The organism is Winogradskyella epiphytica (assembly GCF_003217215.1).
Lineage (GTDB): Bacteria > Bacteroidota > Bacteroidia > Flavobacteriales > Flavobacteriaceae > Winogradskyella > Winogradskyella epiphytica.
Genome location: NZ_QJTD01000001.1, coordinates 403,700 through 461,370, shown reverse-complemented (window position 1 = coordinate 461,370; position 57,671 = coordinate 403,700). Strand labels below are relative to the sequence as shown.

General features: G+C 35.9%; 56 protein-coding genes and 1 tRNA gene (2 of these 57 running past the window's edge). 25 read left to right on the top strand and 32 right to left on the bottom strand.

The window, feature by feature from the left end; genetic code table 11:
* Both DFQ11_RS02015 and DFQ11_RS02010 read left to right on the top strand, forming a co-directional pair.
* Positions 1-465 carry the final stretch of a tetratricopeptide repeat protein gene (locus DFQ11_RS02015; protein ID WP_146221486.1) on the top strand. Its footprint begins 1,575 nt before the window's first position, so 465 of the gene's 2,040 nt are visible here — the last part of the coding sequence; its start codon lies beyond the left edge, outside the window; its stop codon occupies positions 463-465.
* Positions 462-1,130 carry a response regulator gene (locus tag DFQ11_RS02010; protein ID WP_110473938.1) on the top strand — a complete coding sequence of 223 codons (669 nt, stop codon included), beginning with the start codon at positions 462-464 and terminating at the stop codon, positions 1,128-1,130. The genes DFQ11_RS02015 and DFQ11_RS02010 overlap by 4 nt, the downstream gene beginning before the upstream one ends.
* 248 nt (positions 1,131-1,378) lie before the next feature.
* Here the strand turns inward: DFQ11_RS02010 and DFQ11_RS02005 are convergent, their stop codons facing one another.
* On the bottom strand, positions 1,379-1,876 hold the full coding sequence (locus DFQ11_RS02005) for a DUF456 domain-containing protein (protein WP_110473937.1): 498 nt from the start codon (positions 1,874-1,876) through the stop codon (positions 1,379-1,381).
* A 124-nt stretch (positions 1,877-2,000) separates the two neighbouring features.
* On the opposite strand from DFQ11_RS02005, the gene DFQ11_RS02000 reads away from it, so the two are divergent.
* From DFQ11_RS02000 to DFQ11_RS01985, 4 genes are all read left to right on the top strand, one after another.
* Complete coding sequence (locus tag DFQ11_RS02000; protein WP_110473936.1) at positions 2,001-2,363, top strand: BlaI/MecI/CopY family transcriptional regulator; 363 nt, start codon at positions 2,001-2,003, stop codon at positions 2,361-2,363.
* Positions 2,364-2,399: 36 nt separating this feature from the next.
* On the top strand, positions 2,400-4,613 hold the full coding sequence (locus tag DFQ11_RS01995; RefSeq protein WP_110473935.1) for a M56 family metallopeptidase: 2,214 nt from the start codon (positions 2,400-2,402) through the stop codon (positions 4,611-4,613).
* 11 nt (positions 4,614-4,624) lie between these two features.
* Complete coding sequence (locus tag DFQ11_RS01990) at positions 4,625-5,755, top strand: tetratricopeptide repeat protein (protein ID WP_110473934.1); 1,131 nt, start codon at positions 4,625-4,627, stop codon at positions 5,753-5,755.
* Positions 5,756-5,895: 140 nt separating this feature from the next.
* Complete coding sequence (locus DFQ11_RS01985; RefSeq protein WP_110473933.1) at positions 5,896-6,372, top strand: hypothetical protein; 477 nt, start codon at positions 5,896-5,898, stop codon at positions 6,370-6,372.
* Positions 6,373-6,423: 51 nt separating this feature from the next.
* Here DFQ11_RS01985 and DFQ11_RS01980 read toward each other — a convergent pair whose 3' ends face one another.
* Both DFQ11_RS01980 and DFQ11_RS01975 read right to left on the bottom strand, forming a co-directional pair.
* Positions 6,424-7,575, bottom strand: a complete 1,152-nt coding sequence (locus DFQ11_RS01980) for a glycosyltransferase family 2 protein (RefSeq protein ID WP_110473932.1) — start codon at positions 7,573-7,575, stop codon at positions 6,424-6,426.
* Complete coding sequence (locus tag DFQ11_RS01975; RefSeq protein WP_110473931.1) at positions 7,575-8,543, bottom strand: lysylphosphatidylglycerol synthase domain-containing protein; 969 nt, start codon at positions 8,541-8,543, stop codon at positions 7,575-7,577. Before DFQ11_RS01975 ends, DFQ11_RS01980 begins: the two co-directional genes overlap by 1 nt.
* A gap of 27 nt (positions 8,544-8,570) precedes the next feature.
* Here DFQ11_RS01975 and DFQ11_RS01970 point away from each other — a divergent pair, with 27 nt between their 5' ends.
* The 12 genes from DFQ11_RS01970 to DFQ11_RS01915 all read left to right on the top strand — a co-directional run bounded on the left by DFQ11_RS01970 (position 8,571) and on the right by DFQ11_RS01915 (position 23,012).
* On the top strand, positions 8,571-9,212 hold the full coding sequence (locus tag DFQ11_RS01970; protein ID WP_110473930.1) for an outer membrane beta-barrel protein: 642 nt from the start codon (positions 8,571-8,573) through the stop codon (positions 9,210-9,212).
* 1 nt (position 9,213) lies between these two features.
* Positions 9,214-9,768 (top strand): crossover junction endodeoxyribonuclease RuvC, encoded by a 555-nt coding sequence (gene ruvC, locus DFQ11_RS01965; RefSeq protein WP_110473929.1) that lies wholly within the window; start codon positions 9,214-9,216, stop codon positions 9,766-9,768.
* Positions 9,769-9,894: 126 nt separating this feature from the next.
* Positions 9,895-11,070 (top strand): radical SAM family heme chaperone HemW, encoded by a 1,176-nt coding sequence (gene hemW, locus DFQ11_RS01960; RefSeq protein ID WP_229791243.1) that lies wholly within the window; start codon positions 9,895-9,897, stop codon positions 11,068-11,070.
* Positions 11,071-11,160: 90 nt separating this feature from the next.
* The gene (locus DFQ11_RS01955) at positions 11,161-11,910 is read left to right on the top strand and encodes a cyclase family protein (RefSeq protein WP_110473927.1); all 750 of its coding nucleotides are present in this window, start codon (positions 11,161-11,163) and stop codon (positions 11,908-11,910) included.
* A gap of 139 nt (positions 11,911-12,049) precedes the next feature.
* Positions 12,050-12,661, top strand: coding sequence for a DUF4230 domain-containing protein (locus tag DFQ11_RS01950; RefSeq protein WP_110473926.1), 612 nt, complete (start codon positions 12,050-12,052; stop codon positions 12,659-12,661).
* A 559-nt stretch (positions 12,662-13,220) separates the two neighbouring features.
* Positions 13,221-16,244 carry a T9SS type A sorting domain-containing protein gene (locus tag DFQ11_RS01945; protein ID WP_110473925.1) on the top strand — a complete coding sequence of 1,008 codons (3,024 nt, stop codon included), beginning with the start codon at positions 13,221-13,223 and terminating at the stop codon, positions 16,242-16,244.
* An 11-nt stretch (positions 16,245-16,255) separates the two neighbouring features.
* A complete protein-coding gene (locus DFQ11_RS01940) occupies positions 16,256-16,813 on the top strand; it encodes a hypothetical protein (protein WP_110473924.1) in 558 nt (185 codons plus the stop codon).
* Positions 16,814-16,823: 10 nt separating this feature from the next.
* Positions 16,824-20,639, top strand: a complete 3,816-nt coding sequence (locus DFQ11_RS01935; protein WP_110473923.1) for a DUF7619 domain-containing protein — start codon at positions 16,824-16,826, stop codon at positions 20,637-20,639.
* Between the two features lie 4 nt (positions 20,640-20,643).
* Positions 20,644-21,345: a hypothetical protein gene (locus tag DFQ11_RS01930; RefSeq protein ID WP_110473922.1), complete on the top strand. Its 702-nt coding sequence runs from the start codon at positions 20,644-20,646 to the stop codon at positions 21,343-21,345.
* A 61-nt stretch (positions 21,346-21,406) separates the two neighbouring features.
* Entirely contained in the window at positions 21,407-21,769 is a 363-nt protein-coding gene (locus tag DFQ11_RS01925) for an MmcQ/YjbR family DNA-binding protein (RefSeq protein ID WP_110473921.1), read from the top strand.
* Positions 21,770-21,817: 48 nt separating this feature from the next.
* Positions 21,818-22,393 carry a PhnA domain-containing protein gene (locus tag DFQ11_RS01920; RefSeq protein WP_110473920.1) on the top strand — a complete coding sequence of 192 codons (576 nt, stop codon included), beginning with the start codon at positions 21,818-21,820 and terminating at the stop codon, positions 22,391-22,393.
* A gap of 286 nt (positions 22,394-22,679) precedes the next feature.
* Positions 22,680-23,012, top strand: a complete 333-nt coding sequence (locus tag DFQ11_RS01915; protein WP_110473919.1) for a hypothetical protein — start codon at positions 22,680-22,682, stop codon at positions 23,010-23,012.
* Between the two features lie 92 nt (positions 23,013-23,104).
* On the opposite strand, the gene DFQ11_RS01910 is transcribed toward DFQ11_RS01915, so the two are convergent.
* Together DFQ11_RS01910 and DFQ11_RS01905 are read right to left on the bottom strand one after the other, a co-directional pair.
* On the bottom strand, positions 23,105-23,551 hold the full coding sequence (locus DFQ11_RS01910; RefSeq protein ID WP_110473918.1) for a YybH family protein: 447 nt from the start codon (positions 23,549-23,551) through the stop codon (positions 23,105-23,107).
* 107 nt (positions 23,552-23,658) lie between these two features.
* Positions 23,659-23,970 (bottom strand): BlaI/MecI/CopY family transcriptional regulator, encoded by a 312-nt coding sequence (locus tag DFQ11_RS01905; RefSeq protein ID WP_308425316.1) that lies wholly within the window; start codon positions 23,968-23,970, stop codon positions 23,659-23,661.
* 169 nt (positions 23,971-24,139) lie between these two features.
* On the opposite strand from DFQ11_RS01905, the gene DFQ11_RS01900 reads away from it, so the two are divergent.
* Entirely contained in the window at positions 24,140-25,531 is a 1,392-nt protein-coding gene (locus DFQ11_RS01900; RefSeq protein ID WP_110473917.1) for a M28 family peptidase, read from the top strand.
* Between the two features lie 2 nt (positions 25,532-25,533).
* Here DFQ11_RS01900 and DFQ11_RS01895 read toward each other — a convergent pair whose 3' ends face one another.
* On the bottom strand, positions 25,534-26,928 hold the full coding sequence (locus DFQ11_RS01895; RefSeq protein WP_110473916.1) for a dipeptidase: 1,395 nt from the start codon (positions 26,926-26,928) through the stop codon (positions 25,534-25,536).
* Between the two features lie 314 nt (positions 26,929-27,242).
* Here DFQ11_RS01895 and DFQ11_RS01890 point away from each other — a divergent pair.
* Both DFQ11_RS01890 and DFQ11_RS01885 read left to right on the top strand, forming a co-directional pair.
* Positions 27,243-27,324: transfer RNA gene (locus DFQ11_RS01890), tRNA-Leu, on the top strand.
* A 502-nt stretch (positions 27,325-27,826) separates the two neighbouring features.
* Positions 27,827-28,930, top strand: coding sequence for a ParB/RepB/Spo0J family partition protein (locus tag DFQ11_RS01885; RefSeq protein ID WP_229791221.1), 1,104 nt, complete (start codon positions 27,827-27,829; stop codon positions 28,928-28,930).
* On the opposite strand, the gene DFQ11_RS01880 is transcribed toward DFQ11_RS01885, so the two are convergent.
* The 26 genes from DFQ11_RS01880 to DFQ11_RS01755 all read right to left on the bottom strand — a co-directional run bounded on the left by DFQ11_RS01880 (position 28,870) and on the right by DFQ11_RS01755 (position 50,633).
* Positions 28,870-30,018 (bottom strand): MFS transporter, encoded by a 1,149-nt coding sequence (locus DFQ11_RS01880; RefSeq protein ID WP_229791220.1) that lies wholly within the window; start codon positions 30,016-30,018, stop codon positions 28,870-28,872. The genes DFQ11_RS01885 and DFQ11_RS01880 overlap by 61 nt on opposite strands.
* On the bottom strand, positions 30,019-32,121 hold the full coding sequence (locus DFQ11_RS01875) for a copper-translocating P-type ATPase (protein ID WP_110473915.1): 2,103 nt from the start codon (positions 32,119-32,121) through the stop codon (positions 30,019-30,021). It lies immediately after the preceding gene.
* Positions 32,122-32,139: 18 nt separating this feature from the next.
* Positions 32,140-32,433 (bottom strand): hypothetical protein, encoded by a 294-nt coding sequence (locus DFQ11_RS01870; RefSeq protein WP_009778877.1) that lies wholly within the window; start codon positions 32,431-32,433, stop codon positions 32,140-32,142.
* Between the two features lie 6 nt (positions 32,434-32,439).
* Entirely contained in the window at positions 32,440-33,084 is a 645-nt protein-coding gene (locus DFQ11_RS01865; protein ID WP_037314483.1) for a hypothetical protein, read from the bottom strand.
* The gene (locus DFQ11_RS01860; protein ID WP_008616396.1) at positions 33,081-33,974 is read right to left on the bottom strand and encodes a ribose-phosphate pyrophosphokinase; all 894 of its coding nucleotides are present in this window, start codon (positions 33,972-33,974) and stop codon (positions 33,081-33,083) included. Before DFQ11_RS01860 ends, DFQ11_RS01865 begins: the two co-directional genes overlap by 4 nt.
* Positions 33,975-33,984: 10 nt before the next feature.
* Entirely contained in the window at positions 33,985-35,487 is a 1,503-nt protein-coding gene (locus DFQ11_RS01855) for a thymidine phosphorylase family protein (protein ID WP_110473914.1), read from the bottom strand.
* A 28-nt stretch (positions 35,488-35,515) separates the two neighbouring features.
* Complete coding sequence (locus DFQ11_RS01850) at positions 35,516-36,892, bottom strand: MBL fold metallo-hydrolase RNA specificity domain-containing protein (RefSeq protein WP_070237406.1); 1,377 nt, start codon at positions 36,890-36,892, stop codon at positions 35,516-35,518.
* 14 nt (positions 36,893-36,906) lie between these two features.
* Positions 36,907-37,161 carry a hypothetical protein gene (locus tag DFQ11_RS01845; protein WP_110473913.1) on the bottom strand — a complete coding sequence of 85 codons (255 nt, stop codon included), beginning with the start codon at positions 37,159-37,161 and terminating at the stop codon, positions 36,907-36,909.
* A gap of 41 nt (positions 37,162-37,202) precedes the next feature.
* Positions 37,203-38,045, bottom strand: a complete 843-nt coding sequence (locus tag DFQ11_RS01840; RefSeq protein ID WP_110473912.1) for a restriction endonuclease — start codon at positions 38,043-38,045, stop codon at positions 37,203-37,205.
* Between the two features lie 2 nt (positions 38,046-38,047).
* Positions 38,048-38,878 carry a universal stress protein gene (locus DFQ11_RS01835; RefSeq protein ID WP_110473911.1) on the bottom strand — a complete coding sequence of 277 codons (831 nt, stop codon included), beginning with the start codon at positions 38,876-38,878 and terminating at the stop codon, positions 38,048-38,050.
* An 18-nt stretch (positions 38,879-38,896) separates the two neighbouring features.
* Positions 38,897-39,892, bottom strand: coding sequence for a 2-hydroxyacid dehydrogenase (locus DFQ11_RS01830; RefSeq protein ID WP_008616405.1), 996 nt, complete (start codon positions 39,890-39,892; stop codon positions 38,897-38,899).
* A gap of 3 nt (positions 39,893-39,895) precedes the next feature.
* A complete protein-coding gene (locus tag DFQ11_RS01825; protein ID WP_110473910.1) occupies positions 39,896-40,870 on the bottom strand; it encodes an ATP-dependent 6-phosphofructokinase in 975 nt (324 codons plus the stop codon).
* A complete protein-coding gene (locus tag DFQ11_RS01820; RefSeq protein ID WP_013072809.1) occupies positions 40,860-41,777 on the bottom strand; it encodes an alpha/beta fold hydrolase in 918 nt (305 codons plus the stop codon). The genes DFQ11_RS01825 and DFQ11_RS01820 overlap by 11 nt, the downstream gene beginning before the upstream one ends.
* Positions 41,774-43,117: a dicarboxylate/amino acid:cation symporter gene (locus DFQ11_RS01815; RefSeq protein ID WP_026813300.1), complete on the bottom strand. Its 1,344-nt coding sequence runs from the start codon at positions 43,115-43,117 to the stop codon at positions 41,774-41,776. The genes DFQ11_RS01820 and DFQ11_RS01815 overlap by 4 nt, the downstream gene beginning before the upstream one ends.
* A gap of 8 nt (positions 43,118-43,125) precedes the next feature.
* The gene (locus DFQ11_RS01810) at positions 43,126-44,187 is read right to left on the bottom strand and encodes a class I fructose-bisphosphate aldolase (protein ID WP_026813301.1); all 1,062 of its coding nucleotides are present in this window, start codon (positions 44,185-44,187) and stop codon (positions 43,126-43,128) included.
* Positions 44,188-44,288: 101 nt separating this feature from the next.
* Complete coding sequence (locus DFQ11_RS01805) at positions 44,289-45,302, bottom strand: type II glyceraldehyde-3-phosphate dehydrogenase (RefSeq protein ID WP_026813302.1); 1,014 nt, start codon at positions 45,300-45,302, stop codon at positions 44,289-44,291.
* Positions 45,303-45,322: 20 nt separating this feature from the next.
* Positions 45,323-46,678: an NAD(P)/FAD-dependent oxidoreductase gene (locus tag DFQ11_RS01800; RefSeq protein ID WP_110473909.1), complete on the bottom strand. Its 1,356-nt coding sequence runs from the start codon at positions 46,676-46,678 to the stop codon at positions 45,323-45,325.
* Positions 46,675-47,136 carry a universal stress protein gene (locus tag DFQ11_RS01795; protein WP_110473908.1) on the bottom strand — a complete coding sequence of 154 codons (462 nt, stop codon included), beginning with the start codon at positions 47,134-47,136 and terminating at the stop codon, positions 46,675-46,677. Before DFQ11_RS01795 ends, DFQ11_RS01800 begins: the two co-directional genes overlap by 4 nt.
* 12 nt (positions 47,137-47,148) lie before the next feature.
* Positions 47,149-47,763 (bottom strand): lycopene cyclase domain-containing protein, encoded by a 615-nt coding sequence (locus tag DFQ11_RS01790; protein WP_228122685.1) that lies wholly within the window; start codon positions 47,761-47,763, stop codon positions 47,149-47,151.
* 114 nt (positions 47,764-47,877) lie between these two features.
* Complete coding sequence (locus DFQ11_RS01785) at positions 47,878-48,156, bottom strand: DUF5676 family membrane protein (RefSeq protein WP_008616426.1); 279 nt, start codon at positions 48,154-48,156, stop codon at positions 47,878-47,880.
* Between the two features lie 17 nt (positions 48,157-48,173).
* Positions 48,174-48,392 (bottom strand): SHOCT domain-containing protein, encoded by a 219-nt coding sequence (locus tag DFQ11_RS01780; RefSeq protein WP_008616427.1) that lies wholly within the window; start codon positions 48,390-48,392, stop codon positions 48,174-48,176.
* A 22-nt stretch (positions 48,393-48,414) separates the two neighbouring features.
* Positions 48,415-48,633 carry a heavy-metal-associated domain-containing protein gene (locus DFQ11_RS01775; RefSeq protein ID WP_008616428.1) on the bottom strand — a complete coding sequence of 73 codons (219 nt, stop codon included), beginning with the start codon at positions 48,631-48,633 and terminating at the stop codon, positions 48,415-48,417.
* Positions 48,634-48,640: 7 nt separating this feature from the next.
* Positions 48,641-48,910, bottom strand: a complete 270-nt coding sequence (locus tag DFQ11_RS01770; RefSeq protein WP_008616429.1) for a hypothetical protein — start codon at positions 48,908-48,910, stop codon at positions 48,641-48,643.
* Positions 48,911-49,051: 141 nt separating this feature from the next.
* Positions 49,052-49,384, bottom strand: a complete 333-nt coding sequence (locus DFQ11_RS01765) for a hypothetical protein (protein WP_229791218.1) — start codon at positions 49,382-49,384, stop codon at positions 49,052-49,054.
* Positions 49,385-49,459: 75 nt separating this feature from the next.
* Positions 49,460-50,041 (bottom strand): helix-turn-helix domain-containing protein, encoded by a 582-nt coding sequence (locus DFQ11_RS01760; protein ID WP_110473907.1) that lies wholly within the window; start codon positions 50,039-50,041, stop codon positions 49,460-49,462.
* Between the two features lie 169 nt (positions 50,042-50,210).
* Positions 50,211-50,633: an HYC_CC_PP family protein gene (locus tag DFQ11_RS01755; RefSeq protein ID WP_040459986.1), complete on the bottom strand. Its 423-nt coding sequence runs from the start codon at positions 50,631-50,633 to the stop codon at positions 50,211-50,213.
* A gap of 291 nt (positions 50,634-50,924) precedes the next feature.
* Here DFQ11_RS01755 and DFQ11_RS01750 point away from each other — a divergent pair, with 291 nt between their 5' ends.
* From DFQ11_RS01750 to DFQ11_RS01735, 4 genes are all read left to right on the top strand, one after another.
* Positions 50,925-51,341: an HYC_CC_PP family protein gene (locus DFQ11_RS01750; RefSeq protein ID WP_008616438.1), complete on the top strand. Its 417-nt coding sequence runs from the start codon at positions 50,925-50,927 to the stop codon at positions 51,339-51,341.
* 134 nt (positions 51,342-51,475) lie between these two features.
* Positions 51,476-55,216, top strand: coding sequence for an efflux RND transporter permease subunit (locus DFQ11_RS01745; RefSeq protein ID WP_110474802.1), 3,741 nt, complete (start codon positions 51,476-51,478; stop codon positions 55,214-55,216).
* On the top strand, positions 55,213-56,424 hold the full coding sequence (locus DFQ11_RS01740) for a TolC family protein (RefSeq protein ID WP_110473906.1): 1,212 nt from the start codon (positions 55,213-55,215) through the stop codon (positions 56,422-56,424). The genes DFQ11_RS01745 and DFQ11_RS01740 overlap by 4 nt, the downstream gene beginning before the upstream one ends.
* Positions 56,421-57,671 carry the 5' portion of a multicopper oxidase domain-containing protein gene (locus DFQ11_RS01735; protein ID WP_110473905.1) on the top strand. It continues 1,032 nt past the right edge of the window, so 1,251 of the gene's 2,283 nt are visible here — the first part of the coding sequence; the start codon lies at positions 56,421-56,423; its stop codon lies off the right edge, out of view. Before DFQ11_RS01740 ends, DFQ11_RS01735 begins: the two co-directional genes overlap by 4 nt.

Genomic DNA, 57,671 nt, shown 5'->3' with positions numbered 1-57,671 from the left:
AAAATTATTGAAGAAGATATTCGAAAAATATCACATGAGTTAAATACCGATTTTGTTTCTGGCTCAGGATTTATGGAAATTGTTTCAGAGTTAATCAGAACTCAAACAGAAGCCTATGATTTAGAATATGAATTTAATTACACGGATGATATTAGTTGGGATTTAGTGTCCAATAAAACTAAAATTAACATTTACAGGATTATTCAGGAGTCCATGCAGAATATCTATAAACACGCCAATGCGCAAACTGTTGAAATTAGCATTTCACTAGAAAAAAACTTAATTTGCTTGGATATCATAGATGATGGCGATGGCTTTGATACAACAAAAAGTAGAAAAGGTATTGGAGTCAAAAACATGGAATCTCGAGTAAAGGATATTTCTGGTTCAGTAAGTTTTACATCGCAATCTGGTCATGGTACAAAAGTTAATGTTAAGATTCCCTATATAAACCAATCAACATGAAACACTTAAACATTTTAATGGTAGACGACCACCCTATAATTATAGAAGGCTATCAAAATGTATTAATGGCAACAAAGGATGACGATCAAACCTTACGTATAGATACCGCAAATAATTGTGATACCGCTGCCATAATGATTGAGCGTGCAGGAGAAGCTACGCCTTACGATGTTTGCTTTTTTGACATCAGTCTTCCGGCATCAGACGATGGAAAGTATGCTTCAGGAGAGGACTTGGCCTTATTGGCGAAGAAATTATTGCCAAATGCTAAAATTGTAATTCTCACAATGTTCAATGAATCCTTCCGAATTCATAATATTATTAAAGAAATAGATCCTGACGGTTTTCTTATTAAAAGTGATTTAACGTCTATGGAGTTGGCAGATGCGTTCCAGCATATTTTAAAATCTCCGCCTTATTACAGCACTACGGTAAATAATTATGTAAAGAAAACATTTACAAGTGAAATTTATGTAGATGATATCAATCGAAAAATCCTTCACTTATTATCTCAAGGAATTAAAACGAAAAGTTTGAATGAGTATATTTCCTTGTCTACTTCTGCATTAGAAAAACGAAAAAAACAATTGAAATTATTATTCTCTGTATCGGATGGAAAGGACGAAACTTTACTAAAAGAGGCTAGAGAGAAAGGATTTTTATAAAAATAGTATAAAAAACGAGTATTTGAACCCTGTAAAAATAGGCTCTAAGATACTGCGAATGCTATAAATTACGTTTTTTCCACAACAAGTTTGCGGTTTTACCACAAGGAAAAGTGAATTATGTATACTATATTTACAGAAGTCAACATTAGTTAATTAATTAATCCCTCGTTAAGTAATTGTTGAGTTAATAGCAAGAAAATTAAACCTAGTCTTTACCTAAAGACTGGGTTTTTTCTTTTCTGTCATTAGTACCAATTCGCATTATGACCGGATAGTTCTACAATAAAGAATCCTAAATACACTACAGCTACTATAAATTTCAAAAAGGTTGAAGCTATAAATCCTAAGAATGAACCAAAGGCTGCTTTTAAGGCTTTATCCAAATCATTTCTACTCATCATTTCACCAATTAAGGCGCCAACGAAAGGTCCTATAATAATTCCGAATGGAATAGGCGAGAGTAAGCCAATTATTAAGCCTAAAGTGGTTCCAATCATGCCAGCTTTACTGCCACCATATTTTTTGGTTCCAATAGCAGGGATAATATAGTCAAGGACGTAAATAACTCCGGCAACTATAAGTGTGACAATTAAAAAGGTCTGACTCATTTCAACACCTTCAGTCAGATGTAAAACTAAAAGTCCTACCCAACTAGTAAGTGGTCCGGGTAAAACCGGTAAAAAACTTCCTAACACGCCTAAAATCATTAAAACTAGGGCAAGGAGCACTAAAACTATTTCCATATTTACTTATTTCTTTCAGTAATTAGACGCAAAAGGCAAAGCAATGTTACATTTTTACAACTAAAAACTTAGTTTGAACTAAAAATTTAGTTATATTTGAATATCGAATACTGAATATTTAATCATGAAACAATTAACAAAAGCGGAAGAGGAAATCATGCAAACCTTGTGGCAGCTAAAAAGAGCCAACGTAAAAGCGATTATTGAAGAATTGCCAGAACCTAAACCAGCCTACAATACGGTATCTACTATCGTGCGGATTTTAGAAAGTAAAGGTTTTGTGGATTATGAAAAGCAGGGAAAGAGCCATCTGTATTTTCCAATCGTCGAAAAGGAAGCCTACAGTAACCAATCTATTAATAAGTTGGTGGATAATTATTTTCAAGGCTCTTTTAAAAGTATGGTATCCTTTTTTGTTCAAAAAAATGATATTGATGTGAAAGACATTGAAGTACTATTAGATGAAATTAATAAAGAAAAATCGTAGCGCTATATAATAATAACATCAACAAATAAGAATCTTATGTTGTACTCTATTCTTCAAATTATCGCATTTCAAGCCTTGTTTTTATTGGTTTACGATTTGTTTTTAAAACGTGAAACCTTCTTTAATTGCAATAGAGCCTATTTAATTATCACATCTGTTCTTGCGTTGGTGTTACCTTTTTTAAAATTCCCAAAATTAAAAACTATAGCCACAAAAGATGTGGTGATTCATCTACCCGAAGTATTTATTGGAACTAAGTCGCCAACAGTTTACGATATTCAGATTGCAGAACAGGCTGGAATAGTCTTAGAGCAACCTTCAATGCCAATATGGCAAATCGTTGCGATTATGGGTATCGCAATTGCTTCACTCATCTTTTTGATAAAAATCACAAAACTGTATTGGTTAAAACATAGAAACCCGAAACGCTGGCATGGGAATGTGCTCATTGTAAAATTATTAAAAAGTAGTGCGGCCTTTTCATTTTTTAACACCATATTCTTAGGAGAGAAAATCCCTAAAACCGAAACACCAACCATTTTTCAACATGAGTTAGTTCATATTAAAGAATATCACACATTAGACTTACTATTTTTTGAATTACTTAGAATTGTCTTTTGGTTTAATCCACTCGTCTATATCTATCAAAATAGAATTAAAGAACTACATGAATTCATCGCCGATGCTAAAGCGGTGAAACAAAGCGGAAAAGCAGAGTATTACACGAGTTTACTCAATCAAGTATTAGACGTTAATCAGGTCTCTTTTACTAATACTTTTTTTAAGCAATCATTAATCAAAAAACGAATAGTTATGTTACAAAAAACGAAATCGAAACAGTTTAATCTCATTAAATATGGCCTATTAATTCCGATGGTTTTTGCGATGTTGATATACACCTCTACGGAAGTTAGAGCACAGCAAAAGTTTGAAACACAAGAAACTGTTGTTGACCAAGAGTTGACGGATGCCGAACTTGTTAAGAAATATTACGAAGAGTTTGTTGCGATGAAAAAAAATGGATCTAGTTTTTTCGAAATTGCAGATGCAGCAGGTATAAATAAAGACATCTTACTAAAATATTTACCATCTAGATCAGAATTCTTGAAATCAAAAGCTTATATGCAATATATTTCAGATGGTATTATTAAAAGTAAAACTAAAAACGGCACATTAACCCAAGCAGATTTTGCTACGGCAGATCTTATGCGAATGGATAAATTTAAAACATACAAAGAATTTAAGGCTTTTAAAAACACCAAAGAAGCAAAACAACTTTGGGAAAAAAGCACACAAGATGGAATATTAAAACTTTATGTTGAAAATTTTGGAAATAAAACAGAAACAGAACAAAAACGATATAATGCATTGATGAAACAACTTGAAACCGATAATAATTTTAAAATGTTAGTGGTTTGTGATAGTTCATCTAGAGTTATAATTAATTCGCCAGATCATTCCGTTAAAATAACTGAAATTGAAGAAACCATAGAATTCCCATTCTCAGTAATAGAAGAAGTTGCCACCTTACCAGAGTGTCAAGATTTGCCTACCAATCAGGAGCGGAAAAAATGTATGAATATGGTTATAAACAAACACATTGGAAAAAACTTTAATACAAGTGTTGCGGATAGTTTAAGTCCAGGTAAAAAGCGAATATTTGTTCAATTTAAAATTGATACAGATGGTAATGTCATAGATATTAAAGCTAGAGGGCCAAGTGTAGAACTAGAGCAAGAAGCAAAACGGGTGGTAGGTACATTACCTCAGTTTGTCCCAGGTAAGCAAAGTGGTGAGACTGTGATAATGCCCTTTTCTATTCCTATTGCTTTTGAGGTGAAAGGTGATGATGATACATTAAAACAAGAAGATGATAAGGTGCCATTCAGTCAAGTAGAAGAAATTCCAATACATCCAGAGTGCACAGGAATTTCAAATAAGTCTGATCAAAAACAGTGTACAACTTCTGCAATTAATAAACAGGTTGGAAAAAATTTTAATACTGATTTAGCCAATTCATTAGGTCTGCCAGCAGGAAAAAAACGAATTTTTGTTCAATTTACGATAAGTAAAGAAGGACAGGTCACCAATATTAAGGCTAGGGGTCCACATCCAAAACTGGAGGAAGAGGCCATACGCGTAATAAAACTATTGCCTCAACTGACACCTGGAAAACATAATGGAAACGTGGTAGATGTGGCTTATTCTCTACCAATTGTGTTTGAAACTGTAGGGGCTAAGAAAGAGTAATTAAGTTGCATATGAAATTACATCTAGGATTAATAGGTTTGGTTTTTAGCTTGGGATTAAATGCTCAAAGCATAAAGGAAATTGGAAATAACTTCTTTGTTAATGGTAAGTATACTCAAGCCATTGAAGCCTATGAGTCCCTTGATAATTTAGATGATGTTTATCACGATATTGCAAAGGCTTATGTTGCTATAGGAAACTATGGAGAAGCTTTAAATAATTATGAAAAAGCCGTAAAAGCTAATGCAGATAACCTTTTAATAAATTATGAATTCGCAAAGCTTTTGTCGAAAACAAAAAATCATAAGCAAGCCAGTCGATTGTTAAAAAACTTGATATCCTTAGATAGTTTAAACCCAAATTATTATTACGAGTTGGGTGTAGTTTTGGAAAAACAGAAGGACACTACTGCAATAGATCAATTCTTAAAAACATATAATTTGGATGGCACTCACCAAAAAGCCATATTTAAAATAGCAAAACACCATCTTGTGAAACGTAACTTTTTAGATGCCCATGCTTTTATAGATAGAGGATTAGAAAGTTATGAAACTAATGTAGAGCTCATAAGCCTAAAAGCACAAGCATATTATTATCAAGAATATTATACACATGCCGTGGTTTGGTTTAAAAAGTTGTTGGAGCTAGGAGAAGAATCCGAGTTTATTCACGAAAAATTGAGTTTGAGCTATGCTCAAAATTTAGATTACGACGATGCTATTTACCACAGAAAACAGGCCTTAAGGTTTAGTCCTAACGATGCTAATGCCATTTATGTGATTGGGACGTATTATGAACGGCTTAGTAATTTTGAAATGGCAGAGGAGTATATTTCCAAGGCATTAAAGCTTCAAGACCAATCCCTATCCGATGAATACCAGAAATTGGGCACAATCTTAAATCGTCAGAAGAAATACGAAATGGCTATTAAAGCTTTTCAGAAATCCCTAAAAGAAGATCCGTCAAATATTATGTCTGAGTTTTTTATTCTCAGAACTAAGGATGAGTTTTATGCAGACGTAGATTCTAAAATTAAGATGTATGAGCAGTTTATGGCTAAGCACCCAAAAAGTAAGTTTATTAAATTCGCTCAAGGACGTCTCAAAGAGTTGAATCAAGAAAAGTTCTTAGAAGAACATTAAATATATAAGGTGAATCAGACCTATAGCATCGTCTTGGTTTTTTTAATCTAAACTTAAATTATGCTGAATTTATTTCAGTAGATAGTCTTTTGTCTTTCTTAGATAAAATATTCGTACTTTTCGGTATCAGAACTCTAGTAATGAATCGAATTGTTTGTCTTTTAATCTTACTTCTCGCAAGCTCATGCGATTATTTTGAAAAAAAGAAAGTTTATCCTGAAGATTTGCTCAAGGAAGAGTTGCAAACCTTTAATTGGAACGAAGTGGATACTTATCCAACCTTTAGTAATTGTGACTCTATGACGACCAAGGAAGACCTGCAAGCTTGTTTTCAAAATACTTTGATAGCCAATGTAAATGACTATTTAAAAGCACAAAATTTTGTAGTTTCTAACGATGTTAATGATACGATTAGCTTAAAAATTCAAATTAATACAACCGGATTATTAGAAGTGCAATCTATTAAAATCAAACCAGAAACAGTACGTGAAATTCCTGAGATTGATAGTTTACTTCATCAAAGTTTAAATCAGCTTCCTAAGATTTATCCAGCCATCAAAAGAGGGCAGCAAGTCACTACGGCCTTTGAATTACCTGTAATCGTTAAAATAAACTAAGCTCTCAGCTTTTTCTATACCTAATACGAAGCACTGCAGAGCTTCAAATAATTATTTTTTAAACTTCCTGCCTTTCCATTGGTAAGAGGTGAAAAAAGAAAGAAAAGCGATACTTACGCTAAAAAAAGGATAAAGAATAGCCGAGAATAAATAAGAGCTCAATAGTTTCTCTTGTTTGAAAATATGTGACGATTTATATAATAATAAAAAGTCGACAATCACTTTAATTAAAATTACAACTAAGGCTATTTTTAGTCCTATGAGATTAAAGTACACTGCAGGAATTAATCCTAAACAAACTAAATTTCCAAATAAGACCACTACACCGACTAGTTTTGCAAACCAATCCTTATAGTTGCTCGTTTTTGAAGCCCAACGTAATCGCTGTTGAATGAGGTGCTTAAAACTTGAAGCAGGACGCGTTGTTACAATGGATTCTTCAGATTTTAAATAGTGAACCTTATTTGAGTCCAATTCTATGAATTTCTCAAGAAGAAAAAGATCATCCCCACTCGCAATAGTATTGTTACCTTCAAAACCATGAACGGAAATAAATAAAGCTTTACGATAGGCAAAGTTAGCACCATTACACATAAAAGGTTTTTTAATGCCAAATCCTCCCATGGTAGCACCTTGCAAACTTAAAAAATCCAAGGTTTGAAATCGATCCAAAAATGAAGAACTTCCATGGTAAGAAACAGGAGCTACAATACAATTAGTATCTTTTTTTTGAATAAATGCATCAAAAGTTATTAGCCAGTTTTTAGGTAAAATACAGTCGGCATCTGTGGTTATTATCCAATCGAATTTTGAATGACGTATAGCCGAGCTAATCGCATCTTTTTTGGGTGAATCTGTTTTGCGATTATTTTTAATAATGCTAAATGTGTTGAATTGATTGCCATTTTGTTTAAAATGAGATGTGTCAATAAAGTCCTGAATTATTGAAACTGAATTGTCTTCCGACTCATCATCAACCAGTAGCACTTCAAATAAATCTTTAGGGTAATTCAACTGACCAATTGAATCTAATAAATCAGGGAGGTTTTCAGCCTCATTCCGAAATGGGATAATAATTGAAAACTTCGTTTTAGGAGAAACTGCTTGGACTTTAAAATCTTCTACCTTATCAAATCCATAAATAAAAAGTCCAATGAGTATAGCATAAGCACTGATTGTTACAATAATGAAGATACTTAACATTAGGCTACGGCTTTAGGTAGTTTGAAATTAAGTACAAAATAACTTCCGAATAGACTCGGAATTACAAAATTAAATAACCACATCAGTGTTGTGATAGATAAGATGACAAGTTCATTCACTTCGACATAGCTAAATAAAAACACAGCGACACTACCTTTTACAACCACATCAAAAAGTGAAATGCTCGGCACAATAGAAGCTAGGAGATACATGCTTGATATAATAATCATAGCTTCAAAATACGACATGTTTACACCAAATAATCCCAATAAAAAATAGAATTGAAATGAAAATATCGCATAGCGTAAAAGAGAAAGCAGAAGAATTAAGCCATGTCTTTTTAAAGGAATGTGTTTAACAAAGTCAATAACGGTTGAAAGTGTTTGTCCCTTTATATTAATGAGCCTATGTTTAGTTGCTAGCCAAGTTATAAACCCTATGGCTATTAGAGTTACAAACAATAGAATAAGCTTTGAAAAATTAACATCAAGAGCATAACGTTGTATAAGTAATAATAAGCCTATAACCCCAAAAATTAGGGTGATACTCATTTGTGCTAAATTGCCGAGGAGATTTAATAATACAATTTTAGTTCTAAATCCTTTTCTGAAATAAATGGCTTTAGCGCCATAATCTCCAATCCGATTTGGCGTTATCAATGAAGCGGTTAAACTTCCTAGACTTTGTTCTAAAGCAGAAACAAAAGAAATTGGCATTATGGTCTTGACCAAGTGTTGCCATTTTAATATTTCGAAATACCAGTTAAAAATGCTTAGAAGAAGTAAAATAAGAATGAGTTTAGGAGAAAATGCATCGTTTTGGTTTAAAAACGATAGAAAACTGCTAACTTTTAAAGTGTCGTTTTTAGCAATTTTGGCGTAAATAAAATAAAAAGCACAAACAACAATACTTATCTTTATAAGTACAAATAAGAATTGTTTAGATTTGTATGTTACATCCAAAGGCATACTACAAATTAAATCAAAAACTGACAGATGCAGCACTATTTAAAACAATACCTTTTCTTTTTTATTTTCGTATTTATAACCTTCAGTAGTCAAGCTCAATTAAGAGATACAGATCGATGGCGAGCGGTGTTCTCTGTGGGAGTAAACTCCCCAGAATCTAATGGCTTTGTAAATGGTTCTTATGCGAAATCCATTAACTTCCCAACTATAAATCTTGGGTTACAACATTTTATAACGAGAGAACTTGGTGTTAAAGTAGATTATGGTTTTAACCGATTTACCAATGATGAAGATACACCAGAGTTTAAGATAAATTATTCACGAATTAATATTCAGGCTTTATTTGATCCAACCGATCTATTAGGCTTTTTTCCGCCTTTTTTGAGAACTGTTGTTCATGCAGGTCCTGGTTATTCTATTGTAAAACCATTAGGGAATTTAGGAGATAACAAGCAAAGTTATCTTAATGCCAATGTAGGAATTGAATTCAATTATGCCCTAAGTGATAAAGTAGCCATATTTACAGATGCGTCTTATATTTATGGTTTTACATCTCTAGATGATTACAATCCTGCTTTAAGTGGACTTGGCGCTTTCAATGGCAGTGTATTTAACCTTACCTTTGGTGTGGCGATTTCGGTAGGTCTTTGTCGATATTGCTACAAATAAGATGAGTAAAGAAAAAATTATTTTAGGTATTGATCCTGGGACAACCATTATGGGTTTTGGACTCATAAAAATTGTAGGCAAAAAAATGGAGTTTTTGCAACTTAATGAGCTGATGCTAAAAAAGTACGATGATCATTATCTAAAGTTGAAACTCATTTTTGAACGTACAGTTGAGCTAATCGACACCTATCATCCTGATGAAATTGCTATTGAAGCTCCTTTCTTTGGGAAGAATGTTCAAAGTATGTTGAAGCTAGGAAGAGCACAAGGCGTTGCTATGGCTGCAGGTTTATCCCGAGAAGTTCCTATTACAGAGTACGCTCCTAAGAAGATAAAAATGGCCATAACTGGAAACGGAAATGCGAGTAAAGAGCAAGTGGCGAAAATGCTTCAAAGCATGTTGGGCTTAAAAGAATTACCCAAAAACTTAGACTCCATGGATGGTTTGGCAGCAGCTGTCTGTCATTTTTATAATGAAGGAAGAGTTGAGGTTGGAAAGAGCTACTCTGGTTGGGCCGCTTTTGTAAAACAGAATGAAGGACGCGTTAAGAAATAACTGTTCCGTCTCAATACTCAGATTGAAACACTAACTAAAAATCAATGGTTTACTATTCATATGGAGTCAGTCCATATCAATTTTTAAAGCACAACCAACGATCAACGAAACCCTAAAATGAGCGGCATCTACATTCATATACCATTCTGCAAACAAGCGTGTCATTATTGCGATTTTCATTTTTCAACCTCTATGAAGAAAAAAGGAGAACTCGTTAATGCATTAGCAAAAGAGTTAGAACTTCGGAAAGATGAATTCAATCATACGACGGTGCACACCATTTATTTTGGAGGAGGAACGCCGTCGTTACTCACTATTGATGAATTGCAATTCCTGATTGATGCCGTATATAAGAATTATAAAGTTTCAGAACACCCGGAAATCACTCTTGAAGCCAATCCTGATGATTTGATTGAGGCCTCAAAAGCCGGTGATGCCGTTTCAGTAGGTGAAGCCGAAGTCAAGCCGAAGACCATTTTTGAATCTTATAGAAGTATTGGGATTAATAGACTTTCAATAGGGATTCAATCTTTTTTTGAAGCGGATTTAAAACTGATGAATAGAGCTCATAATGCGGAAGAAGCAAAAGCTTGTTTGGTAGAAGCGACAAAACATTTCGATAATATTTCTTTAGATTTAATTTACGGAATTCCGAATGCGACGAATGAACAATGGTTAGAAAATATTGAAACTGCTCTAAGTTTTGGTGTACCACATATTTCAAGTTATGCCTTAACTGTTGAGCCTAAAACAGCCTTAGCGTCTTTTATTAAAAAAGGATTAATCGATGATGTAGATGATGAACAGGCTCATGATCAGTTTCATATATTAAAAGATAGATTAGAAGCTTCAGGATTTATTCATTACGAACTTTCTAATTTTGCCAAAGACGGTTATTTTAGCAAAAACAATTCGGCATACTGGCAAGGAAAGACCTATTTAGGCATTGGGCCATCAGCGCATTCCTTTAATGGAAAACAACGTGGATGGAATGTTAAAAATAATTCGATGTATATAAAATCTATTGAGCAGAATGAATTGCCAATAGAAATAGAAACCTTGACCGAAGTAGATCGTTATAATGAATATATAATGACTGGTTTAAGAACCCAATGGGGTGTTTCCATAGCGAAAGTTGAGACGGATTATAGTAAAGATTTTAAAGATTATTTAATTGATCAAGCTCAGGTTTTTATAAATCAACAATTATTGTATATTAAAGATGAGCATTTACGAGTCACTAAAAAAGGACAATTTTTGTGTGATGGAATTGCTAGCGAACTATTTCGTTTAAACGATTAACTATTTAAACTATTCTAAGAGATTTAGAGGGTTCCAGATCAGGTCTATAACTAATTAAATTAAAAAATTACTGAAATAAATTCAGCATAAATGATAGCAACAATACAATACAATTCGAGAAAATTAAAAATTGATTTAACTCAACCTTTAGATATTTCAATTCCATTAAGAGGGAATCCTACTAACGTTAATGCTTGGTATTTAGAGCCGCCAAAAATAGAACCAGAAGTCATTGATGGTGAGATTATCACTGTTGCTAATGGTGCTGTGGTGAATTTTAATACTATTACATTCAATCCGCACTCCCATGGCACGCATACGGAAACTGTAGGACACATCACAGAAAAAGTGTATTCGATTAATGAGCATTTAAAGCAGTTTTTCTTTTTAGCGGAAGTGGTTACTGTTGCTCCAGAAAAAGTTGGTGATGATTATGTGATTTCCAAAAAACAGTTACAATTTACATTGGGCAATAAAAAGCGCGAAGCTATTGTAATTAGAACTATTCCTAATACACGTTCTAAACTAACGAAGCAATATTCTCATACCAACCCTACTTATTTGATGGAAGATGCAGCGATATTTCTTAAAAATAAAGGTATAAAACATCTGTTAATCGACCTTCCGAGTGTAGATAAGGAGAACGATGACGGTTTGTTGTTGGCACATAATGCGTTTTGGAATACAAGTGGAAAGTTGCGATTAGATGCGACAATAACAGAATTTATTTTTGTGCCTAACGATGTAGAGGATGGTAAGTATATGCTAAATCTTCAAATTGCACCTTTTGAAAATGATGCGACGCCAAGTAAACCGATTTTGTATAAAATTATGGACTAAACAAGTCGTGTGTCACTAAGTTTTGCTTGCTGTTAAGCTAATTAATGTGACTATGATTAGGGGAATCGTGTCCAATTAAAACAATAGTTAATTCAAAATATCCCCTAAGGTTTCAGTACCTTGAAGATATAAAAGGAATATGGAAACATTTTTTATAATCATCATTAGCGTTTTATTCACTATAGGTTTAGTGATTCTCTATGAACATTGGAAGACGAAGAAAATTGCTAATGAGCAGTCAATTATACTTTTAGATAAAATAAAACGCGTTTGTAAATTCGTAACGGTTGAAGGTGATTTTGCGGAAATCTATCACTACGAAGATGTAAAAGCGAAATTCTTAAAACTCATATCAAGTCGGAAAAAAGCATTAGTGATTATTAACGCCAAAGCACATGTGGGCTTCGATTTGAGTAAAGTCCAAATGTCATCGAACACTAAAACTAAAACGGTTGTATTGACGCATTTTCCAGAGCCAGAAGTGTTGTCTATAGAAAGTAATATTAACTATTACGATAAGCGCGACGGAATGTTTAATAGGTTTGCAGCAACCGATTTAACAGATTTAAACACCAAAGCTAGAGCTCATATTTTAGAAAAAGTCCCAGAAAGTGGCTTGTACAATATAGCTAAACAAGAGGCTTTAGAAGCCATTCTACTTATAGAAAACATTGTTCAAACTATCGGTTGGACTTTAGATTATTCTGCCTTAAAAATTGAAGAAAAAGAGGATAAGAAATTGATGAAGTAATCTATAATTCAGAGCTATTCAAATCGTGAAATATTGAAGTCCTTCATTCTTAGTTATAAGACTGTGCAATAGTGCTCTTACCACATTAATGAATGTTTAGATCTTTCTAAGTTCACATTAAATTCCAAACCTATATCTACTAGATTTATTTTTACTCAATTTAAGATTGAATTCAATTGTCTTTAATAGTTTTTTAAACTTTAAAAGGCAGGAAGTTGTATCATAGCGAATTATCAATTTTATGATAAAGAACTCTTCGTCATTTTATATGTTGTAAAAAAGTATAATTACTCTTTATCTTCTTTAGAGTGATCAAATAAATACAGATAACCTTCTTTTTATTATTAATGTTACAACTCTTCTATCAATTGTTACATATCTCATATCCTATTACATGTTTTCAAAATAGCTTTGCTTAAACAGTTGTTGTACAGGGTTATATGGATTGATGAATGAGATGAAGCAGAAGTAAATTCTGTTGTAAGTGAGTAATTCTTGTTTTACAATCTTTTTGCATATACACCAATATAAAATTCATTCATTAACTAAAACTATTATCATGAAAACACAACTACTCTTTATTGTGATTTTTGCATTTATTACTAGAATGCATTCACAAACAACCTTTACGGTTAATAGTCCTGCAGATCTGCCAGATATTAATTTAAATGATTCTGTATGTGCAGACGCACAAGGCAACTGTACATTGCGTGCTGCCATTCAAAATGCTAATAAAACTGGCGATAAAGATATTATCGAATTCGATATTTCTGGCAACGCACCATTTGTTATATCGGTAACTGATGTAATGACTCCTATTCAGCAACCTATTATTATAGATGGTAGAACACAATTGGATTATATAAACTCACCAATAATCGAAATAGACGGTTCTAATTTAACCGGTAACCACAACGGTTTACAACTCATTGGTAATTCTGGTGGGTCGGAAATTTACGGATTAAGTATTGGTGGGTTCAAACGTTTGGAAGTGAGTCCGTTCAGCCTTGGTTTCGGTGTTTTTTCAAATACTGGAAACCATATTTTTCAATCCAATTATATAGGAATAAAACCAGATGGAACAACGGTGAATTCAAATACGGGTGGCGGCTTATATTTTAATAATTCAGGAGGTAATATAATAGGAGGCGATTTGCCTAATCAGGGCAATGTTATTTCGGGAAATACTGCAGGTGGACTTACCTTCAGTGGGACAAGCACTAATTCTGAGGCAACGAATAATCTCATTCAAGGCAATTTAATAGGTACTGATGCTACGGGGACTTTAAACAGAGGTAATCGATTTAATGTTCAATTAATAGATGCACCAAACAATGTTTTGGGTGGAAATTCGGAGGGCGCTCGAAATATAATATCAGGCGCTTTTTCATCAGTAGAGAGTACAGTGGGAACTGGAGTGGCTATTGTAGGTTCAGAATCTTATGGCAATTCAGTCATAGGAAATTATATAGGTACTGATATCACAGGAACACAAGCTATACCTAATGTTAGAGGAGGGGTTTTAGTGCTGTTTGGGGCAAACAATAATAACATAGGAACTGATAATGAAGGCGAAGGAAATCTTATATCAGGAAATGGACAATACGGTATTTATCTTCAAGGAAGCACAGCTAGTCCTGTAGTTTCCAATAGTATAAAGGGAAATTATATTGGTGTTGATGTTACAGGAAATGTAGCAATGCCAAATTCCGCGGGTATTATGATGCTTACTGGAGAAAACAATAACAATATCATCGGCGGAACAACTACAAATTCTAAAAATGTTATTTCAGGAAACACTATAGGTATAGGTATAAGATTCGGGAAGAACAATCAGATTCTAGGGAACTATATTGGAACAAATGCTCTAGGTTCGGCAGCAGTTCCTAATAATATTGGTATTAATATAGAAGACGGTAATAATAGTATTGGTGGCCAAGTAGCAGGTTCTAGAAATGTGATATCTGGTAATACAGCAGGAATATATTTCGAAGAGAATAATTCGAGCGGATGCACAGTAAAAGGAAATTATATTGGTTTAGATGCCTCAGGTACTGCAGCATTGCCAAACACCACCGGAATTTGGTTGGCACCTACATCAGTAAATATTAGTATTGGAGGTACTGATCCACTTGATAGAAATATTATTTCCGGTAATAGTGGCAACGGTATTAGTATTTGGGGGACGTCAATCTCAATTCAAAATAATTATATAGGTTTAAATGCTTTAGGAGATGCAGCAATACCAAATGTAACAGGTGTTAGGTTAATGGCTGCATCAACCTACACTACAATTGGAGGTGCAAGTGCATTAGAAAGAAATATAATTTCGGGTAATAGCGATATCGGTATGTTTGTTTCTGGCGAATCACATAGCATTAAAAATAATTATATAGGCCTAAATCCTGAAGGCGATGGCATTATTAAAAATGGGAACGAAGGTTTAGTATTTAATGGTTCTTCACCCAATACACAAGTATCAGAAAATACCATTTCCGGAAACGGAACCGTTTCGCAACAAGCCAAAAACGTAAATTTTATTGGAGCGGATAATATACATTTCTACAATAATAAAGTAGGCACTTTACCAGATGGTAATTCGGATGTCGAAAATCTCGGTGTTGGCCTTATGTTAAATAACAGTAGCAACAATATAATTGGTGGAAGTAGCCCAAATGAAGCTAATGTTTTTGGAAGTCATAATCTAACCGCTATCAGTGTGGTTATGGCATCCAATAGCAATACCATAGGTTATAATAACATAGGTATTGGAGCTGACGGAACCACTAATCTTGGGAATGGTTTACAAGGTATATCGGTAACAGGAGCTAATACAGGTAATGCCATCACAAAAAACACGATTGCAAATAACCAAAAAGGAGTTGAGTTAAATCCTGCTTTAGGAATTCCAACCCAAGTCACCATTTCAGAGAATAGTATATTTAGTAATTCAGTCTTAGGAATTGATTTGGTGGGTACAACTGAAAATGATGTCGATGATGCGGATTCTGGAGTTAATAATCTGCAGAATACACCTGAAATATCTGTAATTGTAAATTTAGGCGACGATGCTTTAGAAGTGACGTATTCGGTGCCTAGTTCAATAGTTAATTCAGCTTATCCTATGGTGATTGAGTTTTTTGGAGCAGCTAATGGTCAGGGGAAATTTTTCATTGAGGCAGACAGCTATTCTGAACCAGGGGACAAGACCGTTATCTTAAACCTACCTACTGGATATAACGTTGATGATTATCTTACCATAGTAGCAACGGCAACTGATGCCAACGGCAACACTTCAGAGTTTGGAGTCTCAACAGACTCTACACTGTCTATTGAGCAAGTGTTAAAACGTACATTTAATTTATATCCAAACCCAGTTTTTAACAAGTTATTTGTTCAAGCTCCATCTTCAAGGAGCTATGATTTAAAATTGGTAAACACTTTAGGTCAAATAGTTTTAATTAAAAAAAATAATAACGACGCAACAGAATTAGAAATTTCAAGCCTATCAAAAGGCCTTTATTTTTTAAATATTACTTCAGAAGAAGGCGATAATCAAACTATCAAATTTATTAAAAATTAAAAACGCTAACTATGAAAACCTATTTAATTATGCTATCCATTTTTGTGTTAATGGCTGCTTTTCAGTCCAATAGGAAAGAAGGTGATAGCTTGGGTGCTACTTTAGAAAAAGAGCAGAAATCGCAAAACAACGTATTGGACAGCTCTAAAACCCAACAACCGTTCAATGATTTTTTTCCTATAGAACTTGGAGATTATAAACTCATAGAAGTGTCTGAATCCACATTGCTATCTCGTAAAATCACGAGTGCATTTTATTTGAAAGGCGAGGATATGAAGAATAATATCGAATACAGTTTAGAAGATGGGAATAAGAAAGGCTCATCAGTAGTTGAAGATTTCGAAAGATCCTATAAATACCAGAATAAAGGGGAAGGAAACACAGAATATATTTATAAAGAACGTGATGGTTACAAAACCATAGCATTTTTACAGCCAGAGGAAAACCGTAATGAAATTCGGTTTATATATAAGCAACGCTTTAGCCTGGTTTTAGAGGGTACAGAACAACCAGATAAACTTTGGTCTTATATAAAGGATGAGGATTTAAAAAAATTAGACAGCTATTAAAAATAACATTATGAAAACAAAATTACTATTCAGCATAGCCTTGTGCCTTTTAATACCTGCTTTAGAAGCTCAAGTGCAAAAAGTGGAAACCTATCTCGTAGGTACAAAGGTGACCTATTATCCCAACCAATGTGGCAACACGATACCTGAGGCTCAGGGAAAAATATCGTTTTGTGATAGTAGGAATAACTTGGGTGTTGTGGAAGCTAGTTATGGCCTTAGTTATAGGGCAATTAAACAAATGGCTCCTAATTACTATAATACAGATGAAGTGTTCATAACAGAAGCCGGTATTTCTATTCGAAAAACCGATGGTACTTGGAATAACATACCAGAATTTACAGCACCGAGAACTAACTTAAATGGAAATTCTCCACAAATGCGAAAGGCCATAGTGAATAGTCAAGGCTATATGTTTTTTTACCATGGCAGTAATTGGGGCTTACATTATTTAGATTTAGCCACAAGCATATATAATACCTTGTCGTATGCAACAGACACAGGTGGTAGTAATGGAAATTATACACATTCTTTTGCTTATGATGAAACTAATGATGTTACTTATGTCGTGGCGCAATTTGGAGGGAATTCAGGTTATAAAATTTATAAATATGAAAACAGTACGTTGAGTTATTTAGGAGGGCTTCCTGCCGCTGTCACAGGAGAAAATAGCGAAAGTAAATTAATAGTTGCCAATGAAGCTCTTTATTTTGGGACTTCAACAGGTTTATATAAACTAAATAAAGATACGATTGCTTTAGAAGGCTCTTATTTCACAGATTCATCTGAATATGTCAACAACATACAAGATGTTGTTAATGATGGTAACGGAAACCTTTGGTTGGCCAATAGGAATAATAATGATAGTGCCATCTATAAATTCAATATAGCATCTGAAACCATTATTCCGTTTCAATTGGCAAAAACGGCAACAACAAACTATAGCTTTAATAATTTAGACATTGATGCTAATGGATCGGTTTGGGCAACAGCAAGCAATCTATCGGGATTTGTTGAATTAGAACCTGATGAGACTAATCCTGTTTGGACCGTTAGATCTATGGAAGATATTAGAGAATTAGGTTTTAATATGACCTATTCACCAGGCGAAGTCTATAGATTCAACGGCAAGATTTACATCATGGTTACGGCCAATTCGTCATCATCATCAGATATAAATTACGAAGCCATTGTAAACGATAATGGCGTTTGGAGTGGTATTACAGATGATGAGCCTAATAATCTCTCAGACAAAATGTTGCGCAGATATTACTTTGCGTATCCAGATACAGAGGGTGTTTGGTTTTATAACTTTTATGATGGAGGTATTCTCAGCCATATGTCTATTACAGATGATTTTAAAAAACAATTTAATTTGGGAGGTACAAATTCTTTCATTTTAGACGTAGATGGCAATCCTGTAATTAATTACCAAACACTAAAAAAAGTATATATGCCCTATGTGGCAAACTTACCAAGTCATGGATCTAGTAGTATCACCCAATACCATAGATACAAAGATCAGATTTGGATGTTTAGCAATTCTGCCAGAAAAATTTTCGTATATAAACATAATCAGTTGATACAAACCTTCAATTTAGACGAGACTGGATATAGTAACTGGTACGATTTTACGCCAGATATCAACGGAAATGCCTTTTTCGCTAAAAATGTTGGAAGTGGTCTAGAATTTAAAAAATTTGATACTACTACGCAAACCACAACAACCTATCCCAGTACAACTAACTTAGGAGGTATCAAAGAATTAATTTCATTACCAAATGGCAATGTTGCTGTTATTTGTGGAGGAGGTATCTTTTTGTTTGACGGAACAACATTGACAAGTATTGGTGCAAGTGACTTTTCGGAATTATATAATGTCGTCGCTGGCGTTTCAGATACGAACGGAAAGATTTGGTTGTTAACAAATGATTCCACACGACTTTTAAGTATTGAAAATCCAGAATCAGCAACACCAATATTTTCTTCTATTCAAGTTGAAGGTGGCTCAGGACTCATTCCATTCAATTCATTTTACAGACCAAAAACATTGTCGATTGATGCCAATGGTGCATTTTGGTCTCATACGTCTAAAAAATGGATGAAAATAACAACAGATAATACAGCACCTCAATTTTTAAACGAAGGCGTAACTTATGGTATCACAGGTAATGTGTATGTAGATATCAATGAAAACAACCAATTTGATACAGGTGAAGGCTACCCTAATCAAAAACTAACCCTAAAAACAAGTAGTGGTGCGATTTATGAATTGTACTCAAAATCTGATGGAAGCTATTACTTCCCCTATTTTGAAGGTTTAGGAACTTATGAGATAACCCTTCCTGTATTAAGTCCCTATGTAGTGGCACCAGAACGCCAACGGATTGTAAATGTCTCGGATTTAAATGCCAATACAAACGTTACCGATATTCAGTTACAACCTAAAAACATAGAATCCTTAGTGATAAAATCTTCTGCAAAACAAGGAGCTTGGGCTTTTACACGTGCCAATTTTGAAAACACGTTTACTACAGCCATTGGGAATTTGTCTTATACTAAAACCTTTAATAATGTTGATTTTGATTATGTGTTTTTTAATGAAGAAGAAGGCACTAACAATACATTACCAGCTATTCCAGACGTAAAAGTAACAAGACTGCAACCATTACAGCCCTTTCATCTTATTGATAAACTCACAATAGAACCAAGAAGCCATAAATGGAAGACCAATGTGAAACCAAGTACTTATACGTCTTCTGTAATGTCTTTAACACCAATTATAACTACTGTGGCAGATACAACTAAAGTATCATTTTCGTTACCACAGATCAGTCCATTGGATACATATATTCTTGAGGTTAAAACCGACTTGTTTACACCAGCCAGCAATGGGTCTGTGATTAGTTATGGAGTAAAACAAACGGCAAGTAATGATTATGGAGATGGTTTGCCAGAGCAAACAGTAGTGGAACTCATTCCAAGACATCAAGATGCAGAACAAGGTTTTCCAGATTTGGGCGGTCCATACAAAACACCAGAAGAAATTTATGAAGAGCCACCATACGAGGAAAGAGAAGATGTTTATTCAGACGGTCCTTATAATACACCAATTCGTTCTTCTTACGATCCTAATGATAAATTGGTAAATCCAGGAGTGCCAGAGGTCTTAAATGAAATTCCTTTGAATGAAAAATGGTTGACCTATACTATTAGGTTTCAAAATGAAGGTAATTTCTCTGCTAAAGATGTTTTTATTGTGGATTCTTTAGACCAGAAATTTGATAAATATTCTTTGACCCTATTAGAAAGCTCTCATCCATTATCTATTGAAACCATTAAATCTAATGATGAAAATATTGTAAAATTTAACTTTAATGATATCTATTTAGACTATACAGTAAATGATGAATTGGCAAGTCAAGGGTATTTAAAATACATGATAAAAGCCAAGGACGATGTTGTAGTTAATGATATTATGGAAAATAGAGCAGCCATTTATTTTGACCAGAATCCACCGATTATCACCAATTTAACTCAGAACAAATATGTTGAGGTCGTACTAAGTATCAATCAATTTGATAGGGATAATCAGAACGTAAAATTATGGCCAAACCCTGTAAATGATATGGTCAATGTGAAATTAAGCGAAGCACTTCCGTTTAAAGTTAGCATTGCTAATTTATTGGGTCAAGTCGTGCAACCCAATACCAACTATAAAACGAATCATTTGTTGGATGTGTCAGATTTAAAAATAGGAATCTACATTTTAACGGTTACCGCTCAAAACGGAAATTCTCAATCTGTAAAATTCATTAAAAACTAAACTCATGAAAAAGTCACTCATATTTATTATTAGCATTTTAGTAATCACTTATGCGCAATCCCAAACACATCCAAAAATTGAAAACTACCAATTTGGCAACTTAGACGTTAATGTAATGGTTATTCCTTTTGGCATGGATCATCCTATAAAAATTGGAACAATGTCAAAATCTGGTGACATTAATTTTGATTTTCCAAAAGCACTTCCAGAACTATCAAAGGAAGCTAAAGAAACGTTTATTTCGGATGTAGCGTATACGCTTTTTGATGTTTGCGACAACAGTTCAGAAATAGATTCAAATATAACTACAATTGCTTCCTTTGATACTGGTGCCATATCACTTTGGACTAAAGATAACCGCTATGTAGGAGTTGTTTTTGCAGTTTTTGATGAAAAAATGGTGCCTTGGATAGAAGATTCAGCATATATGGAGCCAATTCTAGGGTCTTATTATGAATTGGTTTATGTAGATTCTCCTGTTCAATTTAAAGGGGGCTGTATCCAAACACAATTGCTAGATGAAGATGATACAGAAATTATATTCAACTATAATTTAGACTTAAAAGCAGGCTTTAACTTTATAGAATATAAAATTGAAAGCATTTTTAAAACCGACCCAAATGTCAAGGCTTCTTTTCCAGATAAAGTCTCGGTATCCAATGTAGAAGGCATTCCAAATTGTAAATGGATTGGAAAGTATTTTTAGGAGGCCATAAAATTCAGTAATTTTAAACAGGTTCAAATTCTAAAATTGAACCTGTTTATTTATGAATATAGAACAAGTACGTGAATATTGCCTAAGTAAAAAAGGCAGTTCGGAGGATTTTCCGTTTGATGACGTTACCTTGACCTTTAAGGTTTTAGGGAAGTTATTTGCCTTAACCTCACTAAAAGGATGGGAAACGGGATTACCTAGTATCAATTTAAAATGTGATCCCGATTATGCTCAAGAACTAAGAGCGGAATATGAAAGTATAGTTGCCGGTTACCATATGAGTAAAAAGCATTGGAACACAATTAATATTCATGAAGGAGAAGTACAAGCCCAATTTTTATTTAAATTAATAGACCATTCTTATGACATGGTAGTTAAGGGAATGACCATAAAAATGAGAGAATCATTAAAATAATTGCTTCAAGATTATTATGGATTATATTTGTAGCTTAATTACCAAATTATGTCATTAGAAAGAGAATTACAAAAGCGCAGTGGCTCTAAATGTGAGCTTTGTGGAAATGAAGAACATCTTGCAGAATATGCAGTTCCAGATATTAAGGAAAACGGATTACAAACAGTTTTATATGCTTGTAAAACTTGTATAGAACAAATGAATGATGCCGAAAAGATTGACGAAAATCATTGGAGGTGTCTAAATGATTCTATGTGGAGTGAGCACGAGGCTGTAAAAATTATGGCTTGGAGAATGCTTAATAGAATTAAGGCCGACTGGACCGTTGACTTATTGGGAATGATGTATATGGAAGATGATACCTTAGAATTAGCCAAAGCATCAGGAGATGGCGTAGATGAAAGTGAGAAGTTGGTTCACCGAGATGTTAATGGTGTTGTTTTAGAGCAAGGTGATTCGGTAGTCTTAATCAAGGATTTAAAAGTTAAAGGTTCTAGTATGGTAGCGAAGCAAGGAACGGCTGTAAGAAATATTAGACTAGATCATGAAAATGCTGAATATATTGAAGGTAGAGTTGATGGTCAGCAAATTGTGATAATAACACAATATGTAAAGAAAATATAATTTACCCGAAAAACGTTTTTATTTTATAACTAACAATAGCAAAGCTTGATTCCTGAAGGGGTCAAGCTTTGTTTTTTCTTACAGTTTAATGGTCTAGTTTAGTGTAGTTTAACGAAATAATATCCAGTTATAAGCAGCTAATCTACTCAAATTCACGCTTTGTCGAATTAATATTAAAGACAGAGGTTTAATTCCGATATTGTACTCACCCCCGAGTTAATTAATAGCATAATATTTTCTGATTAATAGCCCTAAGTTAGTATGAACGCTTTTAATTTTATGTATTATGGATTTAGAAATTACCAACTACAACAACCGTTTTCAGATAAAAGGATCTTTAAACAAATTAAATTTAAAAACTTTTAACTCGCATTTCGAAAACATTTTTGACAAGATGGATAATGTTCTGCTGGATATTGAACAGGTAAAGAGCATAGATAGAGCGGGTGTGATGTGCTTAGCAAGATTACACAATGAATCTATTGAAAAGTCCAAACGATTTTCAATCATAGGCTTAGGCTGTAAAGAACTGTATCAGCATTTTAAATCTGAAGAATCAAATCAAGTGACTACACCTAAAAGTAAGAAATTAGGTAAGAAAAATATTGTAGCTGCTTGAACTCAAAAAATTCTTAGTTATTTTATAATTAGAGTGTTTCCAAAACATATTTAATACTATAAAGATGTTTTGGAAATACTTCTTTTATTATCTCAACAAGACATATCTGCGATTATTTTCCACTCGCCGTCAATCTTTTTAAAAATAATGATAAACACGCCGTTGGCATTGCCGATTTCTCGTTCTAGGTGATATTCGCCCATGACCCAATAATGGTGTCCTTCAATTTTTGAAACGTCATTAATAACGAACTTTAGAGTGCCCGTCTCCGCTGAGGTTGGATAGCTTTTTTTGTAATTAGCTAAGGTTTGGTCCCAACCTAAAGTTAAGCCTTTACTTCCATAAAATTTAAGAGAGTCACTTTTCCAGTATCCTTGCATAAAACCTTCTAGATCATGATTGTTCCACGCAATTTCCTGATTGGCCATAATTTTTTTAATGGCTGTCACGGCATCCGTTTCTGATGGTTCATGTTGGTTTTCAAAATTTGACGTACAAGAAAATGTAAGTGCGACTAGGCAGATATAGATAAGTTTCATTTTATGAATTTTGATGGAACTTAAATATAGGGACTAATTTTTAAAGCACATTTTTTTGATGATTAAAAAATGCGTCAGCTTGAAACTGCATAAGTTCTGTTGCTTTATTATGTTGGTATTGGTAGAGTTTGTGCTTTTAAATCTTCCAATTTTTTTTTTGTAAGATTGGATTCCTTCGAGAAAAACGATGCAAATTGAGTGGTGATGTCGTTGAAAACACTCTTAAATAAACCGTTTACATGCTTGCAGAAATAGTCTTTCTTTTTTACCAATGGAAAATACTCTCTCGACTTACCATAAAGTTTGTAACTTATAAACTGCTTATCATGCATAAGTTTTAATAATGTTGCCGCCGTGGTGGGAGCAGGTTTTGGATCTGGATAAGCTTCAAGAAGGTCTTTCATAAAGCCTTTTTCCAATTTTCAAAGATGATTCATCAAATCTTCTTCTGTTTTAGTCAATTGCATTGTTCTACATGTTTAGAATGTGTTCTACAGATGTAAAGTATAAAGAAGGATTATCAAAATTTAAAATTCATAAAGTTTCTAAATGCCTATATTTGTTAAGGTTTAATAACATCCCATACCCATGCAAACTAGGCAGTTTTATTTAGTTTTATTCATTCTTATTTATTGTAATTTTTCGCATTCACAATCTATTCAAGATCTCATGGATCAGGTGAGTTCTGCGAATTTAGAATTATATGTGTCAGAACTTTCTGGTGAGCAGGCTACGATAATCAATGGCGTTTCTCAAACGATTACCAGCCGTGTACATACCAACAATGATCTCGCAGCCAATTATATCGAAGAGCGACTTTCATCATTTCCAAATCTTAGCGTTGCCGTTCAAGAATTTAATGAAACAGGAAAAAATATTATTGCAACTCAGTTAGGTAAAACGAATCCAGATGCTATTTATATGATTTGTGCTCATTACGATTCTGTAACCGATTATTGCGCAGATGATAATGCTACAGGCGTTTCAGCAGTACTAGAAATTGCCCGAATTCTATCTCAGCAATGCACGAATACTACTATTATTTATGCGCTTTGGGATGAAGAGGAAATTGGACTTCTAGGCTCGCAATTTTATGCACAAGGGGCTGCCGATGAAAGTAATGGAAGAGAGAGGGATAATATATTAGGTGTGATAAACATGGATATGATTGGGTTTGATGGTGATGCTCCTGGAACAGATGGTGATAATGACTTTGATATCGATGTAAGGAATATTGCGAATTCAATAGCTATAAAAGATGATTTATTAGACATTTTAAATAGCTATGATTTCGATTTGAATGTAACCGTGGTTAATCCAGGAACATTGGCAAGTGATCATGCAAAATTTTGGGCAGAAGATTACTCTGCGGTTTTAATTGGAGAGTCTTGGTCTACGGACGACCAAACACCAAATTACCATACAGCCGATGATAGGGTAGGTGATTTAGACTTTCAGTATATGACAGAGCTTACTAAATTAGTAACGGCCTATGTGTCTACTAAATCTGGTTTGATGGCCTTAGATAACACTGTAGAGCAAACGTCAAATCAGTTAGTTTCCAATGAAACAGGAGCAAGTTATCAATGGTATCATTGCGATACTAACACCCTAATTGAAGGCGAAACGAACCGAGCTTTTACACCTTCAGCAGATGGGAATTATGCGGTTGAGGTGAGTAACAGTTCGTGCTCAGAAATGAGTCCTTGTGTTGCGTTTTCAACCATGTCTATTAGTGAGTTTACTTCTGAAGAATTAGGTGTTTATCCAAATCCAACGACTTCGATAATAAAGATTTATAACAAAAAAAATGAAGAGCTTAGAATTACCATAAAGGATATTTCAGGAAAAGCTCTTCATTCTTTAAATTCGAATAAACAACGTATTGAAGTTAATTTGAACGATCAATCTGCAGGCATCTATTTCGTCAGTATCTCATCAAATTTAAAATCGTCTACGTTTAAAATGGTTAAGGAATAATCTTAACCATTTACTTTTAGTTCTGTAAAATGTTTGTAAAACCATGGAATAGTTTCAATTCCTTTGAGGTAATTCCACACACCGAAATGTTCATTTGGTGAGTGAATCGCATCACTATCCAAGCCGAAGCCCATTAAAATAGTTTTACTTTTTAACTCTTGTTCAAAAAGCGAGACAATAGGAATACTTCCTCCACTGCGTTGTGGAATTGGAGTTTTGCCAAACGTTTGCTCATAAGCTTTAGACGCGGCTTGGTAACCAATACTATCTATAGGCGTTACGTAGCCTTGTCCGCCATGATGTGGATTTACCTTAACACGTACACCTGCAGGCGCTAAACTTTCAAAATGCTTTTGAAATAATTCAGTGATTTCTTCCCATTCTTGATGAGGTACTAAACGCATAGATATTTTAGCATAAGCTTTACTCGCAATCACGGTTTTTGCACCTTCACCAGTATAGCCTCCCCAAATACCATTAACATCTAAGGTTGGTCTAATGGAGTTGCGTTCGTTAGTGGTGTATCCCGCTTCGCCATAAACGGCATCTATATCTAAAGATTTTTTATATTCTTCTAATGAAAAAGGAGCCTTTGCCATTTCAGCACGTTCAGCGTCAGAAAGATTTTCAACTTTGTCGTAGAATCCTGGAATGGTAATATGATTGTTTTCATCATGAAGAGAAGCAATCATTTTTGTTAAAACGTTAATAGGGTTAGCAACAGCGCCACCGTAAAGACCAGAGTGTAAATCACGATTAGGACCTGTCACTTCTACTTCTACATAACTTAAACCTCGAAGCCCCGTAGTTATCGATGGTACATCTTTAGCGATCATTCCGGTATCTGAGATAAGAATCACATCATTCTCTAATTTTTCTCTGTTTGCGGCTACGAATTTTCCAAGGTTCACACTACCAACTTCCTCTTCACCTTCAATCATGAATTTCACATTACATGGCAACTCATTATTCTTAGTCATGTATTCTAAAGCTTTTACATGCATATACATTTGACCTTTATCGTCACAGGCACCTCTAGCAAAAATTGCACCTTCAGGGTGTTTCTCTGTTTTCTTAATTACAGGTTCAAAAGGAGGTGAATTCCATAAATCTAAAGGATCTGGCGGTTGTACGTCGTAGTGTCCGTATACTAAAACAGTTGGCAAGTTTTTGTCTATGATCTTTTCACCATAAACAATAGGATAACCTTCCGTTTCGCATATTTCGACTAAGTCACAACCTGCTTTTTCAAGGCTAATTTTAATCGCATCTGCAGTTTTTAAAACATCTTTTTTATAGGCCGAGTCTGCACTAATAGATGGGATTTTTAATAATTCGATAAGTTCGTCTAGAAAACGATCTTTGTTGTCGTTGATATAAGATTGTATCGATTGCATAATTGTAATTGGGTTTCTAACAAAAATAGGAATTATAAGAGGAATAAATTAGTCATTATTCAACTTTAAGGTTTTATTTAGAAAGACGACGTAGGGTCCAAAGATTGAATAAGTCACTGTAAATTAAAGTCCTTAGGTCAATTATCGCAAGAGAATATTTTCTATAAAATTCTTGAAAATTTAATATTTGATTATTAAAACTATTGTTTATATTTGCAACCCAATATTTATTGGACGGATGCAGGTGTGGTGGAATTGGTAGACACGCTAGACTTAGGATTTAACCTAAGAAAAAGTGTTAAAATATTTAAAATGCGGATGTGGTGGAACTGGTAGACACGTCAGACTTAGGATCTGATGCCGTGAGGTGTGCAGGTTCGATTCCTGTCATCCGCACAAAAGCCGAAGAGAAATCTTCGGCTTTTTTCATTTGAAAATAGTGGCTAAAAATAGGGCAGGTACAACATAGGTACAACATTTTGCTTTTTTTTTGGTGCTAATATAAAATGATATGCTTTTTAATTTTTTGACATTAAGTGCTATGAAAAACTCTTTATTTCAATAAAGTCTAGCGTTTTTTTATCATTCTATTCAAAAAACATTCTCTTTCAGTTACTTTACTCTTGTCCCAAAAAAAGCATAAATATGGGACAAATTCTTGTATTTAAACATCTACATTCTTCAACGAATAAAAGTTAGAATTGAGCATACTTTAGGGTGAAGTTTATTATCATACAATATTACCGCAAGTTAAACTCATAAAATACTTCCATCAAAAGACTACGGCATAAAGCCAACGCTTCTTCCACTACTCATTTATTCCGTTTCCTTTTGAGCCAAGATTTTATCTTCCGTTTGGTTTCTGCTCAAATATTGTTTAATCAAAAATTTGAGTATTATGACAACAAAAGCGAGTACCACAAAAAAGCGCAGTCGAACAAAAGTAGCTGCCAAAAAAGAAGTGAACGGAAAAAAAGTCCAGGCACTTAAAATTGAGAATCTGCCTATTGCAAAAGTCAAACCCGACCCGATGCAACCCAGAAAAACGTTTGATGAAAAGTTGCTAGAACAGCTTTCAGAAAGTATTGAGAAGCACGGCGTACTACAACCTATTACGGTAAGGAAATCCAAAAAAGATTATATCATCGTAATGGGCGAGCGTAGGTATCGTGCCAGTAAGTTAGCTGGCAAGAAAACGATACCCTGTATTGTAAGAACGTATAAGGACGATGATGTTCTGGAAATTCAAATCATTGAAAATCTACAAAGACAGGATGTTGAACCTACCGAAGAGGCCGAAGCAATTGCCTTTCTGAGTGAAAAGTATGCACCTGCTGAAATTGCAAAGCGATTGGGCAGAACAGACAACTTTATAAGACAACGCCTAAAGTTAGCAGGATTGATAGAGGGCTTTAAGCACTTTGTACGAAATGGCGAAATGACCATATCCTTGGGCGTAGGTGTAGCGCTCTTTGAACCAGAAGAACAACAGATGATGTTGGAAACTATGGGCGAGGATTTTAATGCACATCAGATAAACAGGATGATTAAAGACCAGACCTACGACTTGGAAAAAGCATCCTTTGATGTAGCCGATAAAAAATTGGTCCCAAAAGCAGGGTCTTGTGTAGAATGTCCTTTCAATGCTGCAAATCAAGGTAATCTGTTCGGCGAAGGAATAATGGTCTGTACAAAATCAGCCTGTTTTGAAACTAAGAAAAGTAAATCGTTCTTAAACCTGATTAAGAAATCAAAAAAAGAGAACATCCTGCTAATTCCTGAGATACGACAGTATTGGGCAGATGACGAAAACAATCAGCTCATAATATCACAATTGGAAAAGAATGGATTGAAAGTCTATTTACTGGACGATGTTGAAATCTTAGAAAATCCGATTGAGCCAACAATCGAGGGTATCAAGATAGAATATCAGCATTACGATTATTCTGAAGATGAATTAAAGACAGAATTGGATGAAGCTAAAACAGGCCCTAGAATTTGACCAACGCTATTAGTAGAGCTCTGAATAGAAATGTTCCTGCCAGTATTTTGCTTTGATATTAATGAGACCGCAGAAAGTAAATTTGGCGTTATCATAGCACCTCCAGCAGCGAAAACAACGATTAACACATATACCAAGTATTCATTCTTAAAAAAGGGAAAGACAATTAAGGATAATCCAGATATAAACAACCCTAATGCAATTTGTTTCTTTGTGGATAAAAACTTCTCTCCGTAAGTAGCGAACAAAGGTTGTAAAACAGCCATTATTGAACCACATAGCATAAAACCAATACCTATTTGGTTACTGTTAAATCCTAATTCATCTTTCCCATATATTGAAAAGACAGTTTCAAACAGCGTTACTACAAATTGGATGACAAACGACAGACCCAGTAATACGACAAAATATTTGGTAAATGTGAATCGCAAGCTCGCTTTTTGTGTTGTGAACGTATGTACGCGAGTGGTGTTTTTTAACCATTTTGCTACTACAAATAAGACTATAAGTCCTAGAAGAGCGGCAAACAAAAAGGGTACTGAAAATCGGTCTAAATGCAGCAGACCTATCGTATATTTTAAATGAAGGTCAGTTTGAGACAGAAAGCCACCAATGACAGGGCCAAAAATAACACCAGAGCTAATGGCAACACCCGACCAACCCATTATTTTTGTTCTTCGTTTTTCAGAAGTAATGTCGCTCAAATATGCGTTGCTAACTGGAATAACTGATGACGTGAAAATACCACCAAAGATGCGAGCAACATATAGCATCGTCAATGATGTAGCAAGACCGGTAAGTAATTGCATAATTACAAAGCCGATTAGCCCAACAATGATAATGGGTTTACGGCCGTATTTATCGGATAGCCTGCCCCAGAGTACAACGAAAAGAAGCTGGAAGAGCGGATAAATACTGGTCAAAAAACCAATATGAAAGTTAATCGAATCAGTATCTAGGTTATCTCCTAAAGCTAATCTTTCGGTATAGTAGGGAAGGGTTGGCAATAAAATACCATAGCCCAACATCACTACAAATAAACTCAACAGGATTAAAAATATCCTGTTGAGTTTTTCTTTTCTATCCATTTATTTTTTACCGATTTTTCGCTTCAATAATTGTGCATTAATAGCCACTATAATTGTACTCAAACTCATAAATACCGCTCCTACAGCTGGCCCTAAAACAAAGCCAGAAGAGTATAGAACACCTGCAGCTAATGGAATGGCCACCACATTATACCCAGTTGCCCATATTAGGTTCTGAATCATTTTATTGTACGTAGCCTTTCCGAACAAAATTAGGTTTGCAATGTCTTGTGGATTGCTATTTACCAATATAATATCGGCTGTTTCGGCGGCTACATCAGTACCAGAACCAACAGCGATTCCTACATCAGCTTTGGCAAGTGCGGGCGCATCGTTTACGCCATCTCCAGTCATAGCCACAAACTCTCCTTTGTTTTGCAACTCTTCTACAATTTCTACTTTTTGGTGTGGTAGCACTTCGGCATAATAGCCATCCAACCCTAATTTTTCACTCACAGCTTTGGCTGTTTTTTCGTTATCCCCAGTTGCCATCAAAACTTTGATATTATTCTTTTTAAATATTTTTATAGCTTCCGCAGATTCAGGTCTTATTTCGTCAGCAAGCGCAATGTATCCTGCTAGTTGTCCTTCAATTAATACAAATACAACAGTTTCAGCAGCGTCACTATAAGCATCTTCAGGAATAGTTATTTTTTCATCCCTTAAATAACCAGGACTAACCACTTTTACTTGCTTTCCTTCTACATTTGCCTCTACACCTTTACCAGTAATCGCATTAAAGTTTTCAGGCTTTGGGATTGTAATATTGTCTTCTTTAACTTTTTTAATAATCCCAACAGCAATTGGATGTTCTGAACTTTGTTCCAATGCACTTGACAGTCTTAAGATTTCATCGTTTGAATAGGACACATTTACAGATTTGATTCGAGTAACGCCAAAGTCCCCTTTGGTCAAAGTCCCTGTTTTGTCAAATAGTAAGGCGGATATCTTACGTGATTCTTCAAAGGCAGTTCTATTACGGATTAATAATCCATTTTGTGCAGATACAGCAGTAGAAATGGCAACTACAAGAGGAATTGCAAGACCCAATGCGTGTGGACAAGCGATGACCATAACGGTAACCATTCTTTCTAATGCATACACAAACGGAAAGCCTAAAATCAGCCAAACTGCCAACGTACCAAAACCAATAGCCAAAGCTATATAAGTCAACCATTTTGCAGCCCTATCGGAAAGGTTTTGCATTTTAGATTTGGTCTTTTGTGCTTCCTCAACCATCGTAATAACCTTATTGAGATAGCTGTCTTTTCCTGTATGCTCTACCTTTACCTTTAAAGTGCTATTGCCATTTACTGAACCACCTATTACCTTATCCTTTTCTTCTTTTTTCACAGGCTTGGACTCCCCTGTAAGCATTGATTCGTTTAAATAACTTGAACCTTCTACTATGATACCATCAGCTGGAACTTTCTCTCCAGGCTTTACCAAAATCACGTCATTTTTCAACAAATCTTCAAGTGGTATATCTTCAATAGTGTCGCCTTTTACCCTGTGCGCTTCGGCAGGCATCATACTAACTAAAAGCTGTAATGCTTTTGAAGCGCCTAATACACTTTTCATTTCTATCCAATGACCAACAAGCATAATAGCAATTAGTGTTGACAGCTCCCAGAAAAAGTCAACTCCTCGTAAACCAAAGACAGTTGCAGAACTGTAGAAATAGGCGACACTTATTGCCATAGATATAAGTGTCATCATCCCTGGTGCACCTTTTTTGACTTCAGACCAAAACCCTTTTAAAAATGGCCAACCACCATAAAAATATACAACAGTGGAAAGTGCAAAAAGGATATATGGATTTCCTGGAAGTAAAAATTCATAACCAAAAAATTCCTGAATCATTGGCGAGAAAAACAATATGGGAATGGTAAGCACAAGTGTTACCCAAAACCGTTTTCTAAAGTCTGCAATCATCATTTTATGATGGTCGTGACCCATTTGACCGTGTCCCGGATTGTGACCTGAATGGTCTCCATCTCCATGATTCATTTTAGAATGGTCTGCTTTTTTTTGTTTTTTCTTAGAGTGGTCCATTTTTGAATGGTCCATTTCTTCGTGATTGTGGTGTTCGTGATTTTCCATTATTGTCTTGTTTAAGTGTTATCGTAATTTTTTTCTCATTGCTTCCGATATGTTTTCGGCATAGACGCCATAAGCATCTACTAAAAGACCTTTAAGCTCTTTTTTGGAAGATATTGCATATAAAATGCTGTTATCATCGGTACTGCTCATTCCTTCAAAGCGATATATTTTATCCACTTTAAAATCTTCTGGTCGAATCTCAATTTTCAGGGAAGCACATTCCAGACATTCAGGTTTTAAGTTGAAATCATAAGGGTATTCGTTTGTCTGCAAATCGTTAATAGCTTCTGAAAGGGTGTTATAATTTTTCATTTATTTTTATTTATAAGTCATTGTAAAATAACTGTTGTCTTCTTCGGTAAATTTTTGAAAGGTCAATAGACCTTGTGCATTTAATTTCTCGTTAACAGTATAATTGAGTTGCTTAATGCGAATTCCCAAGGCATAGGCCTTAATGTTAATTTTTGAATTAATATTATTTTCGCTATTATTAAATTTTCGGTCGTAAATTTTTATGGTACTTTTTGAGCCAAAAAAATTCAACAAGCCCGAATCAAAACTCATTTCCAATTCTATATCTTCAAGGTTGTCCAAATCGTAGAGCTCTTTAAATTTTTTAGAGGTGGTATTAATTTCGGTCTCCTTTGATTTTGGGTTTGAAAACGGAAAAGCCATTACCATTACACTTGCCTCATCAGGCTTACAGCGATAGGTTGTGGTGTATTTATCGGTCGATTTTTTGTCTTTATCAAACAATTCCGTAACTACCTCAATTTCATAGTATCCATTTTTCTTTATTGTTTCACTGGCTTTGAAAGTTTGTTTATTTAAAAAAGAACCATTTTCATCAAAGTTTTCCCGAATAACAACTCTGCCTGAAATCTGCCCAATGAGCATTTCAGTTTGTCCAGTCATTGTGATGCTGAATAAAGTGATTAGTACTATAAAGCCTTGTTTTCTCATATATGGTGCATTAATTTTTTTACCTCTTTTGCCATAATATCACTTAAATCTATTCCATTTGAAGAGTGTGGGATGGTATTACAAGTCACTATTTTTTCTACTCCGGAATCCAATAAATCTTGATAGGCGTTTCCTGAAAAAACGGCGTGAATGCCTACACAAATGGGTGGTTTCATTCCTGCTTTTTTAAGATGTTGTACGGTTTCAATCATCGTTCGCGCCGTGGAAATAATATCATCTACCAAAATGGGTGTAGCATCTTTATATATATCCACATCGGGAACAGAGACTTCTACATCACGGTCACCGTGACGCACCTTTTGTAATACCGTAAATGGTGCTCCTGCATTTTTGGCGACTTCTGATACCCATTGTTCACTTTCAGAATCAGGTCCGATAAGTACCGGGTTTTCGATATTTTCTTTAATCCATTCTGAAATTGCGTCGGCAGCGTGAATCACTTTATTTGGAATTTGATACACTTCTCCCAACGAACTAATTCTGTGCAAGTGAGGGTCAACTGTGGTAATGCTATCGGCGAAACCAGAAATCAATTTTCCGAAGAAACCGGAAGTCACTCCTTCTCCTTCATTAAATACTTTGTCCTGCCGCATATACGCCAAATAGGGTGCTACCAAACAGGTACACATAGCTCCTAATGATTTGGCTGTGTGGCTTAAAAAATATAGTGACAACAGTTTTTCGTCCGGTTCGTGCAAGGTGCATACCAGTACCACACATTTATCTTTAACATCAGACAATATGCGCGTGTATGATTCCCCGTCAGGGAATTTCCTTAATGTGGCTTGACCCACTTCAGCATCCATTTTTGTAGCCATTAGTTCTGTGAGTTCTTCATTTCCGGGAAGACTGAATAATATTGTTTTCATAGTATGTTCTTTAATTTATAGTTATGATGTCGTTATGGTTGTTTTCATATTCCAAGGCATAATTAAGTTCACCTTTGGATTCAGCATATATGGTATAAAGCAGTTGGTTCTCTTCGATTTGTTCTCCCAAATGCACATTTAGAAGAATCCCTGCCGATTTAGATTGTGGTGCTCCAGAAAGCTTGGCCAGTTTTGCAATTTTACGGTTATCAATTCGTTGCAAAACGCCTGACTTTTCAGCTTTAATTTCAATTTTATAAGGTGCTAAAACTGGTTTTGAAAATTGACCTTGCGCCTTACAAATGGCTACGAATTTTTCATATGCTTTTCCAGATTTGAGAATTTCACGTGCGGTTTCCAGTCCCTTTCCTTTTTCTACTTTTCCAGAAAGTTCTAATAGTTCAGTAGCTAAAAGCAATGCTCTTTCTGTTAAGTCTTTAGGTGCATCTTCCTCATTTTTCAAAACTTTTAATATATCTATGGCTTCTAATGTTGGACCGATACCCCTTCCAACAGGCTGCGTGCCATCCGTAACTACAACTTTTACATTCAAGTCAACAGATGTCCCAACGGTTTCCATATGATTTTTTAGTTTTTGAGCCATTTCGGTACTGCGAACCTTGGCGGTTTCTCCCACGGGAATATCAATGACCACGTGAGTAGAACCAGCTGCTGCCTTTTTAGAGAGTACTGAAGCAATGAGCTGCCCTTCGCTATCAATATCCAAGGCTTTTTCAATTTTGATGAGCACATCATCGGCAGGACTTAACTGCGCCGTGCCTCCCCAAACAAAACATCCGCCTTCTTTTTCTACTACAGTCTTTATTTCCTCGGAAGAGAGCGTAACATTGGTCAATACTTCCATTGTATCTGCTGTGCCTGCTGGTGAAGTGATTGCCCGTGAGGATGTTTTTGGCATAGTAAGACCATACGCGGCAACAATGGCAACGACCAATGGTGTTGTTCTATTGCCAGGCAATCCACCAATGCAATGCTTGTCGACCACGATATCCTTGTTCCAGTTCAGTTGCTTTCCGGAAGCAATCATTGCTTTAGTAAGGTCACTTATTTCATCAATATCCATTCGGTCGCCAGCACAGGCAGTAATAAATGCCGAAAGGTGGATGTTGGAATAATCGCCTTCCACGATATCGGTTATGATGTTGTTATAGGCCTTATAATCCAGTTTTTTGTTATAGATTTTTGCCCTAACGTGGCTTAATGATTCTATAGGTTCTAAATGGGAAACATATAATGTATCGTTTTGGGACACATTGAGTTTTTTAGCAGCAGCATCTGATAGTCCGATTTCATTGGGCAAAAGGATATCAGAATTCAGAACATTAAGACTTGCAACGATTGATGTACTTGCGTTCGATATTCTTATTCGGGTAAGTGCCTCAAACCCTTCTGAAATACAGACGTGGCAATCTTCGCGCATATACACTACATTCTCGTTTTGGGTATAGATGCCGAGATGTTTGTATTTTAATATGTTTGAGTGTGTGTCCATATATTATTGGTTGTTGTGATTTTTCGATTTATTCTATTTCTTCGATAGTGTATAATTGCGGAATTTCTGCATCCCACCCATAAGTTTCCTTGATGCCTTTTTGCAATGCTTCTGCACTCTCTTTTTCACCGTGTATAATGAAAATGCGTTCGGGTTTGTTTTTTATACTGTCCATCCAGTCCATAAGCTCTGCGTGGTCTGCGTGTGCCGAAAGCCCTTCAATTTCTGCTACTTGCATTTTAAACGGCACCCATTTTCCATATACTTTTAGTTCTTTTTCACCTTCCAATAATTTTCTGCCACGAGTGCCTTCAGCTTGATAGCCTACAAAAAGTAAGGTGTTATTTGGATTTTGTGCCTGTGTTTCAAGATAGTTTAGCATTCTTCCCCCTGTGAGCATTCCGCTTCCTGCAATCACGATTTTTGGTTTGTTATCTGTTCTTATTTCCATTGTTTCACGATAACTGCTTACGACCGTAAAGTGAGAACACATTTCGTCACATTCGTTGTCCTCCAATCTGTGCCAATCGCGAGTTCTATGAAACAGTTCCAATACATTGGCACCCATCGGGCTGTCCATAATCATTTGTACTCTGGGGATTTTCTTTTCTTTCAATAATTTCCAAAAGATGAGCATCATTAGCTGGGCACGTTCTACCGAAAAGCTTGGGACAAATAAGCTACCATCTCTGTTGATGGTATCATTTACTAATTTTTCAATATGTGGAAGTGCTTCTATTTCATCGGGATGAAACCTTCCACCATAAGTGGATTCAATGAAAAGCACATCCGCTTTTTTTGGTTTAAGGGGTGGATAGAGCAATAAATCATTGGTTCTACCAATGTCTCCTGAAAAGACAAAACGTTTTCCGTGCACATCCAACTCAATATAGGTTGCACCCAGAATATGTCCGTTGTATTGGAAGCGAGCCCTAATACCATCAAATAACGGAATCCATTGTGATTGTGGAATTCCTTTAAAGTGTGGGATAGTTTTTTCTACATCCTTTAAATCGTATAATGGTTCTGCGGGACTATGTTTGGAATAGCCTTCCTTATTGGCACGTTCGGCTTCTTGCTCCTGTATTTTTGCACTATCATTCAAAATGATTTTTGCAATGTCCAAAGTAGGATTCGTACCATAAATGGGACCATTGAAGCCTTGTTTTACCAATCTGGGTAAATAACCTGTATGGTCCATATGACCGTGGGTAAGCAAAACAGCATCAATATCACCTACATTAACAGGTGGGTACTCCCAGTTTTTAAGGCGTAATTCCTTTAACCCTTGGAAGAGGCCACAGTCTATAAGTATCTTTCTATCTCCTGTATCCACCAAATATTTTGAGCCAGTCACGGTGCCTGCCGCTCCCAAAAAGTGGATGTTTATTTTTTTGTTTTTCATCGTTATAGTATTTATTAATGTCCACCACAACAGGAAGGCGTATTTCCTTTGTCTTGGTTCGATTTGCTCAATTCCGCTATTTCGTTATATAGATTGCGGGAATCCTCTTTTATTACGAGTGCCAACTTCTTTACGGATTTAGGCTCGAAGTGTACCATACCCAATAATATTTCGAGGGCTTCTTCAAGTAGTTTAGAATCATCTTCCAATGCTTGGTAAAATGGCTCCAAATCTATTGTGTTCTGTTTTTGGGTTTCATCTGTTTTCATCTGGTTATTTTAAGATTATTGAACTATTATATCATTTACTCTTAAGTGCTTTGGCACAGCTCTTTTGAATCTGCCAAAATATTTTTGTGCCTTTTTTTGTCAACCCCTATCTGCTCTAATAACGCAGGATTTTCGTGAAGCTCTTTACAGAGCACAATTCCCTTGTCCAATAGCTTTGATTTCTCAGCTTTGGTCAGCGTTGTCAATGCGGTCAATGGGTGCAGACCAGCTTTATCTATTCTGTCTTTTAACCCGTTATCCATTGGGTAATCCCAACTTGTCAATAATAGCCCAACGCATTTACCATATTGTACCGCATCACTTGTAAATCGTGTATTTGTATAGACGCCTCCTTTGTGAAGTTTAGTATCGTGACCTTTTTGGCGTTCCCAATTTTTTTCTACATCTAAAAATCTTGAATTGATGTATAATGGAATCTTCACGTTGCAAACTCGGCCTTGATCGCTATGGTATTTGCATTCAATCATATAATGATTATTGTCTTTTTGCGCTATCACATCTATTTCGTGTTGAACACAATTACCTTGGACAATAACATCAACTTCTGTATCAAAACCTTCGTGTGCCAATAGTTTGCCTACTAATTTTTCAAATGGAAAACCGGTTGGACCTAGTTCCATTAAAGCTTTTTTGAGCTTGTACTTTGAGGCACTTACCCTAGATTTTCGTTTTAGCATCTTGAAAGCCAACTGATAGATTTTTTTGGTTGTCATTCCTTTTTCAATCTGCTCTTGTACTTTCCGGGCTATATCTTGAATAATATCCTCATCTGCCCGTGAACGCCGCAGGGAGTTGATGAGTTTGTTTACATCAAAGGCTTCGTACTCACCAGAGTATTTTTTTATTAAGACTGATTTATTCATTGTTACATTTTAATAGTCATTACTGGTAATTCGGAGTGATTGGTTACACCCTCTGCGATGCTTTTAGAGAATAAGCTTAAAAAGCCTGTACGTCCGTGAGTACACATTGCGATTAAATCGGCATTTTTATATCGTAAATAATTGTTTATCCCTGTTTCTACGTCTGGTTCGTTATATACATTCATTGAGAAGTTATCCAAATCGGGGAATTTTTTCAGGAACTCCTTGATGGGATCCAACCCTTGTTCTATACTGTTAAAATCGGTCTGAGTATTGACCCTCAATAAATGGATATGTGCGCCGCATTTTTCAGCAATCGAAATAACTTGCTTAAATACATCGCTTACATCTTGAAGAAAATCTGAAACAAAAACGATATCCTTAAAAGGAAAGGATACTTCTTCATCCTTGACTACAACAACTGGTACATCAGCTTTCCTAACAATTTTTTCTACGTTGCTTCCCATTAACTCACGTATACCGCCTCGGGTGCCACTACTTCCCGTAACTATAAAATCGTGATGAAAATGACCCGAATGTTTAAGGATATTTGCCTGACCACCATCAAATTTAAGAAAAGTCCTGCATTCAAGGCCTTGTCGTTCTGCTTTTTTCTCCAGTTCTCTCAGGTAGGCTTTTGCGATGCCTATTTGCTTTACTGTTTCTGGGTGCTGTTTTTCTTTTTGTTTATCCAACTTTACCCATTCTAACGGGGTTTTCATCAAATGGAAAAAATGGATTTCGGAATTGTAAAGCTTTGCCATTTCAATTCCGAGTTCTTCTGCTTTATTGCAATTTTTTGAAAAGTCTGTTGGTACGAGTATGTTTTTCATAATATTTGTTTTTAACTATTAATTAATGCTAATTTCATTTCCAGAAGGTTTTTGTTTTTCAAAACAATCCAGATTATATATGGTTGTTTCTGCAATATTGGTCAATGCGGTTTTGGTTAAAAAAGCTTGATGGCTTGTAATTAGTACATTGTTGAAAGTCATTAAGCGTGCAATCACATCGTCTTGCAAAATGTCATCGGAATGGTCTTCAAAGAACAATCCTTCTTCTTCCTCATAAACATCCAGTCCTAAATACCCTATTTTTTTAGTTTTCAATCCTTCGATAACTGCCTTGGTGTCCACCAACCCACCACGACTTGTATTGATGAGCATTACTCCAGATTTCATTAGTGCTATATGCTCTTTATTTATTAAATGTTTTGTTGAAGCTTTTAATGGCACGTGCAGGCTTATTATATCCGCGTGCTTACAGAGCGTCGCACAATCTGAATAGATTACGCCATATTTATCAATTAGGTCTTTGCTTTCTTCTATATCCTGGGCAAGAATATTGCAGCCGAATCCGTGAAGTATTTTTACGAGTACAGACCCTATTTTTCCTGTTCCAATCACGCCAACGGTTTTCCCATTTAGGTCAAAACCAGTGAGACCGTTTAATGAAAAGTTTTGTTCGCGCACTCTATTGTGGGCTTTAATCAGTCTTCGGTTTAATGCAAGTATCAAAGCCATTGTATGTTCTGCAATGGCATAAGGTGAATAGGCTGGGACACGGGCCACTTTTATATTCAATTCAGCTGCTTTTTCTAAATCGACGTGATTGAAACCTGCCGAACGTAATGCGATAAATTTTATGCCTAGTTTGTGTAAAATATCCAAAACTTCCGAAGAGGCATCGTCACTTGAGAAAAGTGCTATGGCCTTTGAACCTTCTGCCAATAAGGCGGTTTCCTTTGTTAGCCTAAATTCCAGAAAATTCAATTGATGTTTTCCTTTATTAGCGTTTTCAATGGAAGGCTTATCGAATTTATGTGTGCTGTATATTGTTGTTTTCATAATTTATGTTCCAAATAGTTCTAAGAGTTCGTGCAATTCTTTATTGACCTGATGTTGTTTGACCACTTCATTAAAAGGGGTTAAGTGCAATTGATTGTTTAAAATCCCGACCATTACATTCTTTTTACTTTGTAAAAGTGATTTTACGGCTTCCACCCCAAGCCTAATACCCAACATCCTATCTAAAGCAGAAGGATTTCCACCACGCTGTACGTGCCCAAGTTTTGTTATGCGTAAATCGACATTGGGGTTGACTTCCTTTATTTTTGAAGAAACAAGTTCGGCACCTATTTCATCGCCTTCTGAAACCACGACAAGAAAAGCATCTTCGCTATCGTAATTTTTCACTTTATCTAAAAGGTTAATAAAGTCGGTATCGCTCTCTGGGATGAGTATGGCATCAGCGCCAACCATCAATCCTGAATGAATGCCGATATAGCCAGAATCTCTACCCATTACTTCCACGATAAATACCCGATTGTGAGATTCGGCAGTATCCCTTATTTTATCAATGTTTTCAATGGCTGTGTTAACAGCGGAATCGAAACCAAGGGTGTAATCCGTACCCGAAATATCGTTATCAATAGTTCCGGGAATCCCTATGAATGGGATATCGCATATCTCTGAAAAAGCCAATAGACCTTTAAAAGTACCATCACCACCTATGGCAATTAAAGCGTCTATTTTGTTTACATTTAGAGTTTGCAAGGCTTTTTTTCGACCTTCCAGTTCGAGAAAACGTTTGCTTCGTGCGGTCTTTAGAATTGTGCCACCCTTTTGGGTCAGTTTTTGTAATTCGTGTGATTTAAATTGAACCAAGTCACCGTCTATCAATCCTTCATATCCTTTTCTAAAACCACTAACTTTTATACCAGTTGCTTCAGCCATTTTTGCAATGGCGTACAAGGCTGAATTCATCCCTGGACTATCACCTCCAGAGGTAAATACACCTATATGTTTAATTTTATTAGTATTCATTTAAAATTGTTTTTTGTGATTTTTTATCTGAAACAGAAAAATCTTGGATGGTCTTCCATACAAATTCTGCTTCTTTTAGAAAGAACTGATGGTCTCCCCCTGTAGAGGTAACAGTTTTTACGTTTGTAAATTCTCTTGATAAGTCTATAGCATTTTTGAGCGGTGCAGTAGTGTCCTTTGCTCCGTGAATGAAAAGCACTTTTGTGTTTCTAATCTTTCTTGCAATCCCGTATAAATCTGTTTTTAGGATTATCCTCGTAAGCGAATAATAGTAGCTCTGCCAATGGTGTTTTTTTGCATCTTCATAAACATCATCCGTGAGGTTGTCTGGTTTAAATGCACGCGACATAAAAATGGGATGAATCATACAGATGTATTTAGAGAATCTGCTTGTTGATATTCTGTCCACAAAGGAATGTGAGGACATAATTTTTTTAAATTCATCTGCATCCTGATAAACAGGTATTCCAATAAAAATGCCTGCTTTGAGCCAATTTGAGTGTTTTTCCAATAGGGCCATTGAAATTATAGCGCCCATAGAATGACCGGCAACTATGGTTTTTCCATCATTGAATCCTTCTTTTTGCAAAACCAATTCTAAAGCTTTTAGTTGAACTGAAAGCGAATAATCACTTTGTGGTTTTGGCGAATCACCAAAACCCAAAAGGTCTATTAATAGCAAAGTGTGTGTTTTTGAAATGCTTTCTAAATTGCGTTTCCAATAATTCAATGACCCTGTCAAACCGTGCAGCAAAACGAGTTTGTTTTCACCCGCACCTATAATTTCATAATTTAAGAGTGTTTTGTCAGCATCATAAGCTGGGTGCTTAACAATCTTATAATGTTGATATCCTGCTATAGCGACCACAGGAAAAATGAAAAATATGGATATGAGTAGTAATGTCATATTTTTAAAGTTTTATCATTAACCAATATTGGGGTTTTACCATAAAACCTATTAAAAACCATACAAGCTGTGAGGTCACCCGTTACGTTTACAGCAGTCCTGAACATTCCCAACAATCTTTCTACACCAATAATAATGATGATGCCTTCGGCTGGGATACCGACACTTCCCAAAACAGAAGCGAGTATCACCACACCACCTCCGGGAATGGCAGGTGTGCCGATTGAAGCAGCAACGATGGTTACGATGACCACAATAATATTGAGCAAACTCATTTCCAAGCCATAGGCTTGGGCTATGAATAGCGTAGTTATGGTTTGATAGAGTGCAGTGCCATCCATATTGACGGTTGCACCTATGGGAATAATAAAATTGCTAATGGTCTTGTCCACCTTCAATTCTTCTTCGGCTGTTTGAAGGGAAAGTGGCATCACGGCCGCAGAGCTTGTGGTTGAAAAGGCCAATAATTGAACGTCCCTTATTTTTTTTAGGAAATGCATAGGGTTTGCTTTTCCAAGAAGCACAATTAGCCCTAAATAGAAAATTACCAAAAGTAATAGACCGAGCAGGACGACGCCAACATAATAGGTGAGACCGGAAAGAGAACTTAAACCAACACTAGAGGTAAGCTGCGCCATAAGTCCGAAAACAGCAATAGGCACTAGAAGCATTGACCATTTTACTACTGTCATACAGACTTCCTGAATGGCAGTTAGAAGCAGCTTCACTGGGCGCAGTAAGGCATTTTCAAGTGATAGCACAGCTACACCAATAATGATTGTGAAAATTACAATGCTTAACATTTCACCACTTACCATAGATGCCAACGGGTTTTCGGGAAGTAAGTTTGAGATGGCATCAGGAATCGTTTCAATTCCGAAGGAAAGCTCTGGATTTTCCGTTGGAACAGCTGTAATTTCATTATGTTCAGCTAGAGCCTGTTGATGTAAAAAGCGACCAGGTCTAAAAAGTTGAGATAGTATGACACCCAAACTTACCGAAACTATCGTAGTACCTAGAAAATATAACAAAACCCCACCACCTAATTTTTTTAGATTGTCCTTATCATTACTTGCTATTCCAGTAATGATGGAAGCCACAATCAACGGAATCATAATCATTTGAACCAGTTTCAGAAATAGTACACCAGGCAATGCCAGCCAATTCCCCGCGATATCTGCTGTTTCTTTAGAAATCCATCCATTTTGTGGGCTCAATAGCAGACCAAATCCAACACCTAAAAACAAGGCAATGATTACCTTAAGCCATAGACGACTTTCTACCAATCTTATGAGGTAGTGGTTAAGTGATTTTAATGATTTTATCTCTGTGTCAAACATTCTGTTGATTATGCTATATTAATTTTATTATCCAGATACACTTCCTGAACGGATTGTAATACTCTCACGCCTTCGCTAAAGGGTTTTTGAAATGCTTTTCTTCCCATTATCAGCCCAGAACCACCAGCCCTTTTATTGATAACGGCAGTTGTTACAGCTTCGGACAAATCTGATTTGCCTTTGGAACCACCACCAGAATTTATCAGCCCTATTTTACCCATATAACAATTGGCCACCTGTAATCTGCAAAGGTCAATGGGATGGTCTGTAGTCAACGCTTCATACATATCATCGTCATATTTTCCGAATCCTATTTCTTTAAATCCGAAATTATTGGTCGGTAATTTTTGTTTAATGATGTCTGCTTGAATAGTTACGCCTAAATGATTTGCTTGTCCGGTTATATCGGCCGCTGCGTGATAATCTTCATTTTCTATTTTGAAAGCTTCATTTCGTGTATAGCACCATAGAATAGTAGCCATCCCCAGATTGTGGGCTTCTTCAAAAGCTTCGGCTATTTCGTTGAGTTGCCTGTTGCTTTCTTTGGAACCAAAATAAATGGTGGCACCCACAGCCACGGCTCCCATGTCCCAAGCACTTTTTACTTTCCCAAATAAGGTTTGGTCATATTTATTGGGGTAGGTGAGCAATTCATTGTGATTAATCTTAACTATAAATGGAATTTTATGGGCATATTTTCGAGCGTTCAACCCAAGGACTCCAAAAGTTGATGCTACACCGTTGCAACCAGCTTCAATAGCGAGTTTTATAATATTCTCCGGGTCGAAGTAGTCTGGATTTTTATAAAATGAAAAGGCTGCACTGTGTTCAATACCTTGATCCACGGGCAGGATACTCAGGTAGCCGGTACCGCCCAGGTTTCCGTGGTTGTACAATTGTGCAAGGCTTCGCAGTACCTGCGGATTTCTGTTGCTATTGCCAAATACCTTGTCAAGACTGCTCTTGCTGGGGGTTTGCAATTCATCCTTGGTTATTTTTTCACAAACGTGATCCAAATAGAAGGCTGCTTTTTCCCCCAAAAGTTCTGTAATATTTATATCTGTTTTCATCTGTCTATAATATTTGTTTTTTAAAGGACATATGGAACATCCAATTAGTCATTCCGCTGTGTGTTTAAAAATGAATAATGGATGTTTCATTTTAAATGAATTTATTTGATTCCTAGACTTTCATTGGTCTTTTCGATAGATTTGTTTGGATCGGTTTCGATTCCAGTAAGTGCGCGAATGGCATCAATGGTTTCAGGGATTACAATAGCTTGGTTATCGACCACGTAGGCATAGAAAAGTTCATCGCCCACCACTTTCAGCATATCTTCCCAAAGGGCAACTTCATACATATCACCCCAAGGCCTGCCCATATCTAAGAACATTTCTTTAATGGTATTGTTAGAAACCAAACCTTGATCATATTGAATTAGTTTGATGCGACTAGAGGTTTTAAAGGCATTCAGCACCTCTTCCTTCGAGGCCTGTTTTTTTAATTTCACGTTCCAGTAATGTAAATGGCTTAAGGTTTGGGGTACCTTTATTGCGGTAGTGATAACATCAAGATCAGGGTCAACACTTTGTGCGTCGGGACCTTGATGGCTTGGGATGTCTCTTTCGGGAACCATTGTGTTCATAATACCGCCTAAATGGCTTTCCCAAGGGTCTGTAGCTCTTCTTAAAAGTGTACCTCTGGCATAATCCAATAAATCGGCTCTTTTTAAAGCGGTCAAGGTTCTTAAAATAGACGTAGTATTACAAGAAACTACTCTTGTCGCATTCAAGTTTAGAGCCGATTTGTAATTATTTTCTGCACTAAAGGAATGCCCTGTGGTTTCGTGTTTTTCGCCACCGTGTAGAATAAATTTGATGTTTTGCTCCTTGTAGATAACGACATTCTGAGCGGCAATTTTTTTGGGTGTACAGTCCACAACCAGGTCTGATTTCTTTAAAAGTTCCTGTAAGCTTCCTTTTACTGAAATTCCTTTTGAGTCCATATCATTGGCTGCTTCTTCGGTAGCTGCATAAATATCATACTCCTTTCTTACGGCATTTTGAATGCGCCAATCGCTGATTATATCGCAAACGCCCGAAAGCTTCATATCATCTTGTAATTTGATGGCATCTGCCACTCTTTTTCCTATGACTCCGTATCCTATAACTCCTATTTCTTTCATATAAATTTTGTTTTAATTAGTTATTCTTCTGTATTATCGATTAATGATTTTGGCTTAAAATTTCTAATAATCAAGCGGTTGCTCTTTTCATAAGTGAAATAGCTAACCGCCCAATTAAAACCAACCATCAATCTATTTCTAAATCCACTTATGGCCATCAAGTGAACAACGGACCACAGCAACCAGGCGAAATAGCCTGCAAATTTAAATTTGCCCAAATCGGCAACTGCCTTGCGTTTACCTACGGTTGCTAAGGAACCTTTATCTTTATATTTGAAAGGTTTTATGGATTTGTTATTTATGATATTTAATATCGAATCGCCCAGGTATTTACCTTGTTGAATAGCGGTCTGTGCTACTTGTGGATGTCCTTTTGGGGTTTCTTTGGAAATGAGTGCTGCGATATCACCTATGGCAAAAATATTTTCGTAGCCTTCTACTTTTAAATTGGCATTGGTTTTAATACGGTTGCCTCTGACTACGTGTTTTCCATCAATACCATTTGGGAATTGTCCTTTTACGCCAGCCGTCCAGATAAGGTTTTTAGCCAATATGGTCTTATCACTTTTGGTAGTGACTTCCTTTCCATCATAATTGCTTACAGCTTCATTTAATAATACCTTTACATTTAAATCCTCTAAATATTTGAGGGTTTTCGAAGATGCTTTATCAGACATTGTACTTAACAACTCATCAATGGCTTCTATTAGATAAATATTCATAATGGAAGAAGGGTACTCTGGGTAATCTTTGGGAAGGATGTATTTGCAAAACTCTGCCAAAGCTCCTGCCATTTCTACGCCTGCTGGACCACCACCTACTATTACAAAATTTGTCAGCGCGTCGCGTTCTTTATCATCACAAGTAATAGCTGCCTGTTCCAAATTTTGCAACATCATATGACGGATGTTGAGGGAATCGCGAATATCCTTCATCCCCAAACTATTTTCGGCCACAGAATCCATCCCAAAGAAATTGGTGGTCGTGCCAGTAGCCAACACTAAATAGTCATAAGAAACACTTCCCTTATTGGTCAATATAGTATTTGAATCAGGTTGAATTTCCTCAACTTCAGCCAAACGAAAGAAAACATTTTTATAGCCATTGATTTGTTTTCTGAATGGAAATACAATACTGTCAGGCTCCAGGGCACTCGTTGCCACTTGATATAATAAAGGCTGAAACTGATGGAAGTTATTTTTATCGAGTAAAACCACTTGAACTTCTTTGTGTTTCAGTTTCTCAACCAATGCCAAACCTGCAAATCCTCCACCAACGATAACCACACGAGGTAATTTAGTATCTGGAAGACAGATTTCATCTGTTATCTTACAGGTGGATTCCAACGGAATGCTATGTGTTTGCTTTTCTTTCATTTTTTATTTCTATCTCTTGCAATGAGTACTGAACATTTGGCATTTGTGGTCAAATATTGGGATACAGAGCCCAATACTAAGCGTGAAAGTGCACCGTGACCCTGAGAGCCTACTACGATTAAATCTGCACCCCAATCTTCTGCTTTTTCATAAATAGTACTTTTGGGCAGGCCACTAACAACACTTGTGGTTATGGAAAGTGCCTTGTTTTCGGCCTTGATTTTATCGAAAGCTTCTGAAACGATTTTGTTTCCCAATTTTTGAGCGTTACTTCTAATTTCTTCTATGTAATTTCCTATCCTGCCGCCCATAGTATGCAATCCCAGGCCGTTTGTTTTCGGAACTTCATAAACATTTATAATATGAATTTCACTATTTGAGGATAGGGTCATTTTTATAAGTTCGTGAATGGCTACTTTACTGAAATCTGAACCATCTATGGCCAATAATATTTTCATAATTTGAATGTTTTAGTTGGTTGACATTTCTTTCGATTTTATAAGTTTTCTCCAATACAAGTGTTCATATAATCCAGACCAATACATACCAAAGGTGAAAGCGAACAGTAACTCTTCAATTGGGATTCCCAAAACAAGAATATGGGTCAGGTTGTCCAGATTCCAGTACAGCTCCACATATTGCGGATAAAACGGAAGGATGCTTCCGAAATAAATGAAGTACAGTATGGTAAACAAGATTCCTCCAACCCATATCTTTCCTTTTAAATCTGGGCGACAGTACAATGTTGCCAAACCACCAAAAAACATTGCAATGATGCCACAATAGATGTGGTTAAGCGTGGTGAAAAGACTAAATATGACGAATACAATGGCTGGAACAAAAAGTATATAAATATGTAGCTTATGTCTTTGGTGGCTCCGTTCGGTATGAGGCATATCTATATAGCCTTTTTTGAATATCAGATTATACAATACCGTCCCTATTCCGCCAATGGCAAAAGAGAAGATAAGGCTCTCAATATCAAAACCTGTTCTTTCCGCTAAATGGAATAAGGAAGGTGGCATCCAATATTCTGGTACAAATAATGGTTCTGTTAAACCAAAGGGCATCGTAATAAGGCTCATTTTGAGCATTTCTTTTCTATACCCCTTTTTTGACAAATAGATTATTGCCCAAAGAGCAAGAATTATAAGAGACCATATGAACCAGACATATTGCATAAATTTTATTTTACTCTCTTATTTTTTGACTTTTATTTGCGCATTATAAAAAGCCGCAATACAGGCACCTATTAGCCATCCTAAAATGAATATCTGTACTATTCCCAAACCAGCTTCCCATAGTGGCACATCCATCCTGATAATGCTTGTGGTATCTAAACCGTGCAATAGGCTGTTGAAAAAATCGATAGTGGCTTCTCGACCTGCTGTTGACATAACTATCATACAGCCTAAGTAAATTAGTGCCCCCGTAAGACCGAAAGCAAATCCGAGTTTTTTTACGTTTAATCGATACATAATTTTAAAGTTTTGAGTTAGTTGTCTGATTTTAATATCTTTTTTGATTCCTCAAATTCTTCCTTGGATATTTCGCCTTTTGCAAAGCGGTTTTTAAGAATATCCAGTGGGCTGTCCTTCTTTGTTTTTTGATAAGGGATATCTGCTGGGATAAAGAATATCCAAGCCAATAAAATAATCCATATAATCCACCATATTAGGTGCATACCTCCAAAATGTCCTTCGTAAAAATGCATAATTTTTGGTTTTAAGTTGTTGTTAATTTAATTCTGTAATTGTATAACCATTGAGCCCATCAAGTTGCTTTTGTAATTCGGCAACAGAAAGTGCTTCATTCATCGTGATAAGTGCAGCACCTTTTGGTGCCAAAAAGATCTCTGCTTTTTCTATATTGGGATGTTCTTCTAAAGTCTTTTTTACTCTTGATACACATCCACCGCAGCTGATTCCGCTTATTTGAAATTTTTGTTTCATCATTTAGTATTTAATGGTGATGATGCCCTTTGTGTTCATCTTTTGGTTCTGTTTTTGAAACATCTTTACCGTGTTCGTTTTCTCTTTGTCTATTCTGTGAATGATTGTGCCCACCGTGGCGATGTGAACCGTGAGGCATAAATAAGTGACAAGCAAACATAAAGAGGATGAAGATGAATAGAGACGAACTGCTTCCTATACCTAATGATGGTGCAAAAAAGATAAACAGTAATGGTAATCCACAACCGATGACCATCCATATCCAGTGATTATTTTTCATTGTTGTTTATTTTAAAAGTTAAAATTAATGATGCTCGGTATGCTCACCTTTGGTTGGACTATCCATATCGTCCATCTTGTCCATACCCTGCATATCCATTCCTTTTTCGCCCATCATCTTTGAGCAGGATTCCATACAGTCTTAGCTCATCATCCCTTTTTCGTGCATCATTTTCATCATTCCGTCCATCATTGAGTGCATCATCATACCGTCTTCCATCATCATTTGCATTCCTTCGCCCTGCATCATAGCGTCCATCATGTTCTTGTTGCCCTGCATCATTTGCATTGCTTGTGGGTTGTTGTGCATATTTTCCATAAACTCCGTCATATAATCGTCATTCTGGGCAATATCATTGAAGACTTCTGTGCGGGTTTCTGGGTTTTCCAGTACTGCTTGAGGGTTTGTTTCTTGTGTGCAACTGTTCAAACTTACAAGCCCAATCATCGATAAAATAATTGTAAGTGCTTTCATAGGTGTTTGTTTTGAATTAATACTATAAAATTATTGGTTTTGTACTATCTTGTTGTACATAACTTTCGCTATGATCTATATAATTTCATCGTAAAAATTTCGTTTCCAGTCTTCTGCATTTTTATAATCGGTCATACTTACTCCTATAACGTCCTTAAACTGTCTAGACAAATGGTTGACACTGCTGTAGTCCAATAGGTACCCTATATCTGAAAAGGAATGTTGTTTAAGCTGAATGAGCTCTTTAACTTTTTCAATCTTTAATTTGATAAAGTACTTTTCCAGAGTGGTCTGTTCGTTGGCTGAAAACAATTTGCTCAATGTCTTGTAATCCTTATGAAGTCTTGATGCTAATAGTTCAGATGTTTTTACCTTAATATGTAATGGTAACTCTTGCAATTGTTCTATTAGAATGACTTTCATTCTTTCTACGAGCATTTCTTCTTCTTTTTGTACAATTTCAAAATCATTAGCGTGAAGCACAGTTGTAACAGCTTCGACAATCTCATTGCTGGTTTTTTTTGGTGCTTCTACCAATAACCTTCCTAATTCCAATGAAAGCACAGTAACTCCCAATTCCTGTAGTTCTTGCTTAATAACTTTTAAGCAGCGGCTACAGACCATATTCTTAATCCAAAATTCTTTTGGTTTGTTCATAGTATATAATGTATTGTCAATGAGTTTAGCTCAATGGTCTGATAGGTTTAGCCTAACAGGATTAATATTGTGTAGCGTTGTTGAGAATAGGGTACAACAAATGTTAGCCAGAAGTGAAATATTGGCTATAGAGGCAATGCAGATTAATTTTAACCTGCGAAGTAGAAAATCAAATTAAAAAGGACTCGTTGAGGATTACAAGGTCTGTGGATAGCAAAGGTGGCCTATAAGCCTTAAAAGAAACTGTGTTTTTCTCTAAACCTTCAAAAAGGTTGATATAAGAATAGACGAAGTTGTTTAAGAAAACTAAAGTTTCAATCTCTGAAATTGTATTGGCCTTCTTGAAGGTGTCATCTCCTTCTTTCAAGATGGTCTTATTATCGCAACAGTCTTTCTCTTGTATTGTAGTACATTGCTTGGAATTATTATCTTTTTTCTGTGCAGTCTCCATACAAGATTCTGCTTTACTAAAAAAAGCCAAATCCACCATTTTATTACAGCAAAAGTGCATATTTACCGTAAAGGATGTGGTGGAAAACAGTATAAAAACTGCTAAAAAGAAGGACAGTATTTTAGTAAAAAAAGATTTCACACTATAAAATTAATAAATTTTGATTAACATTAAAGGATTTTGGAAAATAAAATTCAACTGTTCAATTATTTTATTATCAGTTTTTTACAAAAAAAACAACAAAATTAATCAGTACAAATATAATTCTAAAAGTTCAACAGAACTATGATTTATATCATATAAAGGAAGCTGCAAAAGAATTTTATTTGCAAATAATATTTAAGCGGTTTCGTGCAAAATAAACATTGATAAATCAAAAAAAATTGTTAAATAAACAAATTGAGATAAATTTTTTATAAATTTGCAACATTAATGAAAAAAGTTTTTCATAAAATATCATCCGTTTGTTTGGCACTTATCGTGCTATTGTCAACAGTTTCTTTTACTATTGATAGTCATTACTGTGGCGATACTTTAGTGGATTCTTCTTTATTTGGGCACGTTGAAACTTGCGGAATGGATAAACAACTATCCAAAAATGATTGTCAAAGTGAAGTTCAGGATGATTCCTGCTGTTCAGATAAGCAATTAGTTGTTGAAGGTCAGGACGACCTGAAGATGTCTTTTAACACCTTAAATTTTGAGCAACAAGTCTTTGTTGTCTCTTTTGTACATTCTTATATCAATCTCTTTGAGACTCTTGATTCACACATTGTACCATTTAGAGATTATGCGGTTCCCTTTCTCATACGGGATATACAAAAACTGCACGAGACGTATTTAATTTGATTTTAAACAGTTTCCGATAAATATCGGAATAATTAGCCCTATGGTCAATACTATTTTGGGCTCAATTTCTTGTGTTTAATGTTTTGATTTTATCAAGATATTATTCGATGTATAACTGTTTAATAATCATTGTAATGCTGAATAAAAGCATCAAATTTTTAATCGAGAACAAGCTAGTAGCCGTTCTACTACTTGCACTTTTTATTGCTTGGGGAGTCGTAAACGCCCCGTTTGAATGGAATACAGGCTCACTTCCTCGAGACCCTGTTGCCGTAGATGCCATACCAGATATTGGCGAAAACCAACAAATTGTATTTACTAAATGGGATGGTCGTTCCCCTCAAGATATTGAGGATCAAATTACTTATCCTCTAACCACATCGCTTCTTGGTATTCCAGGGGTTAAAACAATACGTAGTTCATCTATGTTCGGGTTTTCGAGCATTTATATCATTTTCGAAGAAGATATTGAATTTTATTGGAGCAGAAGCCGAATACTTGAAAAATTAAACTCATTACCAGCCGGACTTCTACCAGAAGGCGTTAATCCAGCTCTAGGTCCCGATGCCACAGGATTAGGGCAAGTATATTGGTACACCCTTGAGGGACGTGATAAAGATGGTAATGTTACAGGTGGATGGGATTTACAAGAATTAAGAAGCATTCAAGACTTCTACGTGAAATATGCGTTGTCATCTGCGAGTGGCGTTTCAGAAGTGGCTTCCATCGGCGGATATGTTTTGGAATATCAAGTGGATGTTAATCCCGAATTAATGCGGCAATACAACATAGGCTTGAGTGAGGTTGTAAAAGCAGTAAAACAAAGCAACAAAGATGTTGGTGCACAAACGCTTGAAATCAACCAAGCTGAATACCTTATAAGAGGATTGGGTTATATTAAGAAACTATCTGATTTAGAAAACGCGGTAGTTACTTCAAAAGATTTTACATCCATCCGTATAAAGGATATTGCGAAAGTAACACACGGTCCTGCTACAAGAAGAGGTTTATTGGATAAGGAAGGAGCCGAGGTTGTTGGTGGTGTTGTAGTGGCTCGTTATGGGGCCAATCCTATGGAAGTCATCAACAATGTTAAAGAAAAAATAAACGAGTTAAGTTCTGGGCTTCCATCAAAAACATTAAGCGATGGGAGGACTTCGCAATTAACCATCGTACCCTTTTATGACAGAACAGAATTGATACAAGAAACCTTGGATACGCTGGAGGAAGCACTGTCATTACAAATTTTAGTCACCATTTTCGTAATCATCATAATGGTATTCAATTTGCGGGCTTCCATATTGATTTCGGGATTATTACCTATAGCGGTGTTAATGGTTTTTATTTCGATGAAACTCTTCAACGTAGATGCGAATATTGTGGCCTTATCGGGTATTGCTATTGCTATTGGAACAATGGTAGATATGGGGGTTATCCTTACAGAAAATGTGCTGAGGCATATAGACGAAAGTGATGAAGATGTGCCAATGGATACCATTGTGTACAATGCCACTGCGGAAGTTTCCGGGGCTATACTCACAGCTATACTGACCACTATTATAAGTTTCATTCCGGTATTCACGATGATCGGTGCTGAAGGTAAATTGTTTAGACCATTGGCTTTTACCAAAACTGCTGCCCTAATAGCAGCCTTAACTGTGTCCTTGTTTTTAATTCCACCGTTTACAGCCTATTTATTTAAAAAGAGAAGCATAAGGACTTCTTTTAGCTATATTTTAAATGGAACGATGATTATTCTGGGTATTGTATCCCTTATTTTCGGATACCCGTTAGGATTAATATTAATAGCATTTGGTACGGTTGGCATTCTGTCGTTAAAGGAAATGATTACCGCAAAACTGGCGAATACTATCAACATATTTGTCTCTGCATTTGCTCTTATATTTTTACTGGGAGAATATTGGAGGCCATTGGGAGTTGATAGAAGCTTCTTTATAAATGTAATTTTTGTAGGTCTTATCTGTTTTGGTCTTTTAGGAGTATTTACACTTTTTAGAAATTATTATGTTCGAATATTAAATTGGGCATTGCGCAATAAACTGTTATTTCTTTCGATACCAACTGCCATTGTAATTTTTGGAGTGATGATTATGCGAAATACTGGTAAAGAGTTTATGCCTTCACTCAATGAGGGTTCATTCCTGTTAATGCCCACTTCAATGCCACACGCAGGTGTGGAGGAAAATAAACGCGTCCTACAGCAACTCGATATGGCCGTTGCGAGCATTCCAGAAATTGAAACTGTAGTCGGTAAATCTGGGCGTACAGAATCATCATTAGACCCTGCACCGTTATCGATGTATGAGAATGTTATTCAATATAAATCTGAATATATTTTAAATGAAAATCGCAAAAGACAACGCTTTAAGGTAAACGAAGACGGCTTATTTGTTTTAAAGGATGGCAGTTTAGTAACCAACCCTAATAGCGAAATTGAAGTAGAAGATGAAGACTATAAAGCCTCAAAAATTACAGACCCATTCTCTGTAACAAGGTCACAGCTCATTCCAGATGACGATGGAGAGTACTTTAGAAATTGGCGACCTGAAATTGAATCGCCAGACGATATTTGGAAAGAAATCGTAAGGGTTACAAAGCTTCCAGGTGTTACTTCTGCACCCAAGCTACAACCCATAGAAACACGCTTGGTGATGCTACAGACTGGTATGCGAGCACCTATGGGCATTAAGGTGAAAGGACAGGATTTAAAAGAAATTGAGGCGTTTGGGGTACAATTGGAAGATATCTTAAAACAAGCAGAGGGTGTAAAGGATGAAGCAGTTTTTGCCGACCGTATTGTGGGGAAGCCATACCTACTTATAGATATTGACAGAGAACGACTTGCGCGCTATGGCATAACCATAGAGCAAGTACAGCAAGTTATACAGGTTTCTGTTGGTGGTATGGTGCTTTCACAAACAGTAGAAGGTAGGGAGCGCTATGGTATTCGTGTACGCTACCCAAGGGAATTACGCGCAAATCCAAACGATTTAAAAGATATTTATGTGCCTGTAGAAAAAGGAAGTCCGGTTCCGTTAAGTGAGTTGGTCACTATTAGATATGAGAAAGGGCCACAGGTTATAAAGAGTGAAGACACTTTTTTAGTAGGCTATGTCCTTTTTGATAAATTAGATGGTTTCGCCGAAGTAGATGTGGTGGAAAATGCCCAAGCCCTTATTCAAGAAAAAATTGACAATGGCGAATTGACCGTTCCAAAGGGTATCAATTATCAATTTACGGGAACGTATGAAAATCAGTTACGAGCAGAAAAAACATTGAGCGTGGTAGTACCTCTGGCTTTGGCTATTATTTTTCTAATCCTATATTTCCAGTTCCGTTCTGTTGGAACGTCATTAATGGTCTTTACTGGAATTGCTGTCGCCTTTGCGGGAGGTTTTTTAATGATATGGTTCTACGGCCAAGATTGGTTCTTAAACTTCAGCTTTTTCGGAGAAAATTTACGAGACCTCTTTCAAATGCACACCATTAATTTAAGTGTCGCTGTATGGGTTGGTTTTATTGCTCTATTCGGTATTGCTACCGATGATGGCGTAGTAATGGCTACCTACCTTACGCAAACCTTTGACAAAAACAAACCTAAAGATAGAAAAAGCATTAGGGCATCCGTAGTTGAGGCAGGAGAAAAACGTATCCGTCCGTGTTTAATGACAACGGCGACAACTATTCTTGCTTTGTTGCCTGTATTAACATCAACAGGTCGAGGGAGTGATATAATGATTCCAATGGCTATTCCTTCTTTTGGTGGGATGTTAATTGCACTTATAACCCTATTTGTTGTGCCAGTTTTATTTAGCTGGAAAGAAGAATTTCAATTAAAACGAGCTACAAAATGAGATATATAATTTTAATAGCACTTGTTTTTTTCGCTTTCGTGGAAGTAAATGCACAAGATTTAGCATCCTATATTCAGGAAGCTGAAAAGAACAATCCAGAAATCCAAGCTTTTGAATTGCGGTACAATATCGCCGAAGAAAAAGTAAATGAAGTTAACAGCTTACCAAATACTGAATTTAATTTTGGCGTTATGGCTATAGCTCCTGAAATGGATATGCCTATGGAGCAATTTAGTGCCTCTGTAATGCAAATGTTACCGTGGTTCGGGACCATTTCAGCAAGGGAAAATTATGCATCATCTATAGCAGAAGCGCAATATGTTGATATAGCAATTGCGAAAAGAAAACTTTCATTGTCAGTATCCCAGTCATATTATAAACTTTATGCCATACGTGCAAAACAGCTTATTCTGGATGAGAACATTGAACTTTTACAAACCTATGAACGCCTAGCATTAACTTCATTGGAAGTTGGTAAAGCATCAGCTGTTGATGTACTTCGCCTTCAAATAAGGCAAAACGAATTAGTTCAACAAAAGGAAGTGCTAGAACAGGGTTTTCAGGCAGAACAGACGCTGTTCAATAACCTTTTGAATCGTGAAGAAAATATGTCGGTGGATGTTGTGGAAGAAATGATGATTCCGGACGTTGACCCTCTGGTTTTAAATGAGAACCTTCAAATAAACCCGGAACTTATTAAATATGATAAGTTATATGAATCTGTTGAGCAGTCAGAGCTGTTAAACCAAAAGGAAAGTGGTCCTATGGTAGGGTTTGGAGTGCAGTATATTAACCAAGAAAATAGTCCAATGATAACTAGCTCTTTTAAAGATATGGTTATGCCTATGGTTTCTATTTCAATTCCCATTTTCAATAATAAATATAAGTCAGTGACAAAGCAAAATGAATTGAAACAATTGGAAATAAAATCACAGAAAGAAGAGAGGCTCAATAACCTTGAAACACGTCTTGCACAAGCTATTTATAATAGAAATACAATGAGAATTAAGTTTAATGCACAAACAGACAATTTAAAGCAGGCGAATGACGCCGAAGAAATTCTCATTAAGAATTACGAAACCGGAACTATAGATTTTAACGATGTGCTCGATGTACAAGAATTGCAGTTAAGGTTTCAAATCAATTTAATCGAATCTAATAGAGGGTATTATACAGAATATGCCATCATAAATTATTTGACAAAATGAAAACAATAAAAATTATTACGCTATTGCTTTTCACAACTTCAATTTTTGCCCAAGTAGGCACAAACGGAAATGATAGAAAGGAAGATGGGCGACCTGTTAAGGAGTATAACCTTACCATTGAGGAAAACGAAATGACACTTGGAGGTGTTACTGCCAATGCAATGACCATCAATGGAGGTATCCCTGGGCCTGTTTTGGAATTTAATGAAGGAGACCTTGCTATAATCAACGTAACCAATAAAATGGATGAAGAAACTTCAGTGCATTGGCACGGATTGATACTTCCCAATTTTTACGACGGGGTTCCATATTTAACTACCCCACCGATTGAGCCAGGAACAACCTTCCAATACAGGATTCCAATCAACCAATCGGGAACATATTGGTACCATTCCCACACAATGCTACAAGAACAAAAAGGTGTTTATGGGTCTATTATCATTCATCCAAAAGAGAAAACCTTGGAATATGATAAAGATTTAGTCGTGGTATTATCAGATTGGACCAATGAAAAACCAATGAATGTATTACGAAACCTTAAAAGAGGTAACGAGTGGTATCAAGTTAAAAAAGGCACAGCAGTGCCATTAAGTAGGGTCATTTCAGAAGGTGCCTTTGGTGCTCAACTTAAATTTTGGAGAGACCGTATGGAAGGGGCTGATATTGCAGACATTTATTATCCCGCCTTTCTAACCAATGGAAAGTCGTTAGCGGAATATCCAGAATTCAAACCAGGGGAAAAGGTTCGACTTCGCTTTATCAATGCATCCGCTTCCACTTATTATTGGTTGGACTTTGGCGGTGGCAACCCGATGGTCGTTGCGGGCGACGGTATTGATGTGGAACCTGTAGCAAAAAGCCGTTTCCTCTTCGGTATTGCCGAAACCTATGATGTTATCGTTACCATTCCCGAAGGTACTTTAGAAGTTACCGCCACCGCTCAGGACGGTTCTGGAAGCACCTCGTTGCGTTTGGGCGAAGGCATCCTATACCCAGCCGAAAGAATTGGCAGGCCTGATAAAGTGGAAATGATGAAGCAAATGGCCAAAATGGATATGAAAATGGGAGCGCCTTCAATGGTAGGTAACAAAAAGAAAAAAACACCTGAATACCTGAAGGAGAATTATGGGATGAAAATGGATATGAAGGACGGAAAAATGAATATGAACGATGGCAAAATGGGTAATCAAATGGATATGAAGGCAAACGACCATATGGGTCACGATATGTCTATGATGCAAAAGGAC

What these genes read in the sequence shown, in the direction of transcription:
- DFQ11_RS02010 (WP_110473938.1), top strand. Translation starts at nt 462, where the DNA reads ATGAAACACTTAAACATTTTAATGGTAGACGACCACCCTATAATTATA.
- DFQ11_RS02005 (WP_110473937.1), bottom strand. Translation starts at nt 1,876, where the DNA reads ATGGAAATAGTTTTAGTGCTCCTTGCCCTAGTTTTAATGATTTTAGGC.
- DFQ11_RS02000 (WP_110473936.1), top strand. Translation starts at nt 2,001, where the DNA reads ATGAAACAATTAACAAAAGCGGAAGAGGAAATCATGCAAACCTTGTGG.
- DFQ11_RS01995 (WP_110473935.1), top strand. Translation starts at nt 2,400, where the DNA reads ATGTTGTACTCTATTCTTCAAATTATCGCATTTCAAGCCTTGTTTTTA.
- DFQ11_RS01990 (WP_110473934.1), top strand. Translation starts at nt 4,625, where the DNA reads ATGAAATTACATCTAGGATTAATAGGTTTGGTTTTTAGCTTGGGATTA.
- DFQ11_RS01985 (WP_110473933.1), top strand. Translation starts at nt 5,896, where the DNA reads ATGAATCGAATTGTTTGTCTTTTAATCTTACTTCTCGCAAGCTCATGC.
- DFQ11_RS01980 (WP_110473932.1), bottom strand. Translation starts at nt 7,575, where the DNA reads ATGTTAAGTATCTTCATTATTGTAACAATCAGTGCTTATGCTATACTC.
- DFQ11_RS01975 (WP_110473931.1), bottom strand. Translation starts at nt 8,543, where the DNA reads ATGCCTTTGGATGTAACATACAAATCTAAACAATTCTTATTTGTACTT.
- DFQ11_RS01970 (WP_110473930.1), top strand. Translation starts at nt 8,571, where the DNA reads ATGCAGCACTATTTAAAACAATACCTTTTCTTTTTTATTTTCGTATTT.
- ruvC (WP_110473929.1), top strand. Translation starts at nt 9,214, where the DNA reads ATGAGTAAAGAAAAAATTATTTTAGGTATTGATCCTGGGACAACCATT.
- DFQ11_RS01955 (WP_110473927.1), top strand. Translation starts at nt 11,161, where the DNA reads ATGATAGCAACAATACAATACAATTCGAGAAAATTAAAAATTGATTTA.
- DFQ11_RS01950 (WP_110473926.1), top strand. Translation starts at nt 12,050, where the DNA reads ATGGAAACATTTTTTATAATCATCATTAGCGTTTTATTCACTATAGGT.
- DFQ11_RS01945 (WP_110473925.1), top strand. Translation starts at nt 13,221, where the DNA reads ATGAAAACACAACTACTCTTTATTGTGATTTTTGCATTTATTACTAGA.
- DFQ11_RS01940 (WP_110473924.1), top strand. Translation starts at nt 16,256, where the DNA reads ATGAAAACCTATTTAATTATGCTATCCATTTTTGTGTTAATGGCTGCT.
- DFQ11_RS01935 (WP_110473923.1), top strand. Translation starts at nt 16,824, where the DNA reads ATGAAAACAAAATTACTATTCAGCATAGCCTTGTGCCTTTTAATACCT.
- DFQ11_RS01930 (WP_110473922.1), top strand. Translation starts at nt 20,644, where the DNA reads ATGAAAAAGTCACTCATATTTATTATTAGCATTTTAGTAATCACTTAT.
- DFQ11_RS01925 (WP_110473921.1), top strand. Translation starts at nt 21,407, where the DNA reads ATGAATATAGAACAAGTACGTGAATATTGCCTAAGTAAAAAAGGCAGT.
- DFQ11_RS01920 (WP_110473920.1), top strand. Translation starts at nt 21,818, where the DNA reads ATGTCATTAGAAAGAGAATTACAAAAGCGCAGTGGCTCTAAATGTGAG.
- DFQ11_RS01915 (WP_110473919.1), top strand. Translation starts at nt 22,680, where the DNA reads ATGGATTTAGAAATTACCAACTACAACAACCGTTTTCAGATAAAAGGA.
- DFQ11_RS01910 (WP_110473918.1), bottom strand. Translation starts at nt 23,551, where the DNA reads ATGAAACTTATCTATATCTGCCTAGTCGCACTTACATTTTCTTGTACG.
- DFQ11_RS01900 (WP_110473917.1), top strand. Translation starts at nt 24,140, where the DNA reads ATGCAAACTAGGCAGTTTTATTTAGTTTTATTCATTCTTATTTATTGT.
- DFQ11_RS01895 (WP_110473916.1), bottom strand. Translation starts at nt 26,928, where the DNA reads ATGCAATCGATACAATCTTATATCAACGACAACAAAGATCGTTTTCTA.
- DFQ11_RS01885 (WP_229791221.1), top strand. Translation starts at nt 27,827, where the DNA reads ATGACAACAAAAGCGAGTACCACAAAAAAGCGCAGTCGAACAAAAGTA.
- DFQ11_RS01880 (WP_229791220.1), bottom strand. Translation starts at nt 30,018, where the DNA reads ATGGATAGAAAAGAAAAACTCAACAGGATATTTTTAATCCTGTTGAGT.
- DFQ11_RS01875 (WP_110473915.1), bottom strand. Translation starts at nt 32,121, where the DNA reads ATGGAAAATCACGAACACCACAATCACGAAGAAATGGACCATTCAAAA.
- DFQ11_RS01870 (WP_009778877.1), bottom strand. Translation starts at nt 32,433, where the DNA reads ATGAAAAATTATAACACCCTTTCAGAAGCTATTAACGATTTGCAGACA.
- DFQ11_RS01865 (WP_037314483.1), bottom strand. Translation starts at nt 33,084, where the DNA reads ATGAGAAAACAAGGCTTTATAGTACTAATCACTTTATTCAGCATCACA.
- DFQ11_RS01860 (WP_008616396.1), bottom strand. Translation starts at nt 33,974, where the DNA reads ATGAAAACAATATTATTCAGTCTTCCCGGAAATGAAGAACTCACAGAA.
- DFQ11_RS01855 (WP_110473914.1), bottom strand. Translation starts at nt 35,487, where the DNA reads ATGGACACACACTCAAACATATTAAAATACAAACATCTCGGCATCTAT.
- DFQ11_RS01850 (WP_070237406.1), bottom strand. Translation starts at nt 36,892, where the DNA reads ATGAAAAACAAAAAAATAAACATCCACTTTTTGGGAGCGGCAGGCACC.
- DFQ11_RS01845 (WP_110473913.1), bottom strand. Translation starts at nt 37,161, where the DNA reads ATGAAAACAGATGAAACCCAAAAACAGAACACAATAGATTTGGAGCCA.
- DFQ11_RS01840 (WP_110473912.1), bottom strand. Translation starts at nt 38,045, where the DNA reads ATGAATAAATCAGTCTTAATAAAAAAATACTCTGGTGAGTACGAAGCC.
- DFQ11_RS01835 (WP_110473911.1), bottom strand. Translation starts at nt 38,878, where the DNA reads ATGAAAAACATACTCGTACCAACAGACTTTTCAAAAAATTGCAATAAA.
- DFQ11_RS01830 (WP_008616405.1), bottom strand. Translation starts at nt 39,892, where the DNA reads ATGAAAACAACAATATACAGCACACATAAATTCGATAAGCCTTCCATT.
- DFQ11_RS01825 (WP_110473910.1), bottom strand. Translation starts at nt 40,870, where the DNA reads ATGAATACTAATAAAATTAAACATATAGGTGTATTTACCTCTGGAGGT.
- DFQ11_RS01820 (WP_013072809.1), bottom strand. Translation starts at nt 41,777, where the DNA reads ATGACATTACTACTCATATCCATATTTTTCATTTTTCCTGTGGTCGCT.
- DFQ11_RS01815 (WP_026813300.1), bottom strand. Translation starts at nt 43,117, where the DNA reads ATGTTTGACACAGAGATAAAATCATTAAAATCACTTAACCACTACCTC.
- DFQ11_RS01810 (WP_026813301.1), bottom strand. Translation starts at nt 44,187, where the DNA reads ATGAAAACAGATATAAATATTACAGAACTTTTGGGGGAAAAAGCAGCC.
- DFQ11_RS01805 (WP_026813302.1), bottom strand. Translation starts at nt 45,302, where the DNA reads ATGAAAGAAATAGGAGTTATAGGATACGGAGTCATAGGAAAAAGAGTG.
- DFQ11_RS01800 (WP_110473909.1), bottom strand. Translation starts at nt 46,678, where the DNA reads ATGAAAGAAAAGCAAACACATAGCATTCCGTTGGAATCCACCTGTAAG.
- DFQ11_RS01795 (WP_110473908.1), bottom strand. Translation starts at nt 47,136, where the DNA reads ATGAAAATATTATTGGCCATAGATGGTTCAGATTTCAGTAAAGTAGCC.
- DFQ11_RS01790 (WP_228122685.1), bottom strand. Translation starts at nt 47,763, where the DNA reads ATGAGCCTTATTACGATGCCCTTTGGTTTAACAGAACCATTATTTGTA.
- DFQ11_RS01785 (WP_008616426.1), bottom strand. Translation starts at nt 48,156, where the DNA reads ATGTATCGATTAAACGTAAAAAAACTCGGATTTGCTTTCGGTCTTACG.
- DFQ11_RS01780 (WP_008616427.1), bottom strand. Translation starts at nt 48,392, where the DNA reads ATGCATTTTTACGAAGGACATTTTGGAGGTATGCACCTAATATGGTGG.
- DFQ11_RS01775 (WP_008616428.1), bottom strand. Translation starts at nt 48,633, where the DNA reads ATGATGAAACAAAAATTTCAAATAAGCGGAATCAGCTGCGGTGGATGT.
- DFQ11_RS01770 (WP_008616429.1), bottom strand. Translation starts at nt 48,910, where the DNA reads ATGAAAAATAATCACTGGATATGGATGGTCATCGGTTGTGGATTACCA.
- DFQ11_RS01765 (WP_229791218.1), bottom strand. Translation starts at nt 49,384, where the DNA reads ATGAAAGCACTTACAATTATTTTATCGATGATTGGGCTTGTAAGTTTG.
- DFQ11_RS01760 (WP_110473907.1), bottom strand. Translation starts at nt 50,041, where the DNA reads ATGAACAAACCAAAAGAATTTTGGATTAAGAATATGGTCTGTAGCCGC.
- DFQ11_RS01750 (WP_008616438.1), top strand. Translation starts at nt 50,925, where the DNA reads ATGAAAAAAGTTTTTCATAAAATATCATCCGTTTGTTTGGCACTTATC.
- DFQ11_RS01745 (WP_110474802.1), top strand. Translation starts at nt 51,476, where the DNA reads ATGCTGAATAAAAGCATCAAATTTTTAATCGAGAACAAGCTAGTAGCC.
- DFQ11_RS01740 (WP_110473906.1), top strand. Translation starts at nt 55,213, where the DNA reads ATGAGATATATAATTTTAATAGCACTTGTTTTTTTCGCTTTCGTGGAA.